Genomic DNA, 57671 nt, shown 5'->3' on the forward strand with positions numbered 1-57671 from the left:
ATCTGGTGGCAGACCCCCGCCTACCTCAACTTCGTCCACCAGTCCGCCACCCGCTTCTGGACCAAGCTGGAGTTCCTCACCGGCCTCGCGATCCTCCTCACCCGCTCGAACGGCACCGGGAACCTGCCGGCCGTCACCCAGGCCATCGGCCGGCTCCTCGGCATGGTCGCCCAGGCCAAGGCGTTCGTACTGGCCGCCGAGGCCTCGTACGAGGAGGTCGACGGCGGGCGCGGCGGCGTCCGCCCCGGGCGGGAGATCTCCTTCGCCCAGCGGATCATGGCCGGCGAGCTCTACCCGCGCGCCGTCCAGGACATCAAGCTCCTCGCCGGCGGCGCCCTCGTCCAGCTCCCCGCGAGCGGCCGCGACCTCCTCCACCCCGAACTCGGGCCGCTGGTCCGCCGCTACTTCGGGGCGCCCGGCCACCCCGCCGAAGACCGCGTCAAACTCCTCAAACTCGCCTGGGACGCGCTCGGTTCGGAGTTCGCGGGCCGCCACGAGCAGTACGAGCGCTTCTACCACGGCGCCCCGCACGTCTACCTGACCATGCAGACCTGGGCCGGCGCGGCGGAGGAGTGCGAAAGCCTCGCCCAGTCCTGCCTCGACGGCTACGGCCTGGGGACGACCCGGTGACGACCCCACCACCGGGCCCGCGGCGCGGGGCACTCGCCCTGCTCGCCTCCACCCAGCTCCTCCTGATCATGGACACCGCGATCGTCAACGTCGCGCTGCCCTCCGTCGGCGAGGACCTCGGCTCCGGCTCCGCCGGCCTCTCCTGGGTCGCCAACGCCTACCTCATCACCTTCGGCGGACTCCTTCTCCTCGGCGGACGCGTCGCCGACCTCCTCGGCCACCGGCGGGTCTTCCTCGGCGGCCTCGGCCTGCTCGCCGTCGCCTCCGCCGCCGGTGGTCTCGCCCCCGGCGCCGGCGCCCTCGTAGCGGCCCGCGCCGCCCAGGGCGCCGGGGCCGCCCTCGCCGCGGCCGCCGCCTTCGCCCTGCTGCTCCTGCTCTTCCCCGACGGCCCCGCCCGGCACAAGGCCCTCGGCGCCTTCGCCGCCATGGGCGGCCTCGGCGGCGTCCTCGGCACGGTCCTCGGCGGCGTCCTCACCGACCTCCTCGGCTGGCGCGCCACGTTCTGGCTGAACGTGCTCCTCGCCGCCGTCCTCGCGCTCGCCGCCGCCGCCGTCCTCGACCCGCGCACCGGGCGGGCGTCCCGAGGGGGCTTCGACCTCACCGGGGCGCTCACCGCGACCGCCGGGCTCGGCCTCGTCGCCTACGCCCTCGTCGGCGGCGCCGAGGCCGGATGGCTCTCCACCCGCACCCTCGGCGCGGGCGGCGCGGGCCTGGCGCTGCTGTTCGCCTTCGCCGCCGTCGAGACCCGGGCCGCCGCCCCGCTCGTCCCGCCCCCGGTCCTCGCCCGGCCCGCGCTCCGCCTGGCCAACGCCCTCGCCGCGCTCGCCCAGACCACGCTGTTCCCGATGTTCTTCCTGGTGAGCCTCTACCTCCAGAGCGTCCTCGGGTACGGTCCCCTCGGCGGCGGCCTCGGACTCCTGCCGCTCTCCCTCGTCGTCGTCGCGGTCGCCCCGCAGACCGGCCGGATCATCTTCCGTATCGGCCTCCACCGCGCCATGACCCTCGGCTTCGTCCTGCTGTGCGCCGGAACCCTCTGGCTGGCCCTCGCGCTCACCCCCGGCGGCACCTTCGCGAGCACCGTCCTCACCCCCAGCCTCCTGATCGGCGCCGCCCTCCCGCTGGTCATGGTCACCACCAACGTGGCCGCCACGGCCGACGCCGCGCCCGAGGAGGCCGGACTCGCCTCCGGACTCGTCAACACCGCCCAGCAGTTCGGCTCCGTCCTCGGCCTCGCCGTCCTGGTGGCCGTCGCCACCACCCGTACCCGGGCGGCGGACGCGGCCCGGGCCGCCGCCGAGACCGCCGGCTTCCGGGCCGCCCTCCTCACGGGCGCGGCCTTCGCCGCCCTGGCCGCCCTCCTCTCCGTACGCCTGCACCTCCCGGAGCGGGCCCCGGCGGCGGAGGACCGGGTGCCCGATCCGTACTGACCCCACCGGCCCTGCCCCCCATCCCCACGACCACCCGGCCAGTGAGCCGAAGCGGCGCACCCGCGCCCCGGAGGCGAACCGAGCCCCAAGAAGAAGGAGCGCTGCCTTGCTCGGCGACCCGCGTCATCTGACCGAGGACATACGCGCCGCCGACCCGCTCGGCGCCGACGCCCTGCTCGCGGCGGTGCCCGCGCTGAACGCGCGGGCCGACACGGCCGCGCTGGCCGTCGCCCTGCGCGCCCTGCTGCCCGAGCCCGAGCGGGCCGCGCAGTGGAGCGTCGGCGGCGCGCTGGCCGCGATGCGGGACCTCGGCATCCTGCTCGGCTCCCTGAAACGGCACGGCGTGCAGCCGCTCGCCGCGGTCCCCGAGGCGCTGCCCGTCCTGGAACTCCTGGGCCGGCGCACGGACATGGTCCCCCGGGACACCGTCCACCACTACACGACCTGGAACCCGCCGGGCCCCCGCCGCCGCACCTACACCGGCCACCCGACCGAGGCCCGCCTCCAGGACGCGGTGCGGATGGTGTTCCCGGGACTCGTCGCGGCCCTCGACGACTGCGCCCGGGTCGCCCGCCTCGAACCGTACGACCCCGGCTTCGCCACCGCCCTCCACCGGATCGCCGGCCACGTCCGCGCCATGGTGGACGCCATCGACCTCACGGTCGCGCAGGTCCCGCCCGAGTACTTCGCGCTCACCCTCCGTCCCTACTTCGAGGAGGTCGAGATCGCGGGCCGCGACTACCTGGGCCCGGCCGCCGCACAGGTCCCCCTCTGGCTCGTCGACCTGACCCTGTGGCAGTGCGACCGCTCCGATCCCGCCTACGACGCCTTCCTCACCGAGTCCCTGCCCTACGCCCTGCCGTCCTGGCGCGCCTTCCACACCCGGCACCGGGGCGGGATCTCCGCCGTCAGCAAGCTGTCGGCGGCGGTCAGCTGGGAGGGCGCCGACCGGCTGCCGCCCGCGCTCGCCGCCTCGGCCGAGGCGCTCGGCCGCGTCCTGCGGACCCTGAAGACCTTCCGGGCCCGGCACCTCGGCATCGCCCGCAAGGCGTACAGCGAGGACGTCCGCCTGTACGAGGAGGGCAGCGGCGGGGCCCCCGTCGTGCTGCTGCGCTCGATCCTGGACCTGACCAGGGAGAACGAGACCATGGTGCGCCGCGCGACCGCGCGGCGCCGTCCCGCCGCGGCGCCCGTCGGCCCGGCCGCGTAACCGCGCGAAGGAGCAGTCGACATGTCCCCCCACACCGACACGTACCCCGGGCACAGCCCCCACATCGTGATCGCCGGCGGCGGCATCGCCGGGCTCACCGCCGCCCTCGCCCTGCACGCCGCCGGATTCGAGCGGGTGACGGTCGTCGAGGCCGCGGCGGCCATCCGCCCCGCCGGCGCCGGACTCAACCTGATGCCGAACGCCGTCCGCGAACTCGACGCGCTCGGCCTGCTCGACGCCCTGGAGGCGGGCGCCCTGCGCACCCGCGAGCTGCGCTACTACCACCGCTCGGGCGGACTGATAACCCGGGAACCACGCGGCCTCGGCGCCGGCTACCGCTGGCCCCAGCTGTCGGTCCACCGCGGCCACCTCCAGCAGGTCCTGGCCGGCGCCGTCCGCGCCCGGCTCGGCACCGCGGCCCTCGTCACCGGCGTCAAGGTGACCAGCGTCGAACTGCTCCCCGACGGGCGGCCCCGCCTGCGCCTCGAACACCGCGAAGGAGCCGTCCGGGGCCGGGCCTCCCTCGAACCGGACGTCCTCGTCGGCGCCGACGGCATCCGCTCCGCCGTCCGGGCCGCACTGAACCCGGCGGAGGGAGGGCCCCCGTGGAACGGGATGCTCGTGTGGCGGGGGGTGTCCCGGATGCCCGCGCGGGCCGTGGGCTCCTTCATGCTCATCGCCGGCGACGACCGGCAGAAGGCCGTGGTCTACCCCATGAGCCGGCCCACCGGCCCCGGCCGCGAGGTCCTCGTGAACTGGGCGCTCGCCCGCCCCGCCGACACCCCCCGCGCCGCCTGCGAGGAGCGCCTGCGGGGCGACTGGAACCGCGCCGTCCCCGTAGAGACCTTCCTCCCGTACTACACGGGCTGGGAGTTCGACGGCGTCAGCGTCCCCGCCGTCCTGCGCGCCGCCGACACCGCCCACGAATACCCGATGGTCGACCGCGACCCCCTCGACCGGTGGACCCACGGCCGCACCACCCTCATCGGCGACGCCGCCCACGCCATGTACCCCATCGGCTCCAACGGGGCGACCCAGTCGATCGTCGACGCCCGCGCCCTCGCCCACGCCCTCGCCCTCCACGCCGACCCCGCCGAGGGACTCGCCGCCTACGAGCGCGAGCGCCGGCCCGCCATGACCGCGCTCCAGCGGGCCAACCGGGAACTCGGACCCGAGGTCGTCATCAACCTCGCCCATGCGCGCGCCCCGCACGGCTTCACCGACATCCACCAGGTCATCCCCGCCGAGGAACTCGCCACCATCGCCGACCGGTACGCCACCACCGGAGCCTTCGACCCGGCCACCGTCAACCAGGGCTCCCCGTACGAGACCGTCGTCCCGGCCCCCTGACGCCCCGTGGCCCGCCGCGGCGCAGTCCTCTAACGTCGGAGCGGCACGCCGGGCGCACAGCGTGGTGCGCCCACTCCGCTCCGTACTCGCCTGCGAAGGTGGACAACGTGAAGGCAATCCGTCGATTCACCGTGCGTCCCGTCCTCCCCGACACCCTTCGACCCCTCGCCGGCCTCGCGCACAACCTGCGCTGGTCCTGGCACGAGCCCACCCGGGCGCTCTTCGACTCCCTCGCGCCCGAAGGCCTGACCGGCGCCGACCCCGTCCGCGTCCTCGGCGCCCTGGAACGGCCCCGGCTCGCCGCGCTCGCCGCCGACCAGGAGTTCCTGGCCCGGCTGAGCGCCGCCGCCGAGGACCTCGACCGTTATCTGCACGCCCCCCGCTGGTACCAGGACCGGACCGGCGAAGCCCCGGCCGCCGTCGCCTACTTTTCGCCCGAGTTCGGCGTCGCCGCCGCCCTGCCCCAGTACTCCGGCGGCCTCGGCATCCTCGCCGGCGACCACCTCAAGTCCGCGAGCGACCTCGGCGTCCCTCTGATCGGCGTCGGACTGCTCTACCGCCACGGCTACTTCCGGCAGTCCCTGGGCCGGGACGGCTGGCAGCAGGAGCAGTACCCCGTCCTCGACCCCGGCGAGCTGCCCGTCACCCTGCTCCGCGAGGCCGACGGCGCCCCCGCCCGGATCACCCTCGCCCTGCCCGGCGGCCGCAGCCTCCACGCCCACCTGTGGATCGCCCGGGTCGGTCGCGTCCCCCTCCTCATGCTCGACTCCGACGTCGAGGAGAACGCCCCCGGCGAACGGAGCGTCACCGACCGGCTCTACGGCGGCGGCAGCGAGCACCGGCTCCTCCAGGAGATGCTCCTCGGCATCGGCGGCGTCCGCGCCGTCCGCACCTACACCCGGCTCACCGGCCACCCCGCGCCCGAGGTCTTCCACACCAACGAGGGCCACGCCGGCTTCCTCGGACTCGAACGCGTCCGCGAACTCCTGGGCGAGGGACTGGACTTCGACAGCGCCCTGGAGACCGTCCGGGCCGGGACCGTCTTCACCACCCACACCCCCGTCCCGGCCGGCATCGACCGCTTCGACCGGGCCCTCGTCGCCCGCCACCTCGGCGACGACGGCGCCCTGCCCGGGGTCGACCTCGGCCGGATCCTCGCCCTCGGCGACGAGACCCCGCTCGGCGGCGAGCCGGGCGTCTTCAACATGGCCGCCATGGGCCTGCGCCTCGCCCAGCGCGCCAACGGCGTCTCCACCCTCCACGGCGCCGTCAGCCGCTCCATGTTCGCCGGACTCTGGCCGGGCTTCGACGCCGACGAGGTGCCGATCACCTCCATCACCAACGGCGTCCACGCCCCCACCTGGGTCGCCCCCGAGGTCGGCCTGCTCCCACCCGACGCCGGCGACCGGGAGCTGTGGGAGCTGCGCCGCACCCTCCGCGAACGGCTCGTCGCCGACGTACGGGACCGGCTGCGGGCCTCCTGGCGGCAGCGCGGCGCGGCCGCCGCCGAACTCGGCTGGACCGAGTCCGTCCTCGACCCCGACGTCCTCACCATCGGTTTCGCCCGCCGCGTCCCCTCGTACAAGCGGCTCACCCTGATGCTGCGGGACAAGGACCGGCTGCGGGCACTCCTGCTCCACCCCGAGCGGCCGGTGCAGCTCGTCGTCGCGGGCAAGGCCCACCCCGCCGACGACGGCGGGAAGCGGCTCGTGCAGGAACTCGTCCGGTTCGCCGACGACCCCCGCGTCCGGCACCGGATCGTCTTCCTGCCCGACTACGGCATGGAGATGGCCCGCGGCCTCTACCCCGGCTGCGACATCTGGCTCAACAACCCCCTGCGCCCCCTGGAGGCGTGCGGCACCAGCGGCATGAAGGCCGCCCTCAACGGCTGCCTCAACCTATCCGTCCTCGACGGCTGGTGGGACGAGTGGTTCGAGCCCGACTTCGGCTGGGCCATCCCCACCGCCGACGGCGCGGCCGCCGCCGACGAGGACCGCCGCGACGACCTGGAGGCCGCCGCCCTCTACGAGCTGATCGAGCGCCGGGTCGCCCCCCGCTTCTACGACCGGGGCCCCGACGGCGTGCCGTCCGGCTGGACGGCCATGGTCCGGCGCACCCTCGCCGACCTCGGCCCGAAGGTGCTCGCCGACCGGATGGTCCGCGAGTACGTCGAGAAGCTGTACGTGCCCGCCGCCGCCGCCCGCCGGGCCCTCACCCCGGACCGGGCGCGGGACCTCGCCGCCTGGAAGGCCCGGGTCCGGGAGGCCTGGCCCAAGGTGACCGTCGACCACGTCGAGGTCGGCGACGGCCTCGCGGACGACCTCGCCGACGCGGAGCTGGGCGCGACACCCGTCGTCCGGGTCCGGGTGACGCTCGGTGCGCTCGGCCCCGACGACGTCGAGGTGCAGGCCGTCACCGGCCGGGTCGACGCCGACGACACCCTCGCCGCCACCCGTACCGTCACCCTCAAGCCGGCGGGCGGCCCCGACCTGGAGGGCCGGCTGCCCTACGCGGGCACCCTGGAGCTCGACCGGACGGGCTCCTTCGGCTGCACGGTCCGCGTCCTGCCCGCCCACCCGCTGCTCGCCCAGCCGGCCGAACTCGGCCTCGCGGCCCTGCCGTCGGAGACGACGGGGGAGGGGGCGGGGGTCCTGCTGAGGTAGCCGCCTCACGGGCCCCCGGCACCAGGGATCCCCCCGTCACGGCACCTCGGCCTTGTCGGCGAGGTGCCCGTCGACGAAGCAGAGCCGGTACACCGGGATCGCGGCCGGCATCGTGGCCCGGTAGCACCGGCATTCGTCCCTGCCGCGCGGCTCCGCGGGGGCGCGCCGGACCCTGATCATGCGGTCCGGGGTAGGCGGGTACGCGGACGCGCGGGCGCCCGGAGGGAAGGATCCCTCCGGGCGCCCGCTCCCGTGTGGTGTGGCTTACGGGAAGGTCAGCTTGAAGCTGTTGATGTAGCCGGTGTCGATCGACGCCTTGTCCTGGACGCGGAGCTTCCAGACGCCGTTGGCGACCTCGGAGGAGGCGTTCACGGTGTAGGTCTGGTTGATGTTGTCCGCGCTGCCGCCGGCCCGGTTGCTCAGGTTGTAGACGGAGCCGTCGGGGGCGATGAGGTCGACGATCAGGTCACCGATGTAGGTGTGGACGATGTCCACGCCGACCTTGAGCGTCGACGGCGCGTTGCCGCTGACGCCGGAGACGGTCAGCGACGAGGTCACCGCGGCGCCGTTGTCCGGGATGGAGACGTCGGCGTCGTTGGTGAAGACCGTGCCGCCGCCGGGGCCGCCGGGGCGGGAGCCGACGTTGATGGCGGCCCAGGCGTTCTCGACGGCCGCGACCTCGGCGCTGCCGGCGCCGTACAGCTCGGTGGCCGCCGCGACGGTGCCCGTGCGGGCTCCGGCGTAGTTGGTCGACGAGCCGAACTTGGTGGTGAGCGCCTTGAACCAGATGAGGCGGGCCTTGTCGATGCCTATGCCGGTGACCGGCAGGCCGTCGGAGGTCGGCGAGTCGTAGTTCACGCCGTTGACGGTCTTGGCGCCGCTGCCCTCGGAGAGCAGGTAGAAGAAGTGGTTCGCCGGGCCCGAGGAGTAGTGGACGTCGATGGAGCCGATGCCCGAGTACCACGAGTCCTTGGACGAGCCGTCCCTGCTCGGCTTGTCCATGTAGCGCAGCGGGGAGCCGTCGCCGCGGATGTCGATCTTCTCGCCGACGAGGTAGTCGCCCTTGTCGTTGGCGTTGTTGGCGTAGAACTCGACCGCCGCCGCGAAGATGTCCGAGGTGGCCTCGTTGAGGCCGCCGGACTCGCCGCTGTAGACCAGGCCGGCGGTGTTCGAGGTGACGCCGTGCGTCATCTCGTGCGCGGCCACGTCGATGGAGGTGAGCGGCTTGGTGTTGCCGGAGCCGTCGCCGTACGTCATGCAGAAGCAGGAGTCGGACCAGAAGGCGTTCACGTACGCGTTGCCGTAGTGGACGCGGGAGTACGCGCCGACGCCGTCACCGCGGATGCCGGTGCGGCCGTGGACGTTCTTGTAGTAGTCCCACGTGAGGGCGGCGCCGTAGTGCGCGTCGGCGCCCGCGGTCTCCTTGTTGGAGGGGAGGCCGTTGCCCCACGTGTCCGTGGTGTTGGTGAACAGCGTCCCGGTGCCCGACGTACCGCCGTTGAGGTTGTACGTCTTGTGGTTGCCGCGGCCGGTGTCGGTCAGCGAGTACGAGGGCGCGGTGCCGAGGGTCACCTGGCCGCTGTACATCGTGTTGCCGATGCCGGTCTCGATGGCCTGCCACTCGTAGAGCTTCGCGCCGGTCCTGGCGTCCGTCACCACGTGCAGCTCGTTCGGGGTGCCGTCGTGCTGGAGGCCGCCGACGACGGTCTCGTACGCGAGGACGGGCGCGCCCTGGGCCATCCACACGACCTTGCGCGGGGCGCGGTCGGCGGTGGCCTTCTTCGAGCCCTCCGCGGCGGCGCGGCCCAGGGCCTGCTTCTCGGCGGCGGCCGGGGCGACGTCGGCGGCGAGGTCGACGTTCTTGAGCTCGGCGCGGTTGGACTTGATGACCCCGGTGGTGGCGCCGGCCTTGGACTCGGCGACGATCAGGTCACCGCCGAGGACGGGGAGTCCGGCGTAGGTGCGCTCGTAGCGCGTGTGGGTCGTGCCGTCGCGGTCCTGGACGACGTCGCGGACGACGAGCTTCTCCTGGGCGCCGAGGCCGAGGGACTTGGCCGTGGCGGCCTTGTCGGCGTCGGCCGCCTTGATGAGCGCGGCGCGCTCGGCGGGGGAGAGGTCGGCCGGGAGCTTGCCGGGGTTGGCCTTGCCGGCGGACAGAGCCGCGGGGGCCGCGGCGAAGGTGTCGGCCGAGGCGGCTCCGGACTGGACGCCGACGGTGAGCATGGCGGCGGCGGCGATCAGAGCGCCGGTCGCGGTGGCGCGACGGCTGGGCGTGGATCTCACGCAGACTCCTTATGCGAGGGGGGTACCGGCGGACCTGGGTGAGCCCGTCCGGGCGGAGCAAGGAGAGCTGTGGAGCACGTGCACGTGACGCGGAACCCCGTGCGAGCGGCACCTCACCCCTTCGGGTGCGGCGCTACTCGTTCGGGTGAAGCGGTGAACTTTGATGCGAAGAACCGGGGAGAGAGTGACAGGAATGTCGGGGACCTGTCAGGACCGCGTCGGGAAGTTGGCCGGAAATCGTCCGCTGCCCGTACGGTCGTGTTCGTTAACCGGACGTTTCCCCGATCATGGCCGCGATGCCGTCCAGCGTTCGGCGGAGCCCGAATTCGAAGAGCGCTTCCAGGTCCAGACCGAAGCCCCCGCCGCTGGTGACCGCCGTCAGCTCCGGGTACGAGCCGGCTGCCTGGATCGCGTCGAAGCGTGGCTCATTCTGTTCCATCCACTCACCGTCGGAGATCCCCGTGTCCTGGCGCGCCTGCTCCTCCAGGTCGTCCGCCATCGACAGGCCCTGGACGTAGGCGAAGATCGACAGGTGGGCGTGGAGCTTGTCCGTGGAGGACAGGGGCGTTCCCCTGAGCGCCCGCAGGATCCACTCCGTGTACCTCATCGCGTTCCGCGTCGCCACCGGCCGCGTGAACGACGCCATCGCGTGCGCCATCCACCGGTGCCGGGCGTACACCCCCCGCAGCCAGCGCGCCCCCTGCTCCAGGCCCGTCCGCCAGTCCGCGGGCACCGGCCCCAACGGCACCTCGCCGCACGCCGCGTCCGCGATCAGCCGCACCAGCTCCGCCTTGCCCGGCACATGCCGGTACAGCGCCATCGTCGAGGTGTTCAGGGCGGTCGCGACCCGGCGCATCGTCAGCGCGTTCAGGCCCTCGGCGTCCGCCAGTTCGAGCGCCGCCCGGACGATCCGGGGCCGGGTCAGCGCCGGACCCGCCGCCCGCCGCGCCGGCTCCGCCACCAGCGTGCCCACCCCCGGCTCCACCCGGACCAGGCCCTCCTGGCGCAGCGCCGCCAGCGCCTTCGTGGCCGTCGCCATCGCCACGCCCCACTCCCGGGTGATCGCCCGCGTCGACGGCACCCGGTCGCCCGGGGCCAGCTCCCCGGTGCGGACGCGGCGCCGGATCTCGGCGGCGATGGCCAGGTAGGGCGGTTCCGTCGTCATGGGGTGGCAGCGTACTAGTGCACCCTGACGGTGTACACGGGCCCGAACTGGGACTTCATGGGCGCGGGTTGGGGTGTACTAGGGCGTTCGTGGCGTCGTACGCCCGGTGTTGCTTCGCTCCTCGTATGACAGTCACCCACGACCCCGCGACGGCCCCCGGGCCCGCCCGCGCCGGACGGCGCGAATGGACCGCCCTCGGCGTCCTCATGCTCCCGCTCCTCCTCGTCTCCATGGACGTCTCCGTCCTCTACTTCGCGATCCCCTCCATCGCCGCCGACCTCCGGCCCGGAGCGACCCAGCAGCTGTGGATCCTCGACATGTACGGCTTCGTGCTCGCCGGACTCCTCGTCACCATGGGCGCCCTCGGCGACCGCGTCGGGCGCCGCAAGCTCCTCCTCGGCGGCGCCGCCCTCTTCGGCGCCGCCTCCTGCGCCGCCGCCTACGCCCACAGCCCCGGCACCCTCATCGGCGCCCGCGCGCTCCTCGGCGTCGCCGGCGCCTGCCTCATGCCGTCCACCCTCGCCCTGATCCGCACCCTCTTCCAGGACCCGGCGCAGCGCACCAAGGCCGTCACCCTGTGGACCACCGTCATGGCGAGCGGCATCTCCCTCGGACCCGTCGTCAGCGGCGCGCTCCTGGAGCGCTTCTGGTGGGGCTCCGTGTTCCTCCTCAACCTGCCCGCCATGGCCCTGCTGCTCGTCCTCGCACCGCTGCTCGTGCCCGAGTCCAGGAGCCGCGCCGGCGGCGGGCGGTTCGACCTCGCCAGTGCCGTGCTCTCCCTCGGCGCCCTGCTCCCGGTCATCCACGGCGTCAAGGAGCTCGCCAAGAACGGGTGGGCCCCCGTGCCCGCTCTCGGGGTGGCCGCCGGGCTGCTCCTCGGCGTCGTCTTCGTACGCCGGCAGGCACGGCTCTCCCACCCCATGGTCGACCTGCGGCTCGTCCGCACCCCGGCCTACGGCGGCTCGCTCCTCGTCAACCTGCTCGCCATGGCCGCGACCGTCGGCTTCGCCGTCTTCCTCACCCAGTACCTCCAGTCCGTCCTCGGCCAGAGCCCCCTGGAAGCGGCCCTGTGGAGCCTGGTCCCCACCGGCGGCGTCATGGCCGCCGCGCCCCTCGCCGCCGTGCTCGCGCGACGGATCGACCGGGCGTACGTCATGGGCGGCGGGTTCCTCGTCTCCGCCGCGGGCTTCGCCTGGCTGGTGACCGTCGACCGCGCCACGCCCCTCTGGGTGGTCCTCGTGGGCAGCGCCGTCTACGCCGCCGGGCTCGTCTCCGCGATGACCCTCGCCAACGAACTGGCCCTCGGCGCCGCGCCGCCCGAGCAGGCCGGCGCGGCCGCCGCCGTCCTCGAAGCCGGCAGCGAACTCGGCGGCGCGCTCGGCATGGCGGTCCTCGGCTCCGTGGGGGCCGCCGTCTACACCTCCGCGATGCCCTCATGGGCCCCGCCCGCCGCCCGCGAGACGCTCGGTGGGGCCCTGACCTCCTCGCCCCCGGTCCTCGCCACCGCCCGCACCGCCTTCACCGAGGCACTCACCGGGGCCGCCGGCGGCGCGGCACTCCTCATGGTCCTGGCGTCGGCCCTGTGCCTCGCCCTGCTGCGGCGGGCTCAGGGCCCGTCCGGCGGGTCGTGATCAGGTCCTCGGATCAGCCCACCAGGCTGTCGCGCCAGGCCTGGTGCAGGCCCGCGTAGTGGCCCTCGCCCTTCACCAGGGCCGACGGGGGGCCGTCCTCGACGATGCGGCCCGACTCCATCACCAGGACGCGGTCCGCCACTTCGACCGTGGACAGGCGGTGGGCGATGACCACCGCCGTACGGCCCGCGAGGACCGTGTCCATCGCCCGCTGCACCGCCCGCTCGCCCGGTACGTCCAGGGAGCTCGTCGCCTCGTCCAGGATCAGGACCGCGGGGTCCGCGAGGAGGGCGCGGGCGAAGGCGACCAGTTGGCGCTGGCCGGCGGAGATCCGGCCGCCGCGCTTGCGGACGTCCGTGTCGTAGCCGTCCGGGAGCGTGGAGATGAACTCGTGCGCCCCGATCGCCTTCGCCGCCTCCTCGATCTCGGCCCGGGTGGCGTCCGGGCGGCCGATCGCGATGTTGTCCGCGACCGTGCCCGAGAAGAGGAAGGCCTCCTGGGTGACCATCACGATCCCGCGCCGCAGGTCCGGTGTCGTGAGGTCGCGGAGGTCCACGCCGTCGAGCCGTACGTGACCCTCGGTCGGGTCGTAGAACCGGGCCAGGAGCTTCGCGAGGGTCGACTTGCCCGCGCCCGTCGCGCCCACCACCGCCACCGTCTGGCCCGCCGGGATCGTCAGGTCGAAGCGGGGCAGGACCTCGCCGCCCGTCCGGTACGCGAACCGCACACCCTCGAAGACGACCTCCCTGCCGGGAGTACCCGAGCGGTGGGGGAGCTCCCGGGGCGCGGTGGTCTCCGGGACCCCCGGTTCCTGGGCGAGCAGGCCGGCGATCTTGGTGAGGGACGCGGCCGCCGACTCGTACGAGTTCAGGAACATGCCGAGGCGGTCGATCGGGTCGTACAGGCGCCGCATGTACAGCACCGCCGCCGCCAGGACGCCCAGTTCCAGCGTCCCGGCCGCCACCCGGTAGGCACCCCAGAGACACATGCCGGCCACCGCCGTGTTCGCCACCAGGCGGGAGCCGACGACGTAACGGGCCATTTCGAGGAGGGCGTCGCCGTTGCTGCGCTCGTGGCGGTGGTTGAGCCGCGCGAACTCCGCGTCGTTCACCTTCTCCCGGCGGAACGCGCGGACCGGCCGGATGCCGTTCATCGTCTCCGCGAACTTCACGATCACACCCGCGATGGCCGTGGACCGCTCCGCGTACACCTCGCCCGCGCGCCGCTGGTAGAGCCGGATCAGGAGGTGGAGGGGGAGGAAGGAGGCGACCGCCACCGCGCCGATGCCCCAGTCCAGCCAGAGCAGGATCAGGGAGATCGACGCGAAGGAGAGGACCACGCCGATCAGTTCCTGGAGGCCCTCCGAGAGCAGTTCGCGCAGCGACTCGACGTCCGTCGTCGAGCGGGAGATCAACCGGCCCGAGGTGTACCGCTCGTGGAAGTCCACGCTCAGCAGCTGCGCGTGCCGGAAGATCCGGCCGCGCAGGTCGAGCAGCACGTCCTGGTTGACGCGGGCCGCCCCGCGCACGAAGGCGTACTGGAGGGCGCCCGACAGGGTGGCGCAGAGGAGATAGCCCAGTCCCACGGCGACGACCGGGCCTTGGTCACCCGCGCGGAAGGCCGGGACGCCCCGGTCGATGGCGTACGCGACGATCAGCGGGCCCGCCTGCAGCGCCGCCTCCCTGAGGAGGAGGATCAGGGCCGCCAGCACGACCCGGGCCCGGTGGGCGGCGAGGAGGGAGCGGAGCAGGGCCCCCGTCGCTCCCGGGGGCGTGGGCAGGTCGTCGCGGTCGAAGGGGTCGGACGGTCCGGCCGGGGCCTTCTCCTCCGCCGTCTCCACGAGCGTGGTGTCCGTCATCGGTTCTCGTCCCCCTCGCCGGACATCAGCCAGGCGTACTCGGCGCTGCCGCGCAGCAGTTCCTGATGGGTGCCCACGGCCGCGATCCGGCCCCGCGAGAGCAGCGCGACCCGGTCGGCGAGCATCACCGTCGACGGGCGGTGCGCCACGACCAGGGCCGTCGTCTCCTTGAGGACCTCCCGCAGGGCCGCCTCGACCCGGGCCTCGGTGTGGACGTCGAGCGCGGAGAGCGGGTCGTCCAGGACGAGGAACCGGGGCCTGCCGACCACCGCGCGGGCCAGGGCGAGCCGCTGCCGCTGACCGCCCGAGAGGCTGAGGCCCTGCTCGCCGACCTGGGTCGCGGTGCCGTCCGGGAGGCGGTCGACGAAGCCGTCCGCCTGCGCGACGCCCAGGGCGCGCCGCAGCTCGGGCTCGCCGGCTCCGTCCGCGCCCATCAGGACGTTCTCGCCGACGCTCGCCGAGAACAGCGTCGGCTCCTCGAACGCCACGGAGACGAGGGAGCGGAGCTTCTCCCGCTCCATGAGGGCGATGTCCTCGCCGTCGAGGAGGATCCGGCCGGCCGTCGCCTCGTGCAGCCGGGGGACGAGCGCCGTGAGGGTCGTCTTGCCGGAGCCCGTCCCGCCGACGAGGGCCAGGGTCTCGCCGGGGCGGATGTGGAGGTCGATGCCGTCGAGGACGGGCGGCGCGTCCTCGGGAGCGTCCGGGTAGCGGAAGGTGACACCCTCGAAGCGGACCCCGTCGGGCGCGCTGCGCCCGGGGTCGGGGGCGGGGCCGTCCTGGGCGCGGCGGCCCGTCTCCGGCTCCTCCTCGGCGTCCATCACCTCGAAGTAGCGTTCCGTCGCGGTCGCCGCCTCCTGGGACATCGCGAGGAGGAAGCCGATCGACTCGACGGGCCAGCGCAGCGCCAGGGCCGTCGACAGGAACGCGACGAGGGTGCCCGCCGACAGGTGACCGTCGGCGACCTGCACCGTGCCGAGCACGAGGGTGGCGCCGATGGCCAGTTCCGGTACGACGGTGATGACCGCCCAGATCATGGCGAGCAGCCGCGCCTTGACGAGCTCCGTGCCCCGGAGGTCCCGGGCGAGTTCGCGGAAGGCGTGCGCCTGGCTGCGGTGACGGCCGAAGCCCTTCACGATCCGGATGCCGAGGACGCTCTCCTCGACGACCGTCGTCAGGTCGCCGACCTGGTCCTGGGCCGTTCGCGCCACCACCCCGTACCGGCGCTCGAAGAGATTGCTGACGATCACGAGGGGGATGACGGGCGTGAGGAGCACCAGGCCGAGAGACCAGTCCTGGGCCAGCAGGAGGACGTATCCGGCGAGGATCGTCACGGCGTTGACCAGCAGGAAGGTCAGCGGGAAGGCCAGGAACATCCGGACCAGCATGAGGTCCGTCGTCCCGCGCGAGAGCAGCTGTCCGGAGGCCCACCGGTCGTGGAAGGCGATCGGGAGCCGCTGGAGCCTGCCGTACAGCTCGGCCCGCATCCGCGCCTCCACGGAGGACAGCGGCCGCGCCACCAGCCAGCGGCGGAAGCCGAACAGGACGGCCTCGGCGACCCCCAGGAGCAGCAGATAGAGCGCCCCGAGCCAGACGCCCCCGGGATCCCGGTCCGCGACGGGCCCGTCCACCAGCCACTTCAGGACGAGCGGGATGACGAGCGACAGACAGGAGGCGACGATCGCGACGACCGCGGCCGTGAACAGCCGTCCCCGCACGGGCCGCACGTACGGCCAGAGACGGAGCAGGACGCGGACCGTCGAGCGGTCGGGGCGCGGGGGGTTCGGTTTCTCGGGCATCAGGTCCGACCATACGGTTCACCACTGACGCGTCTCATCCGGTTTTCGGACCCGGCCGGCCTTGACCCGCCGAAGCCGCACGTCGGAGACTTGCGCGACCCCACAGGGGGCCAGGCGCAAGGGGCACCACACATGACCACACTCGACGACTACGGCGACCGCTGCGAGCAGCTCTACCTCGCCGGCGGCATGGCGGCCGTCCGGCGGGCCGCCCAGGAGGGCCTCGACGAGCTCGGCCCCCACCCGGACCTGTACTGCTGGCTCGCGCTCGGCCACACCGCGGAGGACGAGGACGACCACGACGACGAAGCCGAGAAGGCCTTCCGCGCCGGCCTCGCCCTCGACGCCGACCACCTCGGCCTCCTCGCCGGATACACCGAGCTGTGCCTGCGCGCCGACGACTTCGACCACCCGGGCCGCGCCGTCCGAGCCGTCGCCCTCTCCCGGCGCCTGAAGGAGCTGGACCCCGGGTCCGCCGAGGCCGGCCGGGTCGCCGCCGCCGAACGCTGGGCCCGCCGCGGCTACTGGGACGACCTGCGGATGAACCTCGCGCGCGAGACCGTCGCCACCCGGCAGACCCACGCCGCGACGGTGACCCAGGCCCGTGCCCTCACCGACGCCCTCGCGAAGGACGGCGGCGGCACGGCCCTGGCCGCCGCCCGGGCGGCCGAGGCCGCCGACCCGGCGGACCGCGAGGCCGCCGTGCGCGCCGCGATGCTCGACACCCTCGCGGGCCCCTGGGACGCACCCGTACGCCTCCTCGGGCGCTATCGTCCCGCCGTCTGGGCGGTCTCGGTCCTCCTGGTCTTCGTCACCAACCAGTTCCTCCGCCAGACCGGCGTCGTGGACTCGTTCAGCGTCTGGGGCTACCTGTGGCTGATCCCGGTCCTCCTGGTCGACCGACGCTTCGCTGCCGTCCGCAAGGACGCCGAGGCCCGCCACCTCGCCCGGCTCGAAGCGGAACTCGCCGTCCCGCGTGACGGCGCCCGGGACTGAACGGACGCCCCGGAGCCGTACGCCCGCACCCGCCGCCGGCCGTGGGCTCTCACCCCCTCACCCGCAGCAGCACCACCGACCGGGCTCCCACCGTGAGCGTCCCGCCGCCCGGGTGGAGGGAGCCCGGCGGCTCCGACTGGTCCTCCCGCGCCGTGTCCACGACCAGTTCGTACGACTCCGCCCACGGGGGGCCCGGCAGCCGGAACTCCAGGGGGCGGGGGCCGGCGTGCAGGACGGCGAGGAAGCTGTCGTCGGTGATCTGCTCGCCCCGCGCGTCCCGGCCGGGGATGTCCCGGCCCGACAGGTAGAGGCCGAGCGTGGCCGTGGGCGCGTACCAGTCCCGCTCCGTCATCTCGGTGCCCTCGGCGGTGAACCAGGCCAGGTCCCGCAGCCCGTCCGCGCCCTGCGGCCGGCCGGAGAAGAAGGCCCGGCGGCGCAGCACCGGGTGACGGTGGCGCAGGTCGAGCAGCCGCCGGGACAGGGCCAGCAGCTCGCCCCGGCCGGGGTCGTCCGGCAGCGACCAGTCGAGCCAGCTCAGCTCGTTGTCCTGGCAGTACGCGTTGTTGTTGCCGCCCTGGGTGCGGCCCATCTCGTCGCCGGCGACGAGCATCGGCACCCCGGTGGAGAGGAGGAGGGTGGTCAGCAGGTTGCGCTGCTGGCGCAGGCGCAGCTCCCGGACCTCCGGATCGTCCGTCTCGCCCTCCGTTCCGCAGTTCCAGGAGCGGTTGTCGTGGGTGCCGTCCCGGTTGCCCTCGCCGTTGGCCTCGTTGTGCTTGCGCTCGTACGTGACGAGGTCCCGCAGGGTGAAGCCGTCGTGGGCGGTGACGAAGTTGACGGAGGCGTACGGCCGGCGCCCGCCCCAGGCGTACAGGTCGCTGGAGCCGGACAGCCGGTAGCCGAGGTCCCGCACGTCAGGCAGCGCCCCGCGCCAGAAGTCCCGCACGGCGTCCCGGTAGCGGTCGTTCCACTCGGTCCAGAGCGGCGGGAAGGCGCCCACCTGGTAACCGCCGTTGCCGACGTCCCAGGGCTCCGCGATGAGCTTCACCCGGCGCAGGACCGGATCCTGGGCGATGACCGCGAGGAAGGGGGAGAGCATGTCGACGTCGTGGAAGGAGCGGGCGAGGGCCGCCGCCAGGTCGAAGCGGAAGCCGTCGACGCCCATCTCGGTCACCCAGTACCGCAGCGAGTCGGTGATGAGGCGGAGGACCTGCGGCTGCACCACGTGGAGCGTGTTGCCGCAGCCCGTGTAGTCGGCGTACCGGCGGGCGTCGGACTGGAGCCGGTAGTAGCCGCGGTTGTCGATGCCCTTGAGGGAGAGCGTCGGGCCCAGCTCGCCGGCCTCCGCCGTGTGGTTGTAGACGACGTCGAGGATGACCTCGATCCCGGCCGCGTGCAGCGCCCGCACCATCCGCTTGAACTCGCCGACCTGCTGCCCCGCCGTCCCGGAGGAGGAGTAGCCGGCGTGCGGGGCGAAGTAGCCGACGGAGTTGTAGCCCCAGTAGTTGCGCAGCCCGCGCCGCAGGAGGTGGTCCTCGTGCGCGAACTGGTGCACCGGGAGGAGTTCGACCGCCGTCACCCCGAGGCGTACGAGATGGTCGATCGCGGCCGGGTGCGCCAGCCCCGCGTACGTGCCCCGGAGCTGCTCCGGGATGCCGGGGTGCAGCTTCGTGAAGCCCTTGACGTGCAGCTCGTAGATGACCGAGTCCTGCCAGGGCGTCTTGGGTCTGCGGTCGTCGGACCAGTCGTCGTCGTCATGGACGACGACCCCCTTCGGGACGTGCGGGGCGGAGTCCCGTTCGTCGCGGACGGTGTCGGCCACGTGCTGCTGCGGCCAGTCCCGGACGTGCCCGTACACCTCGGGCGGCAGCGCGAAGTCGCCGTCGACGGCCCGCGCGTACGGATCGAGGAGCAGCTTCGCCGGGTTCCAGCGGGCGCCCGTCCACGGGTCCCACCGGCCGTGCACCCGGTAGCCGTACCGCTGCCCCGGACCGACGCCCGGCACGAAGCCGTGCCAGATCTCGTGCGTCAGCTCGGTCAGCGGAACGCGCGTCTCCGTCCCGTCGGCGCCGAAGAGACACAGCTCCACGGCCTCCGCCCCGCCCGCCCAGAGGGCGAAGTTGGTGCCCGCCACCCCGTCGGGGCCGACCCGGCAGCGGGCCCCGAGGGGGGTCGGCGCCCCCGGCCACACCACCGGCCCGGCCCGCTCCAGGGCATGCTCCTCCACCGCCTCCTGCTCGGCTGCGCTCGCCACCGTTCCGGCCTCCCGCGGCTCGTCGGGCACGCACCAGCGGGAGCGCCGGCGTCCCGGCCGCCGCTCCCGCACGTGGTTCTCCCCTTGTTCTGCCCGCACGGCCGTGCTCCCAACATGCCCCGCACGCACGTTTCCCCTGGAGGGTGGCCGTCGTTGGGCTGGGCGTGAGACTTGTACTGAAGCGGGCGAGGTACGCGCTGGCGACGGCGGCACTGATGGCGGGCCTCGTGGGCTGCTCCGGCGCGGACGGCGGAGGGGGCGTCGGCATCAGTCTGCCGGGCAAGGCGCGGGCCCCCGGCGACGTCATCCGGGTGAGCCCGGAGGACGGCAGCCGGGCGGTGCCGGCCGGCGGGCCCGTCGAGGTGAGGGTCGACAGCGGACGGCTCGAACGGGTGACCGTCGTCCAGGTCGAGGACGGACGCAGGGCCGAGGTCGCCGGGGAGATCTCACCGGACGGACTGCGCTGGCGGCCCCGGCCGCGCACCCGGCTCGCGCTGGCCGCCAAGTACAGCGTGGACGCCGTCGCGCTCGACGGGCACGGGCGCCGCTCCGCCCGGCACACCACCTTCACCACCGTCGTCCCCGAGTCCCGCTTCATCGGCTACTTCAAACCGGAGAACCGTTCCACGGTCGGCACCGGCATGATCGTCTCCTTCGGCTTCAACCGGCCGATCGAGAACAGGGCCGAGGTCGAGCGCGCCATCCGCGTCACCTCGGAGCCGCCGGTCGAGGTCGTCGGGCACTGGTTCGGCAAGGAGCGGCTCGACTTCCGGCCCGCCGCGTACTGGCGGCCCGGCACGAGGGTCACCGTCGAGCTCGGCCTGCGGGACGTCGAGGGGGCACCCGGGGTGTACGGCATCCAGCGCAAGAAGGTCGGCTTCACCGTCGGCCGCTCCCAGGTCTCCCTGGTGGACGCCGAGGCGCACACGATGGAGGTCCGGCGGGACGGCGAGGTCCTCGCCACCGTGCCGATCACGGCGGGCGCGCCGAAGACCACCACGTACAACGGGAAGATGGTCGTGACCGAGCTGTACGACGTGACCCGGATGGACGGCAGGACGGTCGGCTTCGGCGGAGAGTACGACATCAAGGACGTGCCGCACGCGATGCGCCTCACCGACTCGGGGACCTTCCTGCACGGCAACTACTGGGCCGCGGCCTCCACGTTCGGCTCCGCCAACGTCAGCCACGGCTGCGTGGGCCTGAGGGACGAGAAGGGCGGCAGCGCGGACTCGCCCGCGGGCTGGTTCTTCGACCGCACGCTCGTCGGCGACGTGGTGGAAGTGGTCAACTCCCGCGACAGGGAGGTCGCTCCCGACAACGGCCTCGGCGGCTGGAACCTGGTGTGGGACGCGTGGAGGGCCGGCTCCGCGCTGCACTGAATCCGGGCGTCCCCGTACCACGTCGACTGGTGCCGAACGGTGACATTCGCGAGGATCTTTCGTGTCCTGCGGTGTGATTGTCTAGCGCTGTGTGCGCGAGTGGATGCGCACGGGGGTGGGGCCACGGCAGTGCCGGGCCGTGCGAGGGGAGAAGACCACAGTGAACGGGCAGCCGATATCGGGGGCATCGGTAGGGGCGACGGGGCGGCGCGGCCGACGCGGGGGCGTCAGGCTGCAGGCCCTGGCGGCGGGGGCGCTGCTCCTGGTCCTGACCGCGTGCGGCGGCGGTGAGACCGCCGGCGGCGGTACGGGGGGACAGGGCCCGGCGGCCCAGGGCGGGGGGAAGCAGGAGAACGCGGCCTCCCAGGCGGTCGTGACGATCCTTCCGAAGGACGGCGCCGACTCGGTCGCCACCAGCGGAGCACTCAAGATCACCGCGACGCAGGGCAAGCTGACCACGGTCGAGGTCGCCGACTCCAAGGGCGAGAAGATCGAGGGCAGGATCGCCGCGGACGGCGCCAGCTGGTCGCCGACCGCGCACCTGGCCGCGGCCACCCAGTACAAGGTCCACGCGATCGCGAAGGACGCGGACGGCCGCGAGTCGGCGAAGGACACCACCTTCACCACGCTGGTCCCGAAGAACACCTTCATCGGCCACTACACGCCCGAGGACGGCTCGACCGTCGGCGTCGGCATGCCGGTCTCCATCAACTTCACGCGGGGCATCACCGACCCGGAGGCCGTCGAGAAGGCCATCAAGGTGACCGCCGTCCCGGCGGTGAAGATCGAGGGCCACTGGTTCGGCAACGACCGGCTCGACTTCCGTCCCGAGGAGTACTGGGCCGCCGGCACCAAGGTCACGGTCGCGCTGAACCTGGACGGCGTCGAGGGCCGCCCGGGCGTCTACGGCAAGCAGAAGAAGTCCATCTCCTTCACCATCGGCCGCCGTCAGGTCTCCACCGTCGACGCGAGCGCCAAGACGATGAAGGTCGAGCGGGACGGCGCCGTCATCAAGACGCTGCCGATCACGGCGGGGGCGCCGTCCACGACCACGTACAACGGTCAGATGGTCATCAGCGAGAAGTACAAGGTGACCCGGATGAACGGCGCCACCGTCGGCTTCGGCGGCGAGTACGACATCAAGGACGTGCCGCACGCGATGCGACTGTCCAACTCGGGCACCTTCGTCCACGGCAACTACTGGGCCTCCGCGTCCACCTTCGGCTCGGCCAACGTCAGCCACGGCTGCGTCGGGCTCCAGGACCAGCGGGGCGCGGGCGACAGCTCGATGCCCGCGGCCTGGTTCTACGACAGCTCGATCATCGGCGACGTCGTGATCGTGAAGAACTCCAAGGACAAGCAGATCGCCCCGGAGAACGGCCTCAACGGCTGGAACATGGACTGGTCGGAGTGGATCGCGTAACCGTACGCGACGGAGCGGGGCCCGGTGCTGTGAGCAACAGCACCGGGCCCCGCTCCGTTAACGACCACTAACCTTCCTCCCATGACTGTGAACCTCGAAGTCGCCGAAGGCGTCGGCACGATCCGCCTCGACCGCCCCCCGATGAACGCCCTGGACGTCGCCACCCAGGACCGGCTGCGCGAGCTGGCCCAGGAGGCGACCGACCGCGACGACGTGCGGGCCGTGGTCCTCTACGGCGGCGAGAAGGTGTTCGCGGCCGGCGCGGACATCAAGGAGATGCAGGTCATGGACCACGTGGCCATGGTCAAGCGCTCCCGCGCCCTCCAGGACTCCTTCACCGCCGTCGCCCGGATCCCCAAGCCGGTCGTCGCCGCGATCACCGGTTACGCGCTCGGCGGCGGCTGCGAGCTCGCGCTCTGCGCCGACTACCGCATCGCCGCCGACAACGCCAAGCTGGGCCAGCCGGAGATCCTGCTCGGCCTGATCCCCGGCGCGGGCGGCACCCAGCGCCTGTCCCGGCTCGTCGGCCCGTCCAAGGCCAAGGACCTCATCTTCACCGGCCGGATGGTGAAGGCCGACGAGGCCCTGACGCTCGGTCTGGTCGACCGGGTCGTCCCGGCCGCCGAGGTCTACGAGCAGGCGCACGCCTGGGCCGCCAGGCTGGCGCAGGGCCCGGCCGTCGCCCTGCGGGCCGCGAAGGAGGCGATCGACCAGGGCCTGGAGACCGACATCGACACCGGTCTCGCCATCGAGCGCACCTGGTTCGCGGGCCTGTTCGCCACCGAGGACCGCGAGCGCGGGATGCGCAGCTTCGTCGAGGAGGGGCCGGGGAAGGCGAAGTTCGCCTGACGATCTTTCACCTGCGGGGGTCGATTCCACCGGAACGGCCCCCGCGGGCGACTCGGGGCGGCCATGATGGACGGCATGGCGGGCCTGGAGGGTAGGGAACAACCGTGGCAGCGCGCGAGCGCGGCCGCACCGCGGTGGACACCGGCCGCGGACGATCAACAGGCCGCCGACGCAGTGGAGTTGTACGGCAACCCGGCCGAGGAGGACATCCGGCTGCCGTCCCAGCCCGAATCCGCGTGGGTGGCCCGCAGACTCACCCAGCACGTCGTGCTGCGGCAGTGGGGGCTGGGCCCGCAGATCGCCGAGCACGCGGTGCTCCTCGTCTCGGAACTGGTGGGCAACGCCGTCCGGCACACCGGGGCCCGGGTCTTCGCCCTGCGGTTACAGCGGCGCCGCGGCTGGATCCGGATCGAGGTGCGCGACCCCTCGCGGGGCCTGCCCTGCCTGATGCCGGTGCACGAGCTCGACATCAGCGGCCGCGGCCTCTTCCTCGTGGACAAGCTCGCCGACCGCTGGGGCGTGGACCTGGCACCGCGCGGCAAGACGACCTGGTTCGAGATGCGGGTCGCGGACCGGTCCTGACGCCATGACACCGGACGCACGGAAGCCCCCGGGCGCCGTGGTGGGGCGCGTGGGGGCTTCCGTATGGTGCGCCGTGGACGGGGGGGGGTGCATCCACGGCCGCTCTGTCGACCTGGCCCGGGTCAATGGGGGTCGTTGCTCCGACTATGGCAGACACGGGGCCTTGCCACCAAAAGACCCTAGCGGGGCAAGGTGGGGCAAAAGCGGACAGTTCAACAATGAATCGTTGGTGACGTTCAGCACCGGCCTTGCAAACAGTGAATGGCTATGCGGTTCATCGATTGTTTCCCGGGGTCGTCCGCATGCTGGACGGCCACCGCACCGCCGTAAACGTCCTTAATTGGCCTAATCGTGACCAATCGGGCGCAATCCCTCTTAACTGGTCGCGTGAAGCCGACCGACCGCCGAGGAGCCCTCCGAGCGGGCGCGGCCGCCGCCCTCGCGGGGGCCCTCGCCTCCGCCTGCGGCACGGAACCCCGCCCCGCCCCCGCCGCAGCGCGCCCCCCGGCCGCCCGGCCCGCCGCGCCCGTCGCCGCCCCCGTCCCCCGCCGCTTCCCCGGACAGCCGGACGAGATCACCCACGGCCCCCGCGACCGGCCCCGGGTCGCGCTCACCTTCCACGGCCAGGGCGATCCCGCCCTCGCCCGGCGGCTCCTCGCCCAGGCGGAGCAGGCCGGTGCCCACGTCACCGTCCTCGCCGTCGGCAGCTGGCTCGACGACCACCCCGACATGGCCCGCCGCGTCCTCGACGGCGGCCACGACCTCGGCAACCACACCCAGCACCACATCGACGTCAACGCCATGACGGAGGCCGAGGCCCTCGCCGAGATCGAGGCCTGCGCGGGCCGACTGCGGCGCCTCACCGGCTCCGTGGGCACCTGGTTCCGCCCCTCCCGCACCCAGCACGCCGCCCCGGCCGTCCTGCGCGCCGCCCGGCGCGCCGGATACCCGCACGTCCTCTCGTACGACGTCGACTCCCTCGACTTCACCTCGCCCGGCGCGGCGGCCGTCGTCCGCAACGTCACCGGGACGGTCCGCGCCGGATCCGTCGTCAGCCTCCACTTCGGCTACCCGGACACCGCCGCCGCGCTGCCCCTCCTCCTCGCCGACCTCGACCGCCGCGGCCTGAGCGCGGTCACCACCACGGAGCTGCTGAGCTGATGGCACACCTCACGAAGAGACACCCCACCGGGCGGACCAGGACCCTCCTCGCCGCCGCCCTCCTCGCCGCCCTCGCCGGCTGCGGCACCGCGAACCACCCCGAGGGCGCGGCGCCCGTGAAGAAGGCCGCCCCCGCCGTACCCAAGCCGGCCGCCGCCCCCGCCGGACTCCCCGGCATGCCTCCACCGCTCGACGCGCACGACGTCTACGCCGCCGACCGGCCGAACCGGCTCTCCCCGGTGGTGCGGAACTTCCCCTCCCGGGTCTACGTCCCCAACACCAACTCCAACACCGTCTCCGTCATCGACCCCGCCACCTACCAGGTCGTCGAGACCATCCCGGTCGGCATCCAGCCCCAGCACGTGGTCCCCTCCTGGGACATGAAGACCCTCTGGGTCAACAACAACCGGGGCCACACGCTCACCCCCATCGACCCCGCCACCGGCGTCGCGGGCAAGCCCGTCGAGGTCCACGACCCGTACAACCTCTACTTCACGCCCAACGGCAAGTACGCCATCGTGATGGCCTCGCTCGACCGCGAACTCGTCTTCCGCGACCCGCACACCATGGAACGGAAGAAGTCCGTCCCGGTCAGCTGCTACGGCGTCAACCACGCCGACTTCTCCGCCGACGGGCGCTACTTCGTCGTCTCCTGCGAGTTCTCCGGCGAACTCCTCAAGGTCGACACCGAGAAGATGGAGGTGATCGGCCAACAGAAACTGCCCTTCCAGGGCGCCATGCCGCAGGACGTGAAGATCTCCCCGGACGGCAAGAGCTTCTACGTCGCCGACATGATGGCCCACGGCATCTGGGTCCTGGACGGCGAGAAGTTCACCACCCCCTCCCTGCTGCCCACCGGCAAGGGCGCCCACGGCCTCTACATCAGCCGTGACTCGCGCGAGATGTACATCCCCAACAGGGGCGAGGGCTCGATCTCCGTCTTCGACTTCGGGCGGAACAAGCTCACCAAGAAGTGGTGGCTCCCGGACGGCGGCTCCCCCGACATGGGCGGCGTCTCCGCCGACGGCAAGGTCCTGTGGCTCTCCGGCCGCTACGACTCCGAGGTCTACGCGATCGACACCACCACCGGCAAGCAGCTCGCCCGCATCCCCGTCGGCAGCGGCCCCCACGGCCTCGCCGTCTACCCGCAGCCCGGCCGCTACTCCCTCGGCCACACCGGGATCTTCCGGTAGCGCGCCACACCGGGATCTTCCGGCAGCGCTCAGCCGGCGATCAGGAGCGCCTCCGACGCCACCGGGCGGTAGCCCGCCGCCTGGAAGACCCGGACGCTGCGGGCGTTGCCCGGGGACTGCTGGGCCCACACCACCTCGCCCGGAGTGAGGTGCCGGGCCGCCGTCGCCAGGGCCCGGCCCAGGCCCCGGTGACGGACCGCCTCGTCCACCTCGATCGCCGCCTCCCAGCGGCCCGCGACGCCCCGGCCCAGGACCAGCACGCCGCCGTCGGCCGCCCACACCCGTACCCCGTCACGGAACTTCAGCGCCCGTGCCACCCGGGGATGCGCCGGGTCGTCGATCTCACGGAGTTCCAGCGGGGGAGGGCCCGGCAGCGCGTCGGCCACCGTGAGCAGGTCGATGGTGTTCATGTGCCGGCCGGTGCGGGCCATCAGGGCGAACAGGAAGCCCGGGTTCATGCTCGCCGCGAGCGGGTCGCCCGGCGTGGCCGCCAGCTCGGCCCGCACCCACTCCGGGTCGGCGTCCGTGAAGACCACCGAGTGGGCCGTGAACGCGAGCACCCCCGCGTCCCGCGGGCCCGGCTGCGGCACCACCGTCGTGGAACCGTCCGGGGGCGGGAACTCCCCGTGGGCCGCCGCCGCCAGGATCCGTGCCACCTCGTCGCTCATGCCCCCATCATCCGGCAGCGACCGGCCAGCTAATCTGACCCCCGTCAGACAAGCACCAAGAAGGGGCGGACGCAGTGGCGGACATCGACTCGGCACGCACGGCATTCAACAAGTTCGACGTGGACGGCGACGGCTTCATCACCGCCGCCGAGTACAAGCACGTCATGGCGCAGCTGGGCGACTTCAACGTCACCGAGACGGTCGCCGAGGCGCTCATCAAGCAGCGCGACGACAACGGCGACGGCGTGATGTCCTGGGACGAGTTCTGGGCGCACTACCGCAAGGCCTGAGCCAGGGCCTGAGCCACAAGCCTGCGGCAAGGGCCGCACGGCCGGCACGGACGGGCGGAGCGACGTGGGTCGCCGCCCGTCCGGCGCCAGGTACGACCGTCCGGTGACGCTTCCCGGACCCCTCCCGAACCCCCTGGGTCCGCTCGCGCCCGGCCTCGACGACGCCCTGGACCTGCGCGCGGGAACCTCGACGCGCCGGTCCCGCACGCCGTGCGCACGCAACCCGAGCGGGCGACCCGGGAACGCGACCACCTCACACGGACGACACGTACACCCTGGCTTCGGGGGTACGACGGGGAGGACGCATACTCGGTGATCGTCACCGCCGCAGGCGCGGTGACCGACGGCTCCGCGCGCTGGAGCGAGGAGAGGTTGATGGGGGACATGAAGGACGCCGACGGACCGGCCCTGCCCGAGGTGGTCGCCAGCCCCGCGCTGCGGCCCCAGCCCACCGGCCGTGTGGCCCGGTGGATGCTGCGCCACCAGGTGCAGCCCGTCGGGCCGGCGGCCGGCGGGGGACACACCGAACCGCAAGCCTGGTGGAAGGTGATGTGCCTGACCGGGGTCGACTACTTCTCCAGCCTCGCGTACGTGCCGGCCATCGCCGCACTCGCGGCGGGCGCCGTCTCGCCGCTCGCGACGCTGCTGATCGTGGCGCTGACCCTGCTCGGCATGCTGCCGATGTACCGGCGGGTGGCCAAGGAGAGCCCGCACGGAGCCGGGTCGGTGGCGATGCTCGAAGACCTCCTGCCGTTCTGGTGGGGCAAGCTGTTCGTCCTGGTCCTGCTCGGCTTCGTCGCCACCTCGTGGATCATCACCATCACCCTGTCCACGGCGGACGCCTCCGTCCACGTGGTGGAGAACCCCTTCTTCCCCGAGGCCCTGCACGGCCACGAGGTGGCCCTCACCGTGGTCCTCCTGCTGGTCCTCGGAGGCGTGTTCCTGCTCGGCTTCAGCGAGGCCGTCAGCGTCGCCATCCCCCTCGTCGTCGTCTTCCTGGCCCTCAACGCGGTCGTCATCACCGTCGGCCTGGCCCACGTCATCACCACCCCCGGCGCCTTCTCGGCCTGGACGGACGCGCTCGTCGAGGGTGGGACGGGCTTCGGCGACCTGATGACACCCGCGCTGCTCGCGTTCCCGCTGCTCGTGCTCGGCCTGTCGGGCTTCGAGACCGGCGTGAGCATGATGCCCCTGGTGGCCGCCGACGGTCAGGACGACGAGGAGCGGCTCCGTTCGCGCATCCGCAACACCCGCAGGCTGCTCACCACCGCCGCGCTCGTCATGAGCGTCTACCTGCTCGCCTCCAGCTTCGTCACCACCGTCCTCATCCCCGAGAACGAGTTCAAGCCCGGCGGCGGCGCCAACGGCCGCGCCCTCGCCTGGCTGGCCCACGAGCAGGTCGGGGAGGCGTTCGGCACCGTCTACGACATCAGCACGATCCTGATCCTGTGGTTCGCCGGCGCGTCCGCCATGGCAGGGCTGATCAACATCGTCCCCCGCTACCTGCCCGACTACGGCATGGCCCCCGAGTGGGGCCGTGCGGTGCGGCCCGTCGTCCTCGTCTACACCGCCCTGTGCGTCCTCATCACCATCGCCTTCGACGCCGACGTCGACGCCCAGGCCGGCGCCTACGCCACCGGCATCCTCGCCATGATGGTCTCCGGCGCCTTCGCCGTCACGCTCTCCGTCGCCCGCGCCGGCCGCCGGCCGGCCGCCGTCGGCTTCGGACTCCTCACGACGGTCCTGCTCTACGCGCTGGTGTACAACATCGTCGACAAACCCGACGGCATCACGATCTCCGGCCTCTTCATCGCCGGGATCATCCTGGTCTCCCTGGTCTCCCGCGTGTCACGGACCACGGAGCTGCGGGCCGACAGCCTCGTCTTCGACGACGCCGCCCGCCGGTTCATCGCCGACACCCTGGCCCACGACAACGCCATCAACATCATCGCCAACCGCCGGCAGGCCGGCGACGGGGCCGAATACCGCGACAAGGAACGCGAGCAGCGCGGCAACAACCCGGTCCCCGGCCCCGCCGACGTGCTGTTCCTGGAGATCGACGTCGTCGACCCCTCCGACTTCAGCGAGGTGCTCACCGTCCACGGCGTCGAGGTCGACGGCTACCGCATTCTGCGGGCCGAGGCCCCGGCCGCCCCGAACGCCATCGCCGCGGTCCTCCTCGCCCTGCGCGACACCACGGGCGTGCAGCCGCACTGCTACTTCGCCTGGGCCGAGGGCAGCCCGCTGAAGCACATGTTCCGCTACTTCCTCCTCGGCCGCGGCGACACCGCCCCCGTCACCCGCGAGATCATCCGCAAACACGAACCCGACCCGGACCGGCGCCCCGGCATCCACGTCGGCGGCTGACGCCCGTCCGGGCCCGGCCGGGCGTCAGCCGTGCCGGGCTCAGCACTCGATGATGTTCACCGCGAGACCGCCCCGGGCCGTCTCCTTGTACTTGACGCTCATGTCGGCGCCCGTCTCCTTCATGGTCTTGATGACCTTGTCGAGGGAGACCAGGTGGCTGCCGTCGCCGCGCATCGACATCTTCGCCGCCGTGACGGCCTTGACCGCCGCCATGCCGTTCCGCTCGATGCACGGGATCTGGACCAGGCCGCCGACCGGGTCGCAGGTCAGGCCGAGGTTGTGCTCCATGCCGATCTCGGCCGCGTTCTCCACCTGCTCGGGGGTGCCGCCCAGGACCTCGGCGAGCGCGCCCGCCGCCATCGAGCAGGCCGAGCCGACCTCGCCCTGGCAGCCGACCTCGGCGCCGGAGATCGAGGCGTTCTCCTTGAAGAGCATGCCGACCGCGCCGGCCGCGAGGAGGAAGCGGACGATGCCGTCCTCGTCGGCGCCCGGGACGAAGTTCATGTAGTAGTGCAGGACGGCGGGGATGATGCCGGCCGCGCCGTTCGTCGGGGCGGTGACCACCCGGCCGCCCGCCGCGTTCTCCTCGTTCACGGCCATCGCGTAGAGGGTGATCCACTCCATCGCGTGCGCCTTCGGGTCGCCCTCGGAGCGCAGCTTGCGGGCGGAGGTCGCGGCGCGGCGGCGGACCTTCAGGCCGCCGGGCAGGATGCCCTCGCGGGACATGCCGCGCGAGACGCAGGACTGCATGACCCGCCAGATCTCGAGGAGACCCGCCCGGATCTCCTCCTCGGTGCGCCAGGCCTTCTCGTTCTCCAGCATCATCGCGGAGATCGACAGGCCGGTCTCCTTGGCGAGGCGGAGCAGCTCGTCACCGGTGCGGAAGGGGTACTTCAGGACGGTGTCGTCGGGGACGATCGGGTTCTCGCCGGCCACCGCGTCTTCGTCGACGACGAAGCCGCCGCCGACGGAGTAGTACGTCTTCTCCAGGACGAGCCCGCCGTCCGCGTCGTACGCGAAGACCGTCATGCCGTTGGCGTGGTACGGGAGGGCCTTGCGCCGGTGCAGGATCAGGTCGGCGTCGAAGTCGAAGGGGATCTCGTGCGCGCCGAGCAGGTTGATCCTTCCGCTCGCCTTGATCCGCTCGAACTCCTCGTCGGCGGTCTCCACGTCGACCGTGCGCGGCGAGTTGCCCTCCAGGCCGAGCAGGACCGCCTTCGGGGTGCCGTGGCCGTGGCCGGTCGCGCCGAGCGAGCCGTACAGCTCCGCGCGTATCGAGGCCGTGTGGGCGAGCAGGCCTTCGTTCTTCAGCCGGCGGGCGAACATCCGGGCGGCCCTCATGGGGCCCACCGTGTGGGAGCTCGACGGGCCGATACCGATCGAGAACAGGTCGAAGACCGAGATGGCCACGGGGAGACTCCTTGTGGGGGCTGGACGCCGTTGTCTGCCGGGGTGGAGCAGCGAGGGCTGAGCAAGGGGCGGGGCACCGCACTCACTGTCCAGTGTGCGCGGTGCCCCGGAGATTCCGTACGAACAAAAGGGTACGAAATTACTTCAGGCCGGGGTACAGCGGGTGCTTGTCCGCCAGCGCGGTCACCCGGGCCTTGAGGGCCGCGGCCTTGTCGGCGTCGAAGCCCGGCTTCAGGGTCTCGGCGATGACGTCGGCGACCTCGGCGAAGTCCTCGGCCTGGAAGCCGCGGGTCGCGAGCGCCGGCGTGCCGATGCGCAGACCCGAGGTGACCATCGGCGGGCGCGGGTCGTTCGGAACCGCGTTCCGGTTGACCGTGATGCCGACCTCGTGCAGCCGGTCCTCGGCCTGCTGGCCGTCGAGCTCCGAGTTCCGCAGGTCGACCAGGACGAGGTGCACGTCCGTGCCGCCGGACAGGACCGAGACACCGTGGGCGGTGACGTCGTCCTGGACCAGGCGCTCGGCCAGCGCGCGTGCGCCGTCCAGGGTGCGCTGCTGGCGCTCCTTGAACTCCTCCGAGGCCGCGACCTTGAAGGAGACGGCCTTGGCCGCGATCACGTGCTCCAGCGGGCCGCCCTGGAAACCGGGGAAGACCGAGGAGTTCAGCTTCTTCGCGAACTCCTTCTTCGCCAGGATGATCCCGCCGCGCGGGCCGCCGAGCGTCTTGTGCGTGGTGGAGGTCACCACGTCCGCGTACTCGACCGGGTTCGGGTGTAGACCGGCGGCGACCAGGCCCGCGAAGTGGGCCATGTCGACCCACAGGTACGCCTCGACCTCGTCGGCGATCCGGCGGAACTCGGCGAAGTCCAGCTGGCGCGGGTAGGCGGACCAGCCCGCGATGATCACCTTGGGGCGGTGCTCCTTGGCGAGGCGCTCGACCTCGGCCATGTCGACCAGACCGGCCTCGTCCACGTGGTACGCGACCACGTTGAACTGCTTGCCGGAGAAGTTCAGGCGCATGCCGTGGGTGAGGTGGCCGCCGTGCGCCAGGTCCAGACCCAGGATCGTGTCGCCGGGCTGGGCGATCGCGAAGAGGGCGGCCTGGTTCGCGGAGGCGCCGGAGTGCGGCTGGACGTTGGCGTACTCGGCGCCGAACAGGTCCTTGAGCCGGTCGATGGCGATCTGCTCGGCCACGTCGACGTGCTCGCAGCCGCCGTAGTAGCGGCGGCCCGGGTAGCCCTCGGCGTACTTGTTGGTGAGGACGGAGCCCTGGGCCTCCATGACCGCGACCGGAGCGAAGTTCTCCGAGGCGATCATCTCGAGGGTGGACTGCTGACGGCGGAGCTCGGCGTCGACGGCGGCGGCGACGTCGGGGTCCAGCTCGTGGAGGGGAGTGTTCAGAAGCGACATGAATCGATCCCTAAGGGGTCTCGGGCCCGGTCTCAGTTCCCGGCGGAGAACTCGGTGTACTCGTCGACGGTGAGCAGGTCGTCCGGCTCACCCGTGACGCGCACCTTGAACAGCCAGCCACCCTCGAACGGAGCCGTGTTCACCAGGGACGGGTCGTCCACCACGTCCTGGTTGGCCTCGACGACCTCGCCCGTGACGGGGGAGTAGAGGTCGCTGACGGACTTCGTCGACTCCAGCTCGCCGCAGGTCTCGCCCGCGGTGACGGTGTCGCCGACCTTCGGCAGGTCGGCGTAGACGACGTCACCGAGCGCGTTGGCCGCGAACTCCGTGATACCGACCGTCGAGACGCCGTCCACGGCGTCCGACAGCCACTCGTGCTCCTTGGTGTAGCGCAGCTGCTGGGGGTTGCTCATGACCTGATTCTCCTGGATCGGGGGAGTGCTGATGAACGTGGGTCTTGCGGGATGAGACGCGAAGTGAGACGGATGCGTCACTTCTGGCGCTTGTAGAACGGGAGCGCCACGACCTCGTACGGCTCGTGGGTGCCGCGGATGTCCACACCTACACCCTGGGTGCCGGGCTCGGCGTGCGCCGCGTCCACGTACGCCATCGCGATCGGCTTTCCGAGGGTCGGGGAGGGGGCGCCGGAGGTGACCTCGCCGATGACCTCGCCGTCCTTGACGACCTGGAAGCCGGCGCGCGGCACCCGGCGGCCCTCGGCGACCAGACCGACGAGCTTGCGCGGCGGGGCGGTCTCGGCGCGCTCGGCGGCCTTCTCCAGCGCCTCGCGGCCGACGAAATGGCCCTCATTGGTGGTCTTCTCGAACTTCACGACCCGGCCGAGGCCCGCGTCGAAGGGGGTGAGGGCGGTCGTCAGCTCGTGGCCGTACAGCGGCATGCCCGCCTCCAGGCGGAGCGTGTCGCGGCAGGACAGGCCGCAGGGGATCAGGCCGACGCCCTCGCCCGCCTCGGTCAGCGCCTTCCACACGTCCTCGGCGTGCTCCGGCTTCAGGAACAGCTCGAAGCCGTCCTCGCCGGTGTAGCCGGTGCGGGCGATCAGCGCCGGGACGCCCGCGACCGTGCCGGGCAGGCCGGCGTAGTACTTCAGACCGTCCAGGTCGGCGTCCGTGATCGACTTCAGGATGCCGGGGGACTCCGGGCCCTGGACCGCGATCAGGGCGTACGCGTCACGGTCGTCGCGGACCTCGGCGTCGAAGCCTTCGGAGCGGGCGACGAGCGCGTCCAGGACGACCTGCGCGTTGGAGGCGTTCGCGACGACCATGTACTCGGTCTCGCCGAGGCGGTAGACGATCAGGTCGTCGAGGATGCCGCCGTCCTCCTGGCAGATCATCGTGTAGCGGGCGCGGCCGTTGCCCACGGTCGAGATGTTGCCGACGAGGGCGTAGTCCAGGAGGTCCACGGCCTGCGGGCCCGTGACCGTGATCTCGCCCATGTGGGAGAGGTCGAAGAGACCGGCCTTGGTGCGGACGGCGTTGTGCTCGTCGCGCTCGCTGCCGTACCGGAGCGGCATGTCCCAGCCCGCGAAGTCGGTCATGGTCGCGCCCAGGGAACGATGCAGGGCATCGAGGGCGGTCAGACGGGGGGCAGTGGTCATGGGGTGGCTCCCGGGTCCCAAGGGCGTGATCGGTGACGAAAACACATGACGGGCGAGGACGTCCTCCCCATCTGTCATGGAACCTGAGAGGTTCACCGAGAGCATCTCGTCACCGAGAGTTCGGCTTGCACCTTGGGTGGGGACACGAAGGGTGTCCCGCTTTTCAGATCTGCCTCATCCACGCGGTACGGGGCCTGAGAGATTCAAGGGAGGGTCTTGCTCCTTCGGCGCCCGGACGCGCTCGGCGGTCCGGAACTCTCCCGCGCGGATTCGAGCGGCCGGTATGCGATTGTGCGGCGACTGTGCGCGCCTGGCGCGCACATCATTGCACGCGGTGTCGGCCGGGCAAATCGCTTGTGCCGCATTACCGATTCTTTACACTTCATGGGCAAGGGTCTCCTCAGGTCTCCTGAGACCCGACAGGGGGGGAGCGATGACGATCCAGCACACCGGCGCGTACGCGACGAGTACCGGCATACCGTCCCAGCGGGCCCGCGCCCGGAGCCGCGGCCGAGGCCGCCTCCTGCGGGACCTGCGCGAGCGGGGCGGCCGCGGCCCCCGCGTCCTCACCTTCGCCGCCGGAGACCTCGTCGTCGTCTCCGGGCTGCCCGGCAGCGGCAAGTCCACCCTGATGAAGCGCGCCGCCGACGGCAGCGGCATCGACTCCCAGGAGGTCCGCGAGCGCTGGGAGGCCCGCATGCCGCCCCTCCTCCCGTACGCCGTCTACCGCCCCCTCGTCCGGATCGCGCACTACGCCGGACTGCGCCGCGCCCTGCGCTCCGGCGCGAGCGTGATCGTCCACGACTGCGGCACCCAGTCCTGGGTGCGGCGCTGGCTCGCCCGCGAGGCGAGACGCCGCGGCCGCGCCCTGCACCTGCTCCTCCTCGACGTCACCCCCGACACCGCGAAGGCCGGCCAGCACGCCCGGGGCCGGGGCGTCTCCGCGTACGCCTTCGGGCGCCACCGGCGGGCCGTCGGCCGGCTCCTCAAGGCCGCCGAGTCCGGCACCCTGCCGCCCGGCTGCGCCTCGGCGACCCTCCTGGACCGGGACGCCGCCGACTCCCTCCACCGGATCGGCTTCCGGGAGGCGGCCTGAGGGGGGAGACCGCCCGGCGGGCGCCGCCCCCGCCCGTCCCGGGACGCCCGTACCCTTCCCTTCTGGCCACGGCGGCGGCGGGGCGGCGTTAGGGTGCTGCCGGGCGGCCGGTACGGCAGGCCGTGCGAGAAGGGGAAACGCGACCGTGGACGTGACGTGGCCGGGCAACGAGCTCGAAGAGGTCCTTGCCGCCTCACTCGGCAACCCCGAGGCGGGCGGCCGCATCGTCGAGGTGCTCGGCCGCAGCCCGGTCTGGGTGCCCCTGCCCAACGGCGGCGGCCCCGACAGCCCCGGCCTCGACCTCGCCACCATGGAGATCGACGGCGCGGCCTACGTCCCCGTCTTCAGCTCCGAGCAGCAGTTCCTCGCCTGCGTCGGCGACCACATGTCCTTCACCGTCGCCCCCGCCCGTGACTTCGCCCGCGGCCTGCCCCCGCAGCTCGGCATCGCCGTGAACCCCGGCGGCGCCGTCGGCGTCCCACTGCCCCCGCCCGCCGTCGCCGAACTCTGCCGGGTCGGCCGCACCCCGCTCGACGGCCCCGCCAGCGGCGGCCGCGTCCGGCTCTTCGAGCCCGACTGGCAGGACGACCCGGTCGACTTCCTCGCCGCCGCCTCCGCCGAGTTCGAGGCCACCGGGGTCGTCGCCACCGCCCGCCGCGCCCTCGCCAGCGTCGAGGGCACCGAACCGGCCCTCTTCGTCGGCGTCCAGCTCACGGGCTGGGACGGCGTCGACCGGAACGCGCCCCTGGACGCCCTCGGCCGCGCCCTCGGCCGGGTCGAGGTCGCCTGGCCGGTCAACCTCATCCTGCTCGACATGGCGCAGGACCCGGTCGGCGACTGGATGCTGGAGCGGGTTCGCCCCTTCTACCAGCGCGCCGCCGTGTGAGCGGCCCCCTGTTTAAGCTGAACTGACTCGGTCGCCGAACCGACTCGATCGCCGGACCGGATCGATCGCTGGACAGACATACGTGGTGGACGGAAGAGGGGTGGGACCCAGGGTGAGCGCGTCAGGCACCGCTGCGGCCGGAACGGTCGAGCACATGCTGCGCCAGGTGGCACCCGGACGCTACGACGCGTACGAGCAGTTGCTGCACGCCCTCGCCGACGGCGAGCTCTGGATGCTGCTCTGGCAGGGCGCCCCCGGCTCCCCTGAGGCCCAGTACGGGAACATGGAGGTCGACGGCTTCGGCTACGCGCCCTGCGTCACCTCCGCCCAGGAACTCGCCGCCTCCGGCTGGAACCGCGCCCACGAGCTCGTCACCGGCCGCGAGATCGCCCGCGCCCTCTACCCCGACCGCTGGGGCGTCTGGCTCAACCCGCACGCCCCCGGCGGCGGCGTCGGCATCCCCTGGCCCGACCTGCGCCGGATCGCCACCGGTCTCGACCGGATGCCCGCCGGGCCGCTGCGCGTCACCGAGCCCGCCCTGGAGATCCCGCAGTTCTACGCCCTCCTCACGCAGAACGCGCACCGCACCCCGGCCGTCCGGGCGCTGCGCCGCGGCTGGGTGCAGCCGGCTCTCGGCTCCCCGTACCTCGCCATCGGTCTCGACCTGTACGACACGTCCCCGGCGACCGTCGACACGGTCCGCGCGATGATGCGCCAGTCGATCGGCTCCGTCCCCGACGGGCTGCCCGTCTCGACGGTCGCCCTCTCCGACGCGTACGACCCGGTGGCCCTGTGGCTGCGGGCGAACGCGCGCCCCTTCTACGACCGCGAGGCGCACGCCGGACGCGGCTCCGCCCCCGTACCGGGATACGGATACCCGCCGTCGGCGTCGTCCGGGTACTGAGACGCCGCTCGCGACCCACCCTGCCCACCGGCCCCGGCGGAGCCCTTCGTTCGCCCCAATTGAAGAGCTCAACCGCCCAGTTGAGTGACATGTCCGTTTGGGGGTCAGAGGACCCGAGATGGTCCGCTCAGGTGATCACGACGTCCGGATAACGGAACTCACAGCACCGCATCACGTTTGAGCAACCATTCCCCGTCAGGGCTGGCGGGTGATCGTGAACGCATTGAAGACTCCCCGGAACACCGGGCGTTCGGCTCCTTTCGAGCAGGTGCCCAGCAGGTTGTTCCACCGAGCCGCTACCCGCGGCGGGCAAGGGCCGGCTACCGGCGGCCGAGAGGGGTCCTCACCACGATGACGGCACCACTGCACGAGACGAGGGCGGGCGAGGCGACCGCCACCGTCGACGGCGCGCCCGACGCTCCCGGCACCCCGGACACCTCCGGCGTCCCCGCCAAGGCGATCGAGGGGCGCTCGCCCTGGAAGATCGCCTGGACCCGCCTCAAGCGCGACAAACTGGCCCTCGCGGGCGCCTTCGTCGTCGTCTTCCTCATCCTCGTCGCGGTCTTCGCACCGGTCATCGTCGGCCTCCTCGGCCACCCGCCGGACGAGTTCCACGAGGACCAGATCGACCCGCTCTTCGGCACGCCGATCGGCTCCTGGGGCGGCGTCAGCTCCGACTTCCTCTTCGGCGTCGAGCCCGTCAACGGCCGCGACGTCTTCAGCCGGATCGTCTACGGCGCCCGGATCTCCCTGCTCGTCGCCTTCCTGGCGGCGGTCTTCGCGGTCTTCCTCGGCACCGTCCTCGGCATCGTCGCGGGCTACTTCGGCGGCTGGATCGACGCGGCCCTCAGCCGCGTCATGGACGTCATGCTCGCCTTCCCGCAGCTGCTCTTCACCATCGCCCTCGTCTCGGTGCTGCCCAACGAGTTCCTCGGCCTGGACGGATCGGGCGTCCGCATCGCCGCGCTCGTCCTGGTGATCGGTTTCTTCGGCTGGCCGTACGTCGGCCGCATCGTCCGAGGCCAGACCCTCTCGCTGCGCAACCGCGAGTACGTCGAGGCCGCCCAGAGCCTGGGCGCCGGCCGGTTCTACATCCTGCGCCGCGAGCTGCTGCCCAACCTGATCGCCCCGATCATGGTCTACGCGACCCTCATGATCCCCACCAACATCCTCACCGAAGCGGCGCTCAGCTTCCTCGGCGCGGGTGTGAAGCCTCCCACCGCTTCCTGGGGCCAGATGCTGTCGACGGCGATCACCACCTACGAGGCGGATCCCCTGTTCATGGTGATCCCCGGCCTCGCGATCTTCATCACCGTTCTGGCGTTCAACCTCTTCGGCGACGGCGTGCGTGACGCGCTCGACCCGAAGGGCTCCCGCTGACCGTTCGCCGACACGCAAGACCGCCCCTGCCGCTGGCGACAGGAGGCCCCACCCAAATCGGCGGACCGCCGTAACGGCCGCCACTATTCCGGAGGTTGCTGGACCCATGCTGAAGAGCTCTCAGCGCAGAATCGCCGCGGGCGCGCTGCTTGCGGCGGCCACGATGGTCGTCACCACCGCCTGTGGCGGCGGCAGCGGCGACGGTGGCGGCAAGGGGAACACGGGCGCGGCGGGCTTCAACGCCGCCGTGAACAAGGTCGCCAACGCCTCCGACAAGAAGGGCGGCGAGCTGAAGTTCATCGGCTCGCAGGAGGCCGACAGCTGGGACCCGCAGCGCGGCTACTACGGCTTCGTGTGGGACTTCGCCCGCTACTACACCCGCCAGCTCGTCACCTTCAAGGCCGAGCCGGGCGCCGCCTCCACCGAGCTGGTCCCGGACCTCGCCACCGACGCGGGCAAGGTCTCGGCCGACGGCCTCACCTACACCTTCACGCTGAAGGACGGGGTGACCTGGGAGGACGGCAAGCCGATCACCTCCAAGGACATCAAGTACGGCATCGAGCGCATCTGGGCCCAGGACGTCATCTCCGGCGGCCCGATCTACCTCCAGCAGGTCCTCGACCCCAAGGGCGAGTACAAGGGTCCGTACAAGGACACCGCCGCGGACAAGCTCGGCCTCAAGGCGATCGAGACCCCGGACGACAAGACCATCATCTTCAAGCTGCCGGTCGCCAACGGTGACTTCCTGCAGATGCTGGCCATGCCCGCCGCCTCCCCGGTCCGCCAGGACAAGGACACCAAGGCCAAGTACGGCCTGAGGCCCTTCTCCTCCGGCCCGTACAAGTGGCAGTCGTACACGCCCAACAAGTCGATCAAGCTCGTCCGCAACGAGAAGTGGGACGCCAAGACCGACACCGTCCGCAAGGCGCTCCCGGACAAGGTCTCCGTCACGTTCACCACGAACGCCGACGACATGGACAACCGTCTGGTCGAGGGCGAGTACGACCTCGACATCAACGCGACGGGTGTCGGCGCGGCCGCGCGTCAGAAGGTGCTCCAGCAGCACAAGGACAACGTCGACAACCCGCAGACGGGCTTCATCCGCTACGCGGTCTTCCCGCAGACGGTGATCCCCAACGTCGAGTGCCGCAAGGCGATCATCTACGCCGCCGACTCGAAGTCCCTCCAGACCGCCCGTGGTGGCCCGCAGGCCGGTGGCGACATCGCCTCCAACATGCTGCCGCCGGCGATCAAGGGTGCCGACCCGAAGGCCGACCCGTACGGCAAGCTCGGTGGCGCCCCGGACCTGGCGAAGGCCAAGGAGGCGCTGAAGAAGTGCGGTAAGCCGAACGGCTTCAAGACCACGATCGCGGTCCGCAACAACAAGAAGATCGAGATCGCGACCGCCGAGTCCCTCCAGCAGTCGCTGAAGGCCGTCGGCATCGACGCCCAGATCGACCAGTTCGACGGCGCCCAGACCTCCGGCATCATCGGTTCGCCGAAGGTGGTCAAGGAGAAGGGCTACGGCATCATCATCATGGGCTGGGGCGCCGACTTCCCGACCGGTCAGGGCTTCCTCCAGCCGCTGGTCGACGGCCGCTTCATCCTCCAGAGCGGTAACAACAACTTCTCCGAGCTGAACGACAAGGCCATCAACGGCCTGTTCGACCAGGCGCTGAAGGAGACCGACCCGGCCAAGGCCGGCGAGCTCTACAAGCAGATCAACACGAAGGTGTCGGAGGCCGCGGTCTACCTGCCCTTCACGCACGAGAAGAACATCATCTGGCGCAGCTCCCGGCTGACCAACGTCTACACGGCGGACGCCTACAACGGCCGCTACGACTACGCGTCGCTCGGCGTCGTCAAGTAATCCGACCCGCTTCACCGGCGCACCACCCGCCGCCAGGTCCGAAGGGCAGGTGATGGCCGTTGGCGGCGGCCGGGGGACCCGATCGGGTCCCCCGGCCGCCGACCGGCCGACCGCATGCTTGCATACATAATCCGACGGCTCTTCGCAGTCGTCGTGATGCTGCTCGTCGTCACTCTGGTGACGCTCAGCATCTTCTTCCTCATCCCCAAGATGACCGGCAGCGACCCTGCCGCGATGTTCGTCGGCAAGCAGGCGGATCCGGCTTCCATCGAGGCCATCCGGCAGAAGCTGGGCCTGGACGAGCCGATCCTGGTGCAGTTCTGGCACTTCGTCTCCGGCATCTTCGTCGGCCGTGACTACACGGGCGGCGGTGACACGATCCACTGCGCCGCGCCCTGCTTCGGCTACTCGTTCCGTACCGAGCAGGACGTGTCGACGATGCTCGTCGACGCCTTCCCCGTCACGCTGTCCATGGTCATCGGCGCCGCCGCCCTGTGGCTGGTGCTCGGCGTCTCGGCGGGCGTGATCTCCGCGCTGAAGCGGGGCACGGTCGTGGACCGTACCGCGATGATCACCGCACTCGCCGGTGTCTCGCTCCCCATCTTCTTCACCGGCATGCTGTCGATGTTCGTCTTCCGCACGCAGCTGCACTGGCTCAACGCCTCGTACACGCCGATCACCGAGTCCTTCGGCGGCTGGTTCGGCGGCCTCCTGCTTCCGTGGGTGACCCTCGCCTTCCTGTACGCGGCGATGTACGCGCGGCTCACCCGCGCCACCATGCTGGAGGTCCTCGGCGAGGACTACATCCGCACCGCGCGGGCCAAGGGCCTGCCGGAGCCGGTCGTGCTCGGCAAGCACGCCATGCGCTCCACCATGACCCCCATCCTGACCATCTTCGGCATGGACCTCGGCGCCCTCGTCGGCGGCGCGATCCTGACCGAGAGCACGTTCAACCTCCAGGGTCTCGGCTGGATGGCCATCAAGGGCGTGACCGAGCGTGACCTGCCGCTGATCCTGGCCGTCACCCTCATCACCGCCGCCTGCGTCGTCATCGCGAACCTCGTGGTGGACCTGCTGTACGCGGTGATCGACCCCCGAGTGAGGCTCGCATGACGGACAAGCTGACGAAGACGGGCGCCGCGGTGGGCGAGCCCGTCGACACGGGGAAGTCCGCCCCCTCCCAGGCCTTCCTCGACGTACGCGACCTGAAGATCCACTTCCCGACCGACGACGGTCTGGTCAAGTCGGTCGACGGCCTCAGCTTCCAGCTGGAGAAGGGCAAGACCCTCGGCATCGTGGGCGAGTCCGGCTCCGGCAAGTCGGTCACCTCGCTCGGCATCATGGGCCTGCACACCGTCGGCCAGTACGGCCGGCAGAAGGCCCGCATCTCCGGCGAGATCTGGCTGAACGGCCGCGAGCTGCTGTCGGCGGACCCCGAAGAGGTCCGCAAGATGCGCGGCCGCGAGATGGCGATGATCTTCCAGGACCCGCTGTCCGCGATGCACCCGTACTACTCGGTCGGCAACCAGATCGTGGAGGCGTACCGCATCCACAACGACGTCGACAAGAAGACGGCGCGCAAGCGGGCCGTCGAACTCCTGGACCGGGTCGGCATCCCCGAGCCCGCCAAGCGGTTCGAGAACTACCCGCACGAGTTCTCCGGCGGCATGCGCCAGCGCGCGATGATCGCCATGGCGCTCGTCAACAACCCCGAACTGCTCATCGCCGACGAGCCGACCACCGCGCTCGACGTCACCGTGCAGGCCCAGATCCTCGACCTGATGCGGGACCTCCAGAAGGAGTTCGGCTCCGCGGTCGTCATCATCACCCACGACCTCGGCGTCGTCGCCGAGCTCGCCGACGACATCCTCGTCATGTACGGCGGGCGCTGCGTCGAGCGCGGACCGGCCGAGTCCGTCTTCTACGAGCCCCAGCACCCCTACACCTGGGGCCTGCTCGGCTCGATGCCCAGGATCGACCGCGAGCAGACCGAGCGGCTCATCCCGGTCAAGGGCAACCCGCCCAGCCTCATCAACATCCCGAGCGGCTGCGCCTTCAACCCCCGCTGCCCGTACGCGGACGTCCCCAAGGGCGGCATCACGCGCACCCGGCGGCCGGAGCTGGCGCCGGCCGGGGACCGCCACTTCTCGGCGTGCCACATGCCGCAGCAGGAGCGGACCCGCATCTGGACCGAAGAGATTGCGCCGAAACTGTGAGCGACAACATGGAGCCCCTGCTCAAGGTCAACGGCCTGAAGAAGCACTTCCCCATCAAGAAGGGGCTGCTCCAGCGCCAGACCGGTGCGGTCAAGGCGGTCGACGGCCTCGACTTCGAGGTCTACCCCGGTGAGACCCTCGGCGTCGTCGGCGAGTCCGGCTGCGGCAAGTCCACGATGGGCCGGCTCGTCACCCGGCTCCTCGAACCGACCGCCGGCACCATCGAGTTCCAGGGCACGGACATCTCGCACCTCGGCGTCTCGGGCATGCGTCCGCTCCGCCGGGACATCCAGATGATCTTCCAGGACCCGTACGGCTCGCTGAACCCGCGCCACACGGTCGGCACGATCGTCTCGGCCCCCTTCAAGCTCCAGGGCGTCGAGCCCGAGGGCGGCGTGAAGAAGGAGGTCCAGCGCCTGCTGGGCCTGGTCGGCCTCAACCCGGAGCACTACAACCGCTACCCGCACGAGTTCTCCGGCGGCCAGCGCCAGCGCATCGGCATCGCGCGGGCCCTCGCCCTGAAGCCGAAGCTGGTCGTCGCGGACGAGCCGGTGTCGGCCCTGGACGTCTCCATCCAGGCGCAGGTGGTCAACCTCCTGGACGACCTCCAGGAGGAGCTGGGCCTCACGTACGTGATCATCGCCCACGACCTCTCCGTGATCCGCCACGTCTCGGACCGCATCGCGGTGATGTACCTGGGCAAGATCGTCGAACTCGCGGACCGCAAGTCGTTGTACGAGTCCCCGATGCACCCGTACACCCGGGCCCTGATGTCCGCGGTCCCGATCCCGGACCCGCGCCGCCGGGGCGCCAAGAGCGACCGGATCCTCCTGAAGGGCGACGTCCCGTCCCCGATCGCCCCGCCGCCGGGCTGCCGCTTCCACACCCGCTGCTGGAAGGCCACGGACGTCTGCCGGACCCAGGAACCCCCGCTCCTGGAACTCCGCCCGGGCCAGCGCGTGGCCTGCCACCACCCGGAGAACGCGGAGGGCTTGACGATCCCGGAGGCCCGCCAGTCGGTGGACGTCACGATCACGAAGCCGCCGGTCGAGACGAAGGCCCCGGAGGTCCCGGCGCCGGTGAAGCCGGCCGAGCCGGAGCCGGCTGAGGCCGAGGCCCCGAGGTCGCCGGAGCCCGCCGAGGCGGAGGCCGTGAAGCCGGCCGAGGCCCCGGAGCTGACGACGCCGACCGAGTCGGAGGCCCCTGAGCCGCCGAAGCCGACCAAGGCCGAGGCTTCTGAGGCGACGGACCCGGCCGCCGAGGCCGACGCGCCGAAGGCGTGACCCACGAGGCCCCTGCCGCCGAAAGGCGCAGGGGCCTCTGCCGCGCCCGCCCCCGGCAGGCCGCCCCGCAGGCCGCCGCGTTCGGGACCCACGGCGCACCCGGGACAATGGCCCCGTGCTCCACGACCTGTTCACCCCCTCCGTCCAACACGCCCTCGACCTCGTCGGCATCTTCGTCTTCGCCATCTCCGGCGCCCTCCTCGCCGTCCGCAAGAACTTCGACGTCTTCGGCATCGCCGTCCTCGCCGAGGTCACCGCCCTCGGCGGCGGTCTCCTCCGCGACCTGATCATCGGCGCCGTACCCCCCGCCGCCTTCACCGACCTCGGCTACTTCCTGATGCCGCTGATCGCGACGGCCTTCGTCTTCTTCCTCCACCCGGAGGTCGAGCGCACCCAGACCGCCGTGAACGTCTTCGACGCGGCCGGCCTGGGCCTCTTCTGCGTCACCGGCACCACCAAGGCGTACGACTACGGCCTCGGCCTCACCGCCTCCGCCGCCCTCGGCCTCGCGACCGCCGTCGGCGGCGGTGTCCTGCGGGACGTGCTCGCGAACGAGGTGCCGTCGCTGCTGCGCTGGGACCGGGACCTGTACGCCGTCCCGGCGATGGTGGGCGCGACGATGGTCGTGCTGTGCATCCGCTTCGACACGCTGAACGCGTTCACGAGCGGCACCGCCGTGGTCACCGCCTTCGTGCTCCGCCTCCTGGCGATGCGCTTCCACTGGCGGGCGCCCCGCGCCTGGAACCGCCGTTCGTCCGCCCGCGAGGAGGACACGGGGAAAGCTACCGCTCAGTAGCTACCTGCGGTACCGTCGGAATCATGAGCACGAGCACCGAAGCCGTCTTCACGAGCGAGTTCGACCGCGACACCGCCCTCACCCTCCGGGCGCCCGGCGTCTACGACGCCGACCTCTCCGCCGGCTGGACGATCATCCACGCCGTCAACGGCGGCTACCTCCTCGCCCTGCTCGGCCGCGCCCTCGGCGACCACCTCCCGCACCCCGACCCGTTCACGATCTCGGCGCACTACCTCACGCCGTCCGTGCCGGGCCCCGCGGTGATCCGGACGGAGACCGTCCGCACCGGCCGGACCCTCTCCACCGGTCAGGCCTCGCTCTTCCAGTACGCAGAGGACGGCACCGAGGTCGAGCGCATCCGCGTCCTCGCCTCGTACGGTGACCTCGACGCCCTCCCCGACGACGTCCGCACCTCCGCGACGCCCCCAGAGATGGCCCCGATCGAGAACTGCTTCAGCGCCGCGGACAACCCGGCCCCGAGGATCCCCGGTTCGTCCGCGATCGCCGACCGTCTCGACCTCCGCCTCGACCCGGCCTGCGTGGGCTGGGCGGTCGGCGCTCCCTCGGGCAAGGGCGAGATGCGCGCCTGGTTCGGACTCGCCGACGGCCGGGAGCCCGACGCGCTGTCCCTGCTCCTCGCTGTCGACGCCCTGCCGCCGACCTCCTTCGAGCTGGGCCTCAAGGGCTGGACGCCGACCGTGGAGCTCACCACCCACGTGCGCTGCCGCCCGGCCCCGGGCCCGCTGCGGGTCTCGATCACCACCCGGAACCTCGCCGGCGGCTTCCTCGAGGAGGACGCCGAGGTCTGGGACAGCGCCGACCGCCTGGTCGCCCAGTCCCGCCAACTGGCCCGCGCCCCGCGCGGCTGACACGACGCGGCTGACCCCGCGCGACCGGTCGCGCGCGACGGACGCCGCGCCCGACCCCGCGCGACCGAACCCCCGCGCCGGGCGACGCGGCGGCCGATAACCGCCGCCCGCGCCCGGCGGAAACAGGCCGGGCGCCGGGAGCCGCCGGGTGGGCTCGTAGAATCGACCCACCATGGCTTACCTCGACCACGCCGCGACCACGCCCATGCTGCCCGAGGCGATCGAGGCGATGACCGCCCACCTCGCCGTCACGGGCAACGCCTCCTCCCTGCACGCCGCCGGACGGCGCGCCCGGCGGACCGTCGAGGAGGGGCGCGAGACGCTCGCCGCCGCGCTCGGCGCGCGGCCGAGCGAGGTCGTCTTCACCTCCGGCGGCACCGAGGCGGACAACCTCGCCGTGAAGGGCCTGTACTGGGCCCGGCGCGACGCCGACCCCCGCCGCACCCGCGTCCTCGCCAGCCCGGTCGAGCACCACGCCGTCCTGGACGCCGTCGACTGGCTCGCCACCCACGAGGGCGCCACCCTCGAGTACCTCCCCGTCGACACCCACGGCCGCGTCCACCCCGAGGCCCTGCGCGACGCGATCGCCCGCGACCCCGACTCGGTCGCGCTCGCCACCGTCATGTGGGCGAACAACGAGATCGGCACGATCATGCCGGTCCGTGAACTCGCCGACGCCGCCGCCGAGTTCGGCGTCCCCCTGCACGCCGACGCCGTCCAGGCCGTGGGCCAGGTCCCGGTCGACTTCGCCGCCTCCGGGCTCGCCGCGATGACCGTCTCCGGCCACAAGATCGGCGGCCCCTACGGCATCGGCGCCCTGCTCCTGGGCCGCGAGCACACCCCCGTACCCGTCCTGCACGGCGGCGGCCAGGAGCGGCACGTCCGCTCCGGCACCCTCGACGTGCCCGCCGTCGCGGCCTTCGCCGTCGCCGCCCGGCTCGCCGCCGAGCGGCGCGAGGAGTTCGCCCGCGAGATCGGCGCCCTGCGCGACGAACTCGTCACCGCCGTCCGTACGGTCGTGCCCGACGCGATCCTCGGCGGCGACCCCGTCGAGCGGCTCCCCGCCAACGCCCACTTCACCTTCCCCGGCTGCGAGGGCGACTCCCTGCTTCTCCTCCTCGACGCCGCCGGCATCGCCTGCTCCACCGGCTCCGCCTGCACCGCCGGCATCGCCCAGCCCAGCCACGTCCTGCTCGCCACCGGCACCGACCCCGACCTGGCCCGGGGCACCCTGCGCTTCTCGCTCGGCCACACCTCCACCAAGGAGGACGTGACGGCGGTCGCCGAGGCGATCGGCCCGGCCGTCGAGCGGGCCAGGACCGCCGGCCTCAGCTGAGCTTCGTGCTCTCCCTCCGTACGAGGGCGAGATACCGGTCCCAGTCCCAGTGCGGGCCGGGATCGGTGTGGTCGGTGCCCTCGACCTCGACGTGTCCGATGATGTGCTCCCGGTCCACGGGTATCCCGTACCGGGCGCATATCCCGGCCGCGAGCCGCGCCGAACCCTCGTACATCGCCGCCGTGAAGTCCTGCGGCCGGTCGACGAAGCCCTCGTGCTCGATGCCGACGCTCCGCTCGTTCATGTCGCGGTTCCCGGCGTGGAAGGCCACGTCGAGCTCCCGGATCATCTGCGCCACATGACCGTCCTTGCGGACCACGTAGTGCGCGGCGGCCCCGTGCGCCGGGTTCTTGAAGACCTTCAGGGCGCTCGTGTAACTGCCCTGCACGACATGGATCACGACCCGGTCGATCGTGTAGTCGTCCGGCCGGTCGGCCCGCCGCCAGTTCGCCCGCGCCGCCGACGTCCACTCGGCTCCCTTGTGGTCCAGCTCCCCCTCGACCCGCTTCTTCTCCATCCCCGGCAGGCGCCACCAGAGCCGCCCCAGCTCGTCCCCGGCCAGCGCGACCGTGCCCACCGCGGCGACGGCGCCGCCGATCAGCACGGCCCGCCGCCCCACCCGGCGGCTGCCCGCCCCGTCCCCCGCGCCGTTCGACTCGCTCCCCATGCCACCGAGAACGCTCGGCACCGCGATCGCGGTTCCCGGCGCCCCGTACCCTGGTAGGGCTATGACTAAGACTCTCCGCGTTCTCGCCGCCATGTCGGGCGGAGTGGACTCCGCCGTCGCCGCCGCCCGCGCCGCCGAAGCCGGGCACGACGTCACCGGCGTGCACCTGGCCCTCTCCGCGAACCCGCAGTCCTTCCGTACGGGGGCGCGGGGCTGTTGCACGATCGAGGACTCGCGCGACGCGCGCCGGGCGGCCGACGTCATCGGCATCCCCTTCTACGTCTGGGACCTGGCCGAGCGGTTCCGCGAGGACGTCGTCGACGACTTCGTCGCGGAGTACGAGGCGGGCCGCACGCCCAACCCGTGCCTGCGCTGCAACGAGAAGATCAAGTTCGCCGCACTCCTCGACAAGGCGCTCGCCCTCGGCTTCGACGCGGTCTGCACCGGCCACTACGCCACCGTCGTCCTCAACGAGGACGGCACCCGCGAGCTGCACCGGGCCTCCGACATGGCCAAGGACCAGTCGTACGTCCTCGGCGTGCTCGACGAGAAGCAGCTCGCCCACGCGATGTTCCCGCTCGGCGACACCCTCACCACCAAGGACGAGATCCGGGCGGAGGCCGAGCGGCGCGGGCTGGCGGTCGCGAAGAAGCCCGACAGCCACGACATCTGCTTCATCGCCGACGGCGACACCCAGGGCTTCCTCGCCGCCCGCCTGGGCAAGGCGGAGGGCGACATCGTCGACGAGACCGGGACGAAGCTCGGCACCCACGAGGGCGCGTACGGCTTCACCATCGGCCAGCGCAAGGGCCTGCGGATCGGCCACCCGGCCGCGGACGGCAAGCCCCGCTACGTCCTCGACATCTCGCCCGTGAACAACACCGTCACCGTCGGCCCCGCCGAGGCCCTCGACGTCACCGCCCTCACCGCGATCAAGCCCCGCTGGTGCGGCACCGCCCCCGAAGGCCCCGGCCGCTACACCGCCCAGCTCCGCGCCCACGGCGGCGAGACGCCGGTGAGCGCGGCGATGGAGGACGGCGAACTGAAGGTCACCTTCGACGAGCCGGTCCGCGGCGTGGCCCCCGGCCAGGCGATCGTCCTGTACGACGGGACGCGCGTGGTCGGCTCGGCGACGATCGCGGCGACCACCCGCCACACGCCGGCGCAGGCCACCGCCTAGACCGGCTCGACCAGGGCCTCCTCCAGGAACTCCGCCAGGACCGGGGCCAGGACGTGCGGGGCCACCTCGTGCGTCTGGCCCGTCAGGGTGCGGTGCCGGGCCCGGGGGAGGGCGGCCGTCAGGGCGCGGGCCGCGTGCCGGGTGGCCGCCGGGCTCGCGCCCCCGTCGACGACGAGCACGCGCGGGGCGACCCGCCCGAGGGCCTCCCCGCCGACCGTGCACGGCGGCTCGTACACCGACACCGCGCGCACCGGTAGCCCGGCCGCCGCCCCCGCGAGCGCGAGGTCGGCGCCCGTGCCGGTGCCGTGCACGGCCGCTCCCGGCCCCGCCGCCCCCAGGACGGCCGCCAGGTCCTCGACCTCCCGCTCCACCGCGCCGGCGCCGCGCCGCTCGTACGTCACCACGCGGAAGCGCCGGGCGAGCAGCCCCGCGAGCGTCCGCCCGCCGCCGTCGCCCACGAGCACGAGCGGCGGCCCGTCCCCGTACCACTCGTACGCGATCTCCGTCCCGTCCCGCGACACGACCCGGCCCCGGACCCTGCTCGGCGTGCAGCCCACCTCGTCCATGGCAGGGCAGACCGGAGCCGTCACCGGAACTCATCGCCGCCCGCCGGACTTCTTCCGCGAGCCCCTACCGTGGAACCCATGAACATCTGCGTCTTCCTCTCCGCCGCCGACCTCGACGAGCGGTACACCGCCCCGGCCCGCGAGTTCGCCGCCCTGCTCGGCAAGGCCGGCCACACCCTCGTCTGGGGCGGCTCCGACACCGGCCTCATGAAGGTCGTCGCGGACGGAGTCCAGGACGCGGGCGGCCGGCTCGTCGGCGTCTCCGTCGACTTCCTGGCCCACAAGGCCCGCCCGAATGCCGACGAGATGGTGATCACCAAGGACCTGGCCGAGCGCAAGGCCCTCCTCCTCGCCAAGTCCGACGCGATCGTGATCATGGTCGGCGGCACGGGCACCCTCGACGAGGCCACCGAGGTCCTGGAACTGAAGAAGCACGGCAGGCACCGCAAGCCGGTCGTCCTCCTCAACACGGCGGGCTTCTACGAAGGCCTGAAGGCCCAGTTCCGCCGCATGGAAGCCGAAGGCTTCCTCCCGAGGCCCCTCAAGGACCTCGCCTTCTTCGCCGACGACGGCCCGTCGGCCCTCGCGTATCTGGAGTCGAGCCTGAGCTGAGCGACGCACTCTTCGACTGCCCGTGCGAGGTGCGTACCAGCGCTCCTCAGTGTCCGAAATTCATCTGCGACGGCAGCCTTGATCACGGTCTGCGCTAGGTTCGTCACGCACCGAAGTCGAAGTGGAACGTGGACGAGACGGGGGAAAGCGGTGTCGTTGTCCCAGCGCTGGCAGGAACTGTTCGACCCGGCCGACGGCGAGGCCGTCGTCGTGTCGGCCCGGGGAACGACGAGCGGCACGCTCAAGCACAGCCAGGGTCCCTGGACCAGCGCGTCCGGCACCGCGGGTGACCTCCGCACCAGCACGGAGACGAGCCGGTCGGCACTCGGCTCCGGGCACGAGGGCATCGACGCCGGAGCCACGGGCCTCACCTCGGTCGCGGCACTCAAGAGCGTGCGGACGTCATGGGAGGAACGGCTCCGGGCGTTACGGGACGAGTGTGAGCAGCTCAAGGGAACCTTGCTGACCGTCGCCAAGGAGATGGGGGAGACGGAGAGCGCCATCGCACGGTCCTTCGGGGTCGGCGGGAAGCGGTGACCGCACCCCTCACCTGGCAGCTGTTGCGCGACCTCAGGACCTCCGAGCTGACGGAGGCGGGAGACACCTGGCACGAGGTGTCGAACCGGTCGGACTCCGATCGCGTACGGGTCGACCGCGCGATGTCCGCGAAGCTACGCGAGACCCAGGAGAGCGAGTCGGCGGAGGCGGCTCTCGGTCGACTCCGGCGCCTCAGCCGCAACTTCCAGTACCTGCACAGCGAGTGCGGCCTCGTCCGTACGACGCTCAACGGCCTCGCCGCCGATCTCGCCGAACCGCAGAACCAGTTGAGGCAGGCCCTGGCGGACGCCGCCGCCCTGAACTTCACCGTCCACGAGGACGGTTCCGTGAGCTACCCGGCGGCCGAGGTCGAGGATCTGACCGGTGCGACGAAGGAGGCGCCGGGCAGCAGCGTCCGGGGCGGTTCCCGCCTCCCCCTGGAGCCGCCCGGCTTCGGCGAGCGGTCGCCGCTGTACTTCAAGCCGCTCAACCCGAACGCGGCCAAGGCGCAGGACGTGGCCGACCGCATCGCCCGCGCAGTGCGCTCCGCCGGGGAGATCGACGCCCGGTACGCCAAGACCCTGAGCGGCCTCAAGGCAGAGAAGGGCCTCGACGTCACCGAGGCCACTCTGACGGACGTCGCCCGGGACACCGCCGACGTCCGCAGCCGGACCGGCATGTACCTCGGCGAGGACGTCCCCGAGGACAAGAGTCCCGCCGAGCGGAAGAAGTGGTGGGACGGTCTCACCGAGGAGCAGCGCCGGGAGTACCTGGAGATCGCGCCGGACCTGATCGGCGGCCTGGACGGCATCCCGGCGGTCGCCCGCGACGAGGCGAACCGCAACTATCTGCCGGTCCTCATGGAGGAGTTGGCCCGCAAGGGCGACGGTGACTCCGAGACCAAACTGGACGCCCTCCGCATGATTCAGGACAAGCTGAACAAGCCGAGCGATCCGCCGATGTTCCTGCTCGGCATCGGCGACGAGGGCAACGGGCGCGCGATCGTCGCGTACGGCAACCCGGACACGTCGAGGAACGTCTCGGCGTACGTGCCGGGCTTCCGCACCAAGTTGAACGAGGAGTTCGTCACCGACACGATGCAGCGCGCGCAGGACACGGCTCTGGCAGCGCGGAGCGTCGATCCGTCCAGCGCGTCCATCATCTGGCTCGGCTACGACGCACCACAGCTTGCGGATGTGGCCACCACAGGGGATGCGGAGAGGGGCGGTCGCTCCTACAACCAGTTCATGTCGGGGCTCTCGGAGACCAACGAGCACAAGGACTCCCATCTGACAGCGATTGGGCACTCCTACGGTTCGCTCACCGTGGGAACGGCCGCCAAGCAGTCGGGCGGGATTCCCGGGGTCGACGACATCATTCTGGTCGGCAGCCCTGGTGTCGGTGTCGACAAGGCCGAGGACCTGGGAGTGGGCCGCGACCACGTCTTCGTCGGTTCCGCCGACAACGACCTGGTCACCAAGATGCCGTCGAACCAGCAGAGCGGGGCCGGGGCTGTCGGCGCCCTCGTCGGAGCACCCCTCGGCCCGGCTGGCATGGCCGCTGGCGCTTACATCGCCGGCGACGTGGCGGACCGGGGCGACGACGACCTGCGCTTCGGCAAGGACCCCGCGAGCGAGGCCTTCGGCGGTCGTCGCTTCCTGGTCGACGATGGGCCCCGTCCCGTCCGTGACCTGGGGTTCATGGACGCCCACTCCCAGTACTTCACGCCCGGCCTGGACTCGGAGTCGGCGCTGAACATCGGCAGAATCGTCGGCGGGAGATCCGACAAGATCAGCACGGAGGCGTACCGATGAAGCGACTGGGAAGGGCGGTCCGGATGGCCGCCGCCGTCATCCTGGCCGGCGCAGTGCTGGCGGGTTGCGGAGGATCGGGCGATGGAGGAGCGACGCCAGACATGAACATGCAGGATGCGGCAGACCGCGCGGACGCGATGCTGGATGCGACGCTGAACGCGGTCACGCCGGAGATTCAGTGGGACCATCACACCAACACGGCACGAGGCTGTGATCTGACGCGGCGCCGCGCGGTGACGACCATCATTTCCGAGCAGAGGCGCGGCGCCTTTCTGGGCGTGATCGAGCGGTTCTGGAAGAAGAGCGGCTACAGGATCTCCTCGGTGAATCCGGACCCCGAGATGCCAGCCCTGTTCGCCAAGTCGCCCGACGGCTTTCAGTTGACGCTGAGCGTCGGCTACAAGGGCCAGGCGTTCTTCGATGTCATCACCCCCTGCGTCGAGCACTCCGACGTCGCCGAGCCCACCTCCAAGCCCAACGGCCCCGCCTATCCCCTCGGCCACATCCCCACCCCCAACGTCCGCTCCGCCTTCTGGTCCGCCACGACTCCCGCCCCCACCCCCTCCGCCTGACCGCAGGTGGGAGCATGGCTCCCATGGCTACACATGTGATCACCGGAGCGGGTTCCGGCATCGGCGCGGCCGTCGCGCGTCGTCTTCACGCGCGCGGGGACGAGCTCGTGCTGCACGTGCGGGACGCGGGGCGGGCCAAGGAGCTCGCCGCGCGGTTCCCCGGGGCGCGGACGCTCGTCGGGGACCTCGCCGACCCGGACCGGCTGTCGTGGGCGTTCTCGCACCAGAGCCTGCCGGAGCGGGTGGACAGCCTGCTGCACATCGCGGGTGTCGTCGACCTCGCCCCGATCGGGGACCTCACCCCGAAGACCTGGCACCACCAGCTGAACGTCAACCTGGTCGCCCCGGCCGAGCTGACCCGTCACTTCCTTCCGCAGCTGCGGCTCTCCAAGGGGCACGTCGTCTTCGTGAACTCGGGCGCCGGGCTCAACGCGCACGCCGAGTGGGGCGCGTACGCCGCCTCCAAGCACGGCCTCAAGGCCCTCGCGGACTCCCTGCGGCACGAGGAGCACGCCCACGGCGTGCGGGTGACCTCGGTCTACCCGGGGCGTACCGCCAGCCCCATGCAGGCGAAGGTCCACCAGCAGGAGGGCAAGGAGTACGACCCGTCGAAGTGGATCGACCCCGAGTCCGTCGCGACGGCGATCCTCACCGCGATCGATCTGCCGCGCGACGCGGAGATCAACGATCTCACCGTGCGTCCGGGGCGGTAGACATGGACGACAACAAGCTCTGGGGGCCGGCCACCGGCGTCGGCTCCCTGCCCGGCGGCGACGCCCGCGAGGCCGCCAGGACCGTCACCGGGTCCTTCGAGGACTTCCCCTTCCTGGCGGAGCTGCCCGCGCGCGGTCCCGGCGCCGACATGATCGGGCGGACGATCGGGATGCTCGTCGACCTGTACGCGCACGTGGAGCCGAGCGGCTGGCGGATCAGCGACCGGCCGGGACGCGACACCAAGCGGGCCCGCTCCTGGCTCGGCGAGGACCTGGACGCCCTGGAGGAGTTCACCCAGGGATACGAGGGGCCGCTCAAGGTCCAGGCCGTGGGCCCCTGGACGCTCGCCGCGGGCCTTGAGCTGCGCGGCGGCGAGGCCGCCCTCGGGGACGCGGGCGCCTGCCGCGACCTGGCCGGGTCCCTCGCCGAGGGGCTGCGCGGGCACCTCGCCGAGGTCCGCAAGCGCGTCCCGGGGGCCAGGGTCGTCCTCCAGCTCGACGAGCCGTCGCTCACGGCCGTGCTCCGCGGGCACGTCCGTACCGCCAGCGGCTACCGCACCTACCGGGCCGTGGACCGGCAGGTCGTGGAGAGCGCCCTGCGGGACGTGGCGGCCGTCCACGACGGCCCGGTGGTGGTCCACTCCTGCGCCCCCGACGTCCCCTTCGCGCTGCTGCGGCGGGCCGGAGCCGCCGGTGTCTCGTTCGACTTCGGACTCCTCACGGAACGTGACGAGGAGACGATCGGGGAGGCCGTGGAGGCCGGGACGACGCTCTTCGCCGGTGTGGTGCCGTCCACCGACACGGCATTGTCGGACCCGGGCGGTAGCGTCATGGGTGTCAGGACGCTGTGGCGCAGGCTGGGGCTGAATCCGGGGACTCTCGCGGAGTCCGTGGTCCTCACCCCGACGTGCGGGCTCGCCGGTGCTTCGCCGGCGTACGCCCGGGCGGCGCTCGCCCACTGCGCCCGGGCGGCGAGATCGCTCGCGGACAACCCAGAGTGACCGGGTTTCGAGGTACGGGAGGACGGACGAAGGTGGCAGTCGAACAGGGGGCCCTGCCCGCCGAGGCACGGGAGAAGCACGCCGACCTCGCCGAGCAGGTCGAGGAGCACCGCTTCCGGTACTACGTGAAGGACCAGCCGGTCATCAGCGACGGCGAGTTCGACAAGCTCCTGCGCGCGCTGGAGGCGCTGGAGGAGGAGTACCCGGAGCTGCGGACGCCGGACTCGCCGACCCAGAAGGTCGCCGGGCAGTACGAGACCGAGTTCACCGCCGTCGCGCACCGGGAGCGCATGCTCTCCCTGGACAACGCCTTCGACGAGGAGGAGCTGGCCACCTGGGCCGAGCGGGTCGCGCGGGACGTCGGCACCCCCGACTTCCACTACCTGTGCGAGCTGAAGGTCGACGGCCTCGCGGTCAACCTCACCTACGAGCACGGGCGGCTGACCCGCGCCGCCACCCGCGGCGACGGCCGCACCGGCGAGGACATCACGCCCAACGTGCGGACGATCGCCGACATCCCGGAGCGGCTGCGCGGCGACCGCATCCCCGACCTGGTGGAGATCCGCGGCGAGGTCTACTTCCCGATGGAGGCCTTCGAGGGGCTCAACGCCCGCCTGGTGGAGGCCGGCGACAAGCCCTTCGCCAACCCGCGGAACGCGGCGGCCGGTTCGCTCCGGCAGAAGGACCCGAAGGTCACCGCCTCCCGCCCGCTGCACATGGTGGTGCACGGCATCGGCGCCCGCGAGGGCTTCGACATCTCCCGCCTCTCGGAGACGTACCAGCTGCTGCACGAGTGGGGCCTGCCCACCGCCCGGCACAACAAGGTGGTCGGCTCGCTCGACGAGGTGCGGGAGTTCATCGCGCACTTCGGGGAGAACCGGCACTCCGTGGAGCACGAGATCGACGGGGTCGTCGTCAAGCTCGACGAGATCCCGCTCCAGGGCCGTCTCGGCTCCACCGCGCGCGCCCCGCGCTGGGCGATCGCCTGGAAGTACGCGCCGGAGGAGGTCAACACCAAGCTGGTCGACATCAAGGTCGGCGTCGGCAGGACCGGCCGCGTCACGCCGTACGCCCAGGTCGAGCCGGTCACGGTCGCCGGCTCCGAGGTCGAGTTCGCCACCCTCCACAACCAGGAGGTCGTGAAGGCCAAGGGCGTCCTCATCGGCGACACGGTCGTGCTGCGCAAGGCCGGCGACGTCATCCCGGAGATCCTCGGCCCGGTCGCCGACCTGCGGGACGGCACCGAGCGGGAGTTCGTGATGCCCTCCGAGTGCCCGGAGTGCGGGACGCCGCTGAAGCCGATGAAGGAGGGCGACATCGACCTCCGCTGCCCGAACGCCCGGACGTGCCCGGCCCAGCTCCGCGAGCGGCTCTTCTTCCTGGCCGGGCGGCAGTGCCTGGACATCGAGAGCTTCGGCATGGTGGCCGCGGCGGCGCTGACCCGCCCCCTGGAGCCGGCCGAGCCGCCGCTCGTGGACGAGGGCGACCTGTTCGACCTCACCATCGAGCAGTTGCTGCCGATCAAGGCGTATGTCCGCGATCCCAGCAGCGGGCTGCCGAAGCGGGACCCGAAGACCGGCGAGGAGAAGATCGTCACGGTCTTCGCCAACCAGAAGGGCGAGCCGAAGAAGAACGCGCTGGCCATGCTGGAGAACATCGCGGCGGCGAAGACCCGCCCGCTCGCCCGCTTCATCAACGGGCTCTCCATCCGGCACGTGGGCCCGGTCGCGGCCGAGGCGCTGGCCCGCGAGTTCCGCTCCCTGGAGCGGATCGAGCAGGCGAGCGAGGAGGAGCTCGCGGCCGTCGACGGGGTCGGCGGGATCATCGCGGCCGCCGTGAAGCAGTGGTTCTCCGAGGAGTGGCACCGCGAGATCGTGCGCAAGTGGCGCGCCGCCGGGGTCGCCCTGGAGGACGAGGGGGCGGGCGAGGACGAGGGCCCGCGGCCGCTGGAAGGGCTGACGGTCGTGGTGACCGGCACCCTGGAGAAGTTCACCAGGGATGGCGCAAAAGAGTCGCTCCAACGGCTCGGAGCGAAGGTTGCCGGTTCCGTTTCGAAGAAGACCGCATTCGTGGTCGTCGGTGAAAACCCTGGTTCGAAGTACGACAAGGCGATGCAGCTGAAGGTTCCGGTTCTGGACGAGGAAGGCTTCTCCGTCCTGCTCGAACAGGGGCCCGAAGCCGCTCGGGAGGTCGCGGCGCCCGTCGCCGAGTAGCCTCCCGACACCCCGCGGAAGCTCACCCGTTCGGCGCATACCAGATCGTTACGGGTGGCCAGGCCGCATTCGGGCAAGAGAGGGAGAGCGCTGCCCGTCGGAGCCCTCGGCGGCCTAGTGTGGTGACCGTGCGTCCAGTCCTGCACGCCCGCGCGAGGGCTCTGCCGGGTCACGGCGTCAGGACATCGGCCCCGTGGTACCAGGAGCGGCCGCCCGACAGCGGCCGTACGCCGGACGACGTACGGCCGGACGACGGACGGCCGCTCACCGCGGCCCATCGCACACCGACGGCACCGCCGCCTGTGAGAGGGACGGGAATGGAACCGACCGAGAGCGCCGCCCCGGTCCCACGGCCGCACGGCCGTGTGGTCCCCCTGGGCTTCCCCTCCCGGCTGCCCGCAGCCGTGGTGGGCATCGCCGCCGTCGTGCTCGCCGCGGGGCTCCAGCGAGCCCTGACCGCCGGCCACGGCCTCTTCCCGGCCGGCGTCACCGGCTGGTCCCTCGCCGTCCTCACCGGCCTCATCGTCGGCCACCTCGTCGCCCTCGGCCGGGACCGCTGGTGGGGCGGCACCGGCTCCGGCGCCGCCCTCACCCTCGCCGTCCTCCTGCTGTACGGCTGGGTGCCCGCCGGACTCGTCTCGCTGACCGTCGTCGCCCTGGTCGGCGCCGCCCGTCGGCACCGCTGGCGCCAAGGCCTGCTGCACGGCGCCGCCGACGTCCTCGGCGTCGGCGCCGCAGCCGTCGTGCTCGCCCTCTTCGGAGACGTACCGACCGTCGGACAGCCCTGGCAGCCGCTCCAATGGACCATCGGGGACGTCCCGGAAGTCGTCCTCGCTGCCGGCACCTACCTCGTGGTCACCCGCCTCCTCCTGTGGTACACCCTCGCCCCCCAGGGCGGCGGACTGCCCACGGTCGCCCGCACCGCCCTCCTCCGGCAGGGCCTCGTCGCCGTCGCCCTGCTCGGCATCGCCCCCCTCATCTGCGTCGTCGCCACCACCCGGCCGGTCCTCCTGCCGCTCTTCGCCGTCCCCCTCATCGCCCTCGACTCCACCCTCTGGATCGCCCGCGCCCGCGCCGAGGAACAGCTCCGCGACCCGCTCACCGGCCTCCCCAACCGCCAGTGGCTCCTGGAGCGGGCCTGGACCGCGCTGGAGGAGGCCGAGGGCGAGGGCGCCCGCGCCGCCCTCGTCCTGATCGACCTCGACCGCTTCCGCTCCGTCAACGACACCCTCGGGCACCTCGCCGGCGACCGGCTGCTCCTCCAGATCGCCGAACGGCTCAACCTCGCCCTGCCCCACGGCGCCGAGGCCGCCCGGCTCGGCGGCGACGAGTTCGCCGTCCTGCTCCCCACCGCCGACTCCACCACCAGCGCCCAGCGGGTCGCCCGCCACCTCGTCGCCGAGCTCTCCTCCCCGCTCGACCTCGACGGGCTCACCCTCGTCCTGGAGGCCAGCGCCGGCGTCGCCGTCTTCCCCGACCACGCCCTCGACGCCGAGGGCCTGCTGCGCCGCGCCGACGTCGCCATGTACCAGGCCAAGCGCGACCGCACCGG

48 protein-coding genes and 2 riboswitches (2 of these 50 running past the window's edge) are annotated in these 57671 nt (G+C 72.2%); of the genes, 35 read left to right on the forward strand and 13 right to left on the reverse strand.

All coding sequences use genetic code 11. From position 1 onward, the window contains the following. From ACZ51I_RS17200 to glgP, 5 genes are all read left to right on the forward strand, one after another. A protein-coding gene (locus ACZ51I_RS17200) for a 4-hydroxyphenylacetate 3-hydroxylase family protein (protein WP_468876413.1) crosses the window boundary here: on the forward strand, nucleotides 1-630 show its 3' portion. Its footprint begins 801 nt before the window's first position; 630 of the gene's 1431 nt are visible here — the last part of the coding sequence; its start codon lies off the left edge, out of view; the stop codon is at nucleotides 628-630. Further along, complete coding sequence (locus ACZ51I_RS17205) at nucleotides 627-2057, forward strand: MFS transporter (RefSeq protein WP_468876415.1); 1431 nt, start codon at nucleotides 627-629, stop codon at nucleotides 2055-2057. The genes ACZ51I_RS17200 and ACZ51I_RS17205 overlap by 4 nt, the downstream gene beginning before the upstream one ends. Nucleotides 2058-2163: 106 nt before the next feature. After that, the gene (locus ACZ51I_RS17210; protein ID WP_468876417.1) at nucleotides 2164-3267 is read left to right on the forward strand and encodes a monodechloroaminopyrrolnitrin synthase PrnB family protein; all 1104 of its coding nucleotides are present in this window, start codon (nucleotides 2164-2166) and stop codon (nucleotides 3265-3267) included. 21 nt (nucleotides 3268-3288) lie between these two features. Continuing rightward, nucleotides 3289-4617 carry an FAD-dependent monooxygenase gene (locus tag ACZ51I_RS17215; protein WP_468876419.1) on the forward strand — a complete coding sequence of 443 codons (1329 nt, stop codon included), beginning with the start codon at nucleotides 3289-3291 and terminating at the stop codon, nucleotides 4615-4617. A 107-nt stretch (nucleotides 4618-4724) separates the two neighbouring features. Further along, entirely contained in the window at nucleotides 4725-7280 is a 2556-nt protein-coding gene (gene glgP / locus ACZ51I_RS17220) for an alpha-glucan family phosphorylase (RefSeq protein ID WP_468876421.1), read from the forward strand. 36 nt (nucleotides 7281-7316) lie between these two features. Here the strand turns inward: glgP and ACZ51I_RS17225 are convergent, their stop codons facing one another. The 3 genes from ACZ51I_RS17225 to ACZ51I_RS17235 all read right to left on the reverse strand — a co-directional run bounded on the left by ACZ51I_RS17225 (nucleotide 7317) and on the right by ACZ51I_RS17235 (nucleotide 10728). Further along, nucleotides 7317-7460, reverse strand: a complete 144-nt coding sequence (locus ACZ51I_RS17225) for a hypothetical protein (protein ID WP_468876423.1) — start codon at nucleotides 7458-7460, stop codon at nucleotides 7317-7319. 84 nt (nucleotides 7461-7544) lie between these two features. Further along, nucleotides 7545-9563: a M4 family metallopeptidase gene (locus ACZ51I_RS17230; protein WP_468876425.1), complete on the reverse strand. Its 2019-nt coding sequence runs from the start codon at nucleotides 9561-9563 to the stop codon at nucleotides 7545-7547. Between the two features lie 265 nt (nucleotides 9564-9828). Continuing rightward, nucleotides 9829-10728, reverse strand: coding sequence for a TetR/AcrR family transcriptional regulator C-terminal domain-containing protein (locus ACZ51I_RS17235; RefSeq protein ID WP_468876427.1), 900 nt, complete (start codon nucleotides 10726-10728; stop codon nucleotides 9829-9831). A gap of 125 nt (nucleotides 10729-10853) precedes the next feature. Between ACZ51I_RS17235 and ACZ51I_RS17240 the strand changes: the two genes are divergently transcribed. Beyond that, nucleotides 10854-12359 (forward strand): MFS transporter, encoded by a 1506-nt coding sequence (locus ACZ51I_RS17240; RefSeq protein WP_468876429.1) that lies wholly within the window; start codon nucleotides 10854-10856, stop codon nucleotides 12357-12359. 13 nt (nucleotides 12360-12372) lie between these two features. On the opposite strand, the gene ACZ51I_RS17245 is transcribed toward ACZ51I_RS17240, so the two are convergent. Continuing rightward, the gene (locus ACZ51I_RS17245; RefSeq protein WP_468876431.1) at nucleotides 12373-14217 is read right to left on the reverse strand and encodes an ABC transporter ATP-binding protein; all 1845 of its coding nucleotides are present in this window, start codon (nucleotides 14215-14217) and stop codon (nucleotides 12373-12375) included. Further along, on the reverse strand, nucleotides 14214-16013 hold the full coding sequence (locus tag ACZ51I_RS17250; RefSeq protein ID WP_468876433.1) for an ABC transporter ATP-binding protein: 1800 nt from the start codon (nucleotides 16011-16013) through the stop codon (nucleotides 14214-14216). Before ACZ51I_RS17250 ends, ACZ51I_RS17245 begins: the two co-directional genes overlap by 4 nt. Before the next feature lie 132 nt (nucleotides 16014-16145). Here ACZ51I_RS17250 and ACZ51I_RS17255 point away from each other — a divergent pair, with 132 nt between their 5' ends. Beyond that, nucleotides 16146-17009, forward strand: coding sequence for a hypothetical protein (locus ACZ51I_RS17255; protein ID WP_468876434.1), 864 nt, complete (start codon nucleotides 16146-16148; stop codon nucleotides 17007-17009). A 49-nt stretch (nucleotides 17010-17058) separates the two neighbouring features. On the opposite strand, the gene glgX is transcribed toward ACZ51I_RS17255, so the two are convergent. After that, nucleotides 17059-19260 (reverse strand): glycogen debranching protein GlgX, encoded by a 2202-nt coding sequence (glgX, locus tag ACZ51I_RS17260; protein ID WP_468876848.1) that lies wholly within the window; start codon nucleotides 19258-19260, stop codon nucleotides 17059-17061. A gap of 164 nt (nucleotides 19261-19424) precedes the next feature. Between glgX and ACZ51I_RS17265 the strand changes: the two genes are divergently transcribed. The 6 genes from ACZ51I_RS17265 (at nucleotide 19425) to ACZ51I_RS17290 (ending at nucleotide 25850) form a co-directional block, all read left to right on the forward strand. Beyond that, nucleotides 19425-20642: a L,D-transpeptidase gene (locus tag ACZ51I_RS17265; RefSeq protein WP_468876436.1), complete on the forward strand. Its 1218-nt coding sequence runs from the start codon at nucleotides 19425-19427 to the stop codon at nucleotides 20640-20642. Between the two features lie 160 nt (nucleotides 20643-20802). After that, nucleotides 20803-22065 carry a L,D-transpeptidase gene (locus ACZ51I_RS17270; RefSeq protein ID WP_468876438.1) on the forward strand — a complete coding sequence of 421 codons (1263 nt, stop codon included), beginning with the start codon at nucleotides 20803-20805 and terminating at the stop codon, nucleotides 22063-22065. An 81-nt stretch (nucleotides 22066-22146) separates the two neighbouring features. Continuing rightward, entirely contained in the window at nucleotides 22147-22914 is a 768-nt protein-coding gene (locus ACZ51I_RS17275; RefSeq protein WP_468876440.1) for an enoyl-CoA hydratase/isomerase family protein, read from the forward strand. A gap of 75 nt (nucleotides 22915-22989) precedes the next feature. After that, nucleotides 22990-23496, forward strand: coding sequence for an ATP-binding protein (locus ACZ51I_RS17280; protein ID WP_468876442.1), 507 nt, complete (start codon nucleotides 22990-22992; stop codon nucleotides 23494-23496). 387 nt (nucleotides 23497-23883) lie between these two features. Continuing rightward, a complete protein-coding gene (locus ACZ51I_RS17285; protein WP_468876444.1) occupies nucleotides 23884-24657 on the forward strand; it encodes a polysaccharide deacetylase family protein in 774 nt (257 codons plus the stop codon). Then, on the forward strand, nucleotides 24657-25850 hold the full coding sequence (locus ACZ51I_RS17290; protein ID WP_468876445.1) for a YncE family protein: 1194 nt from the start codon (nucleotides 24657-24659) through the stop codon (nucleotides 25848-25850). The genes ACZ51I_RS17285 and ACZ51I_RS17290 overlap by 1 nt, the downstream gene beginning before the upstream one ends. Before the next feature lie 29 nt (nucleotides 25851-25879). Here ACZ51I_RS17290 and ACZ51I_RS17295 read toward each other — a convergent pair whose 3' ends face one another. Continuing rightward, nucleotides 25880-26518 carry a GNAT family N-acetyltransferase gene (locus ACZ51I_RS17295; protein ID WP_468876447.1) on the reverse strand — a complete coding sequence of 213 codons (639 nt, stop codon included), beginning with the start codon at nucleotides 26516-26518 and terminating at the stop codon, nucleotides 25880-25882. 74 nt (nucleotides 26519-26592) lie between these two features. On the opposite strand from ACZ51I_RS17295, the gene ACZ51I_RS17300 reads away from it, so the two are divergent. After that, a complete protein-coding gene (locus ACZ51I_RS17300) occupies nucleotides 26593-26808 on the forward strand; it encodes an EF-hand domain-containing protein (RefSeq protein ID WP_468876449.1) in 216 nt (71 codons plus the stop codon). Between the two features lie 384 nt (nucleotides 26809-27192). Further along, on the forward strand, nucleotides 27193-29175 hold the full coding sequence (locus ACZ51I_RS17305; protein WP_468876850.1) for an APC family permease: 1983 nt from the start codon (nucleotides 27193-27195) through the stop codon (nucleotides 29173-29175). 39 nt (nucleotides 29176-29214) lie between these two features. Here ACZ51I_RS17305 and ACZ51I_RS17310 read toward each other — a convergent pair whose 3' ends face one another. From ACZ51I_RS17310 to gcvT, 4 genes are all read right to left on the reverse strand, one after another. Continuing rightward, nucleotides 29215-30585, reverse strand: a complete 1371-nt coding sequence (locus ACZ51I_RS17310) for an L-serine ammonia-lyase (RefSeq protein WP_468876451.1) — start codon at nucleotides 30583-30585, stop codon at nucleotides 29215-29217. Between the two features lie 139 nt (nucleotides 30586-30724). Next, nucleotides 30725-31993: a serine hydroxymethyltransferase gene (gene glyA / locus ACZ51I_RS17315; RefSeq protein WP_468876453.1), complete on the reverse strand. Its 1269-nt coding sequence runs from the start codon at nucleotides 31991-31993 to the stop codon at nucleotides 30725-30727. A 32-nt stretch (nucleotides 31994-32025) separates the two neighbouring features. Then, the gene (gcvH, locus tag ACZ51I_RS17320) at nucleotides 32026-32406 is read right to left on the reverse strand and encodes a glycine cleavage system protein GcvH (RefSeq protein ID WP_468876454.1); all 381 of its coding nucleotides are present in this window, start codon (nucleotides 32404-32406) and stop codon (nucleotides 32026-32028) included. 77 nt (nucleotides 32407-32483) lie between these two features. Further along, on the reverse strand, nucleotides 32484-33608 hold the full coding sequence (gene gcvT, locus ACZ51I_RS17325) for a glycine cleavage system aminomethyltransferase GcvT (RefSeq protein ID WP_468876456.1): 1125 nt from the start codon (nucleotides 33606-33608) through the stop codon (nucleotides 32484-32486). 61 nt (nucleotides 33609-33669) lie between these two features. Beyond that, nucleotides 33670-33781, reverse strand: a riboswitch (glycine riboswitch). Then, nucleotides 33782-33881, reverse strand: a riboswitch (glycine riboswitch). A 160-nt stretch (nucleotides 33882-34041) separates the two neighbouring features. Between gcvT and ACZ51I_RS17330 the strand changes: the two genes are divergently transcribed. The 11 genes from ACZ51I_RS17330 to ACZ51I_RS17380 all read left to right on the forward strand — a co-directional run bounded on the left by ACZ51I_RS17330 (nucleotide 34042) and on the right by ACZ51I_RS17380 (nucleotide 46244). Beyond that, nucleotides 34042-34704, forward strand: coding sequence for an AAA family ATPase (locus tag ACZ51I_RS17330; RefSeq protein ID WP_468876458.1), 663 nt, complete (start codon nucleotides 34042-34044; stop codon nucleotides 34702-34704). Nucleotides 34705-34849: 145 nt separating this feature from the next. Then, nucleotides 34850-35590, forward strand: a complete 741-nt coding sequence (locus ACZ51I_RS17335; RefSeq protein ID WP_468876460.1) for an enhanced serine sensitivity protein SseB — start codon at nucleotides 34850-34852, stop codon at nucleotides 35588-35590. 112 nt (nucleotides 35591-35702) lie between these two features. Beyond that, nucleotides 35703-36494 carry an enhanced serine sensitivity protein SseB C-terminal domain-containing protein gene (locus tag ACZ51I_RS17340; protein ID WP_468876462.1) on the forward strand — a complete coding sequence of 264 codons (792 nt, stop codon included), beginning with the start codon at nucleotides 35703-35705 and terminating at the stop codon, nucleotides 36492-36494. A 351-nt stretch (nucleotides 36495-36845) separates the two neighbouring features. Next, entirely contained in the window at nucleotides 36846-37874 is a 1029-nt protein-coding gene (locus ACZ51I_RS17345) for an ABC transporter permease (protein ID WP_468876464.1), read from the forward strand. Between the two features lie 106 nt (nucleotides 37875-37980). Continuing rightward, nucleotides 37981-39744: an ABC transporter substrate-binding protein gene (locus ACZ51I_RS17350; RefSeq protein ID WP_468876466.1), complete on the forward strand. Its 1764-nt coding sequence runs from the start codon at nucleotides 37981-37983 to the stop codon at nucleotides 39742-39744. Between the two features lie 114 nt (nucleotides 39745-39858). Then, entirely contained in the window at nucleotides 39859-40857 is a 999-nt protein-coding gene (locus tag ACZ51I_RS17355) for an ABC transporter permease (protein ID WP_468876468.1), read from the forward strand. Beyond that, nucleotides 40854-41960 (forward strand): ABC transporter ATP-binding protein, encoded by a 1107-nt coding sequence (locus ACZ51I_RS17360; protein ID WP_468876470.1) that lies wholly within the window; start codon nucleotides 40854-40856, stop codon nucleotides 41958-41960. Before ACZ51I_RS17355 ends, ACZ51I_RS17360 begins: the two co-directional genes overlap by 4 nt. 8 nt (nucleotides 41961-41968) lie before the next feature. Next, nucleotides 41969-43243 carry an ABC transporter ATP-binding protein gene (locus ACZ51I_RS17365; RefSeq protein WP_468876852.1) on the forward strand — a complete coding sequence of 425 codons (1275 nt, stop codon included), beginning with the start codon at nucleotides 41969-41971 and terminating at the stop codon, nucleotides 43241-43243. Between the two features lie 115 nt (nucleotides 43244-43358). Continuing rightward, nucleotides 43359-44039 (forward strand): trimeric intracellular cation channel family protein, encoded by a 681-nt coding sequence (locus ACZ51I_RS17370; RefSeq protein ID WP_468876471.1) that lies wholly within the window; start codon nucleotides 43359-43361, stop codon nucleotides 44037-44039. Between the two features lie 23 nt (nucleotides 44040-44062). Next, the gene (locus ACZ51I_RS17375; protein ID WP_468876473.1) at nucleotides 44063-44908 is read left to right on the forward strand and encodes a thioesterase family protein; all 846 of its coding nucleotides are present in this window, start codon (nucleotides 44063-44065) and stop codon (nucleotides 44906-44908) included. A 172-nt stretch (nucleotides 44909-45080) separates the two neighbouring features. Continuing rightward, nucleotides 45081-46244, forward strand: a complete 1164-nt coding sequence (locus ACZ51I_RS17380; RefSeq protein ID WP_468876475.1) for a cysteine desulfurase family protein — start codon at nucleotides 45081-45083, stop codon at nucleotides 46242-46244. Here ACZ51I_RS17380 and ACZ51I_RS17385 read toward each other — a convergent pair. Continuing rightward, complete coding sequence (locus ACZ51I_RS17385) at nucleotides 46237-46911, reverse strand: N-acetylmuramoyl-L-alanine amidase (RefSeq protein WP_468876854.1); 675 nt, start codon at nucleotides 46909-46911, stop codon at nucleotides 46237-46239. The two genes, ACZ51I_RS17380 and ACZ51I_RS17385, sit on opposite strands and share 8 nt — an antisense overlap. Before the next feature lie 61 nt (nucleotides 46912-46972). Between ACZ51I_RS17385 and mnmA the strand changes: the two genes are divergently transcribed. Beyond that, on the forward strand, nucleotides 46973-48091 hold the full coding sequence (gene mnmA, locus ACZ51I_RS17390; protein ID WP_468876477.1) for a tRNA 2-thiouridine(34) synthase MnmA: 1119 nt from the start codon (nucleotides 46973-46975) through the stop codon (nucleotides 48089-48091). Here mnmA and ACZ51I_RS17395 read toward each other — a convergent pair. Next, entirely contained in the window at nucleotides 48088-48657 is a 570-nt protein-coding gene (locus ACZ51I_RS17395) for an alpha/beta fold hydrolase (RefSeq protein WP_468876855.1), read from the reverse strand. The genes mnmA and ACZ51I_RS17395 overlap by 4 nt on opposite strands. A 78-nt stretch (nucleotides 48658-48735) precedes the next feature. On the opposite strand from ACZ51I_RS17395, the gene ACZ51I_RS17400 reads away from it, so the two are divergent. The 8 genes from ACZ51I_RS17400 to ACZ51I_RS17435 form a co-directional block, all read left to right on the forward strand. Continuing rightward, nucleotides 48736-49269, forward strand: a complete 534-nt coding sequence (locus tag ACZ51I_RS17400) for an LOG family protein (protein WP_468876478.1) — start codon at nucleotides 48736-48738, stop codon at nucleotides 49267-49269. A 150-nt stretch (nucleotides 49270-49419) separates the two neighbouring features. Further along, nucleotides 49420-49806, forward strand: coding sequence for a hypothetical protein (locus tag ACZ51I_RS17405; RefSeq protein WP_468876480.1), 387 nt, complete (start codon nucleotides 49420-49422; stop codon nucleotides 49804-49806). Further along, on the forward strand, nucleotides 49803-51620 hold the full coding sequence (locus tag ACZ51I_RS17410) for an alpha/beta hydrolase (RefSeq protein WP_468876481.1): 1818 nt from the start codon (nucleotides 49803-49805) through the stop codon (nucleotides 51618-51620). The genes ACZ51I_RS17405 and ACZ51I_RS17410 overlap by 4 nt, the downstream gene beginning before the upstream one ends. After that, complete coding sequence (locus tag ACZ51I_RS17415) at nucleotides 51617-52192, forward strand: hypothetical protein (RefSeq protein WP_468876483.1); 576 nt, start codon at nucleotides 51617-51619, stop codon at nucleotides 52190-52192. The genes ACZ51I_RS17410 and ACZ51I_RS17415 overlap by 4 nt, the downstream gene beginning before the upstream one ends. A gap of 14 nt (nucleotides 52193-52206) precedes the next feature. Next, on the forward strand, nucleotides 52207-52905 hold the full coding sequence (locus ACZ51I_RS17420) for an SDR family oxidoreductase (RefSeq protein WP_468876485.1): 699 nt from the start codon (nucleotides 52207-52209) through the stop codon (nucleotides 52903-52905). A gap of 2 nt (nucleotides 52906-52907) precedes the next feature. Beyond that, on the forward strand, nucleotides 52908-53906 hold the full coding sequence (locus ACZ51I_RS17425; RefSeq protein ID WP_468876487.1) for a methionine synthase: 999 nt from the start codon (nucleotides 52908-52910) through the stop codon (nucleotides 53904-53906). A 32-nt stretch (nucleotides 53907-53938) separates the two neighbouring features. Continuing rightward, nucleotides 53939-56119, forward strand: a complete 2181-nt coding sequence (ligA, locus tag ACZ51I_RS17430) for an NAD-dependent DNA ligase LigA (RefSeq protein WP_468876489.1) — start codon at nucleotides 53939-53941, stop codon at nucleotides 56117-56119. Between the two features lie 140 nt (nucleotides 56120-56259). Continuing rightward, nucleotides 56260-57671, forward strand: partial view of a putative bifunctional diguanylate cyclase/phosphodiesterase gene (locus tag ACZ51I_RS17435; RefSeq protein ID WP_468876856.1) — the 5' portion only. Its footprint extends 880 nt past the window's final position; the window shows 1412 of its 2292 coding nt (coding positions 1-1412); it begins with the start codon at nucleotides 56260-56262; its stop codon lies off the right edge, out of view.

Source organism: Streptomyces sp. NPDC034084, from assembly GCF_055575535.1.

Excerpts from the sequence above, each read along its gene's own strand:
- ACZ51I_RS17380 (WP_468876475.1), top strand. The coding sequence starts at position 45,081 with ATGGCTTACCTCGACCACGCCGCGACCACGCCCATGCTGCCCGAGGCG.
- ACZ51I_RS17235 (WP_468876427.1), bottom strand. The coding sequence starts at position 10,728 with ATGACGACGGAACCGCCCTACCTGGCCATCGCCGCCGAGATCCGGCGC.
- glyA (WP_468876453.1), bottom strand. The coding sequence starts at position 31,993 with ATGTCGCTTCTGAACACTCCCCTCCACGAGCTGGACCCCGACGTCGCC.
- ACZ51I_RS17290 (WP_468876445.1), top strand. The coding sequence starts at position 24,657 with ATGGCACACCTCACGAAGAGACACCCCACCGGGCGGACCAGGACCCTC.
- ACZ51I_RS17360 (WP_468876470.1), top strand. The coding sequence starts at position 40,854 with ATGACGGACAAGCTGACGAAGACGGGCGCCGCGGTGGGCGAGCCCGTC.
- ACZ51I_RS17420 (WP_468876485.1), top strand. The coding sequence starts at position 52,207 with ATGGCTCCCATGGCTACACATGTGATCACCGGAGCGGGTTCCGGCATC.
- ACZ51I_RS17385 (WP_468876854.1), bottom strand. The coding sequence starts at position 46,911 with ATGGGGAGCGAGTCGAACGGCGCGGGGGACGGGGCGGGCAGCCGCCGG.
- gcvH (WP_468876454.1), bottom strand. The coding sequence starts at position 32,406 with ATGAGCAACCCCCAGCAGCTGCGCTACACCAAGGAGCACGAGTGGCTG.
- ACZ51I_RS17305 (WP_468876850.1), top strand. The coding sequence starts at position 27,193 with ATGAAGGACGCCGACGGACCGGCCCTGCCCGAGGTGGTCGCCAGCCCC.
- ACZ51I_RS17395 (WP_468876855.1), bottom strand. The coding sequence starts at position 48,657 with ATGGACGAGGTGGGCTGCACGCCGAGCAGGGTCCGGGGCCGGGTCGTG.
- ACZ51I_RS17225 (WP_468876423.1), bottom strand. The coding sequence starts at position 7,460 with ATGATCAGGGTCCGGCGCGCCCCCGCGGAGCCGCGCGGCAGGGACGAA.
- ACZ51I_RS17215 (WP_468876419.1), top strand. The coding sequence starts at position 3,289 with ATGTCCCCCCACACCGACACGTACCCCGGGCACAGCCCCCACATCGTG.
- ACZ51I_RS17275 (WP_468876440.1), top strand. The coding sequence starts at position 22,147 with ATGACTGTGAACCTCGAAGTCGCCGAAGGCGTCGGCACGATCCGCCTC.
- ACZ51I_RS17330 (WP_468876458.1), top strand. The coding sequence starts at position 34,042 with ATGACGATCCAGCACACCGGCGCGTACGCGACGAGTACCGGCATACCG.
- ACZ51I_RS17345 (WP_468876464.1), top strand. The coding sequence starts at position 36,846 with ATGACGGCACCACTGCACGAGACGAGGGCGGGCGAGGCGACCGCCACC.
- ACZ51I_RS17295 (WP_468876447.1), bottom strand. The coding sequence starts at position 26,518 with ATGAGCGACGAGGTGGCACGGATCCTGGCGGCGGCGGCCCACGGGGAG.
- ACZ51I_RS17250 (WP_468876433.1), bottom strand. The coding sequence starts at position 16,013 with ATGCCCGAGAAACCGAACCCCCCGCGCCCCGACCGCTCGACGGTCCGC.
- ACZ51I_RS17365 (WP_468876852.1), top strand. The coding sequence starts at position 41,969 with ATGGAGCCCCTGCTCAAGGTCAACGGCCTGAAGAAGCACTTCCCCATC.
- ACZ51I_RS17375 (WP_468876473.1), top strand. The coding sequence starts at position 44,063 with ATGAGCACGAGCACCGAAGCCGTCTTCACGAGCGAGTTCGACCGCGAC.
- mnmA (WP_468876477.1), top strand. The coding sequence starts at position 46,973 with ATGACTAAGACTCTCCGCGTTCTCGCCGCCATGTCGGGCGGAGTGGAC.
- ACZ51I_RS17425 (WP_468876487.1), top strand. The coding sequence starts at position 52,908 with ATGGACGACAACAAGCTCTGGGGGCCGGCCACCGGCGTCGGCTCCCTG.
- ACZ51I_RS17355 (WP_468876468.1), top strand. The coding sequence starts at position 39,859 with ATGCTTGCATACATAATCCGACGGCTCTTCGCAGTCGTCGTGATGCTG.
- ACZ51I_RS17415 (WP_468876483.1), top strand. The coding sequence starts at position 51,617 with ATGAAGCGACTGGGAAGGGCGGTCCGGATGGCCGCCGCCGTCATCCTG.
- ACZ51I_RS17255 (WP_468876434.1), top strand. The coding sequence starts at position 16,146 with ATGACCACACTCGACGACTACGGCGACCGCTGCGAGCAGCTCTACCTC.
- ACZ51I_RS17240 (WP_468876429.1), top strand. The coding sequence starts at position 10,854 with ATGACAGTCACCCACGACCCCGCGACGGCCCCCGGGCCCGCCCGCGCC.
- ACZ51I_RS17350 (WP_468876466.1), top strand. The coding sequence starts at position 37,981 with ATGCTGAAGAGCTCTCAGCGCAGAATCGCCGCGGGCGCGCTGCTTGCG.
- ACZ51I_RS17245 (WP_468876431.1), bottom strand. The coding sequence starts at position 14,217 with ATGACGGACACCACGCTCGTGGAGACGGCGGAGGAGAAGGCCCCGGCC.
- ACZ51I_RS17400 (WP_468876478.1), top strand. The coding sequence starts at position 48,736 with ATGAACATCTGCGTCTTCCTCTCCGCCGCCGACCTCGACGAGCGGTAC.
- gcvT (WP_468876456.1), bottom strand. The coding sequence starts at position 33,608 with ATGACCACTGCCCCCCGTCTGACCGCCCTCGATGCCCTGCATCGTTCC.
- ACZ51I_RS17280 (WP_468876442.1), top strand. The coding sequence starts at position 22,990 with ATGGCGGGCCTGGAGGGTAGGGAACAACCGTGGCAGCGCGCGAGCGCG.